The sequence below is a fragment of the Nonomuraea sp. NPDC048901 genome, assembly GCF_040649695.1.
Lineage (GTDB): Bacteria > Actinomycetota > Actinomycetes > Streptosporangiales > Streptosporangiaceae > Nonomuraea.
On sequence record NZ_JBEZFW010000009.1, the window covers coordinates 275,643 to 333,313 of the forward strand.

At 69.4% G+C, this 57,671-nt stretch carries 47 protein-coding genes (2 of these 47 cut by a window edge); 23 read left to right on the forward strand and 24 right to left on the reverse strand.

Annotated features, from left to right (window positions below):
* The 3 genes in view from AB0C30_RS31080 to AB0C30_RS31090 are tightly spaced (at most 26 nt apart) and all read left to right on the forward strand, a layout consistent with a single transcriptional unit that may run on beyond the window.
* Positions 1-2,129, forward strand: partial view of a ribonucleoside-diphosphate reductase subunit alpha gene (locus tag AB0C30_RS31080; protein ID WP_357951336.1) — the 3' portion only. 121 nt of this gene lie to the left of the window's left edge; only the last 2,129 of its 2,250 coding nucleotides appear in the window; its start codon lies beyond the left edge, outside the window; it ends in the stop codon at positions 2,127-2,129.
* A gap of 26 nt (positions 2,130-2,155) precedes the next feature.
* The gene (locus AB0C30_RS31085) at positions 2,156-3,151 is read left to right on the forward strand and encodes a ribonucleotide-diphosphate reductase subunit beta (protein WP_357951338.1); all 996 of its coding nucleotides are present in this window, start codon (positions 2,156-2,158) and stop codon (positions 3,149-3,151) included.
* A gap of 12 nt (positions 3,152-3,163) precedes the next feature.
* Entirely contained in the window at positions 3,164-4,249 is a 1,086-nt protein-coding gene (locus AB0C30_RS31090; protein WP_357951340.1) for a mechanosensitive ion channel domain-containing protein, read from the forward strand.
* Between the two features lie 3 nt (positions 4,250-4,252).
* On the opposite strand, the gene AB0C30_RS31095 is transcribed toward AB0C30_RS31090, so the two are convergent.
* Positions 4,253-5,125: a DMT family transporter gene (locus AB0C30_RS31095; RefSeq protein WP_357951342.1), complete on the reverse strand. Its 873-nt coding sequence runs from the start codon at positions 5,123-5,125 to the stop codon at positions 4,253-4,255.
* A gap of 84 nt (positions 5,126-5,209) precedes the next feature.
* On the opposite strand from AB0C30_RS31095, the gene AB0C30_RS31100 reads away from it, so the two are divergent.
* Positions 5,210-5,785 (forward strand): CGNR zinc finger domain-containing protein, encoded by a 576-nt coding sequence (locus tag AB0C30_RS31100; RefSeq protein WP_357951344.1) that lies wholly within the window; start codon positions 5,210-5,212, stop codon positions 5,783-5,785.
* 129 nt (positions 5,786-5,914) lie between these two features.
* Positions 5,915-8,242, forward strand: a complete 2,328-nt coding sequence (locus tag AB0C30_RS31105; RefSeq protein WP_357951346.1) for an FHA domain-containing protein — start codon at positions 5,915-5,917, stop codon at positions 8,240-8,242.
* A gap of 11 nt (positions 8,243-8,253) precedes the next feature.
* On the opposite strand, the gene AB0C30_RS31110 is transcribed toward AB0C30_RS31105, so the two are convergent.
* Genes AB0C30_RS31110 through AB0C30_RS31120 form a run of 3 tightly spaced genes read right to left on the reverse strand, consistent with a single transcriptional unit; the run spans position 8,254 to position 10,290 of the window.
* Positions 8,254-9,066: a cytochrome c biogenesis protein CcdA gene (locus AB0C30_RS31110; protein WP_357951347.1), complete on the reverse strand. Its 813-nt coding sequence runs from the start codon at positions 9,064-9,066 to the stop codon at positions 8,254-8,256.
* Positions 9,063-9,872, reverse strand: a complete 810-nt coding sequence (locus AB0C30_RS31115) for a thioredoxin domain-containing protein (RefSeq protein WP_357951349.1) — start codon at positions 9,870-9,872, stop codon at positions 9,063-9,065. The genes AB0C30_RS31110 and AB0C30_RS31115 overlap by 4 nt, the downstream gene beginning before the upstream one ends.
* Positions 9,873-9,918: 46 nt before the next feature.
* Complete coding sequence (locus AB0C30_RS31120; protein WP_357951351.1) at positions 9,919-10,290, reverse strand: YciI family protein; 372 nt, start codon at positions 10,288-10,290, stop codon at positions 9,919-9,921.
* A 479-nt stretch (positions 10,291-10,769) separates the two neighbouring features.
* On the opposite strand from AB0C30_RS31120, the gene AB0C30_RS31125 reads away from it, so the two are divergent.
* Positions 10,770-11,366, forward strand: coding sequence for an LLM class flavin-dependent oxidoreductase (locus AB0C30_RS31125; protein WP_357951353.1), 597 nt, complete (start codon positions 10,770-10,772; stop codon positions 11,364-11,366).
* Positions 11,367-11,428: 62 nt separating this feature from the next.
* Here the strand turns inward: AB0C30_RS31125 and AB0C30_RS31130 are convergent, their stop codons facing one another.
* The 9 genes from AB0C30_RS31130 to AB0C30_RS31170 form a co-directional block, all read right to left on the reverse strand.
* Entirely contained in the window at positions 11,429-12,169 is a 741-nt protein-coding gene (locus AB0C30_RS31130) for a hypothetical protein (RefSeq protein ID WP_357951618.1), read from the reverse strand.
* A 188-nt stretch (positions 12,170-12,357) separates the two neighbouring features.
* Positions 12,358-15,096: a BTAD domain-containing putative transcriptional regulator gene (locus AB0C30_RS31135; protein ID WP_357951354.1), complete on the reverse strand. Its 2,739-nt coding sequence runs from the start codon at positions 15,094-15,096 to the stop codon at positions 12,358-12,360.
* A 159-nt stretch (positions 15,097-15,255) separates the two neighbouring features.
* The gene (locus tag AB0C30_RS31140; protein ID WP_357951356.1) at positions 15,256-16,701 is read right to left on the reverse strand and encodes a M4 family metallopeptidase; all 1,446 of its coding nucleotides are present in this window, start codon (positions 16,699-16,701) and stop codon (positions 15,256-15,258) included.
* The gene (locus tag AB0C30_RS31145) at positions 16,679-18,724 is read right to left on the reverse strand and encodes a lycopene cyclase family protein (protein ID WP_357951357.1); all 2,046 of its coding nucleotides are present in this window, start codon (positions 18,722-18,724) and stop codon (positions 16,679-16,681) included. The genes AB0C30_RS31140 and AB0C30_RS31145 overlap by 23 nt, the downstream gene beginning before the upstream one ends.
* Positions 18,718-19,677 carry a polyprenyl synthetase family protein gene (locus AB0C30_RS31150; RefSeq protein ID WP_357951359.1) on the reverse strand — a complete coding sequence of 320 codons (960 nt, stop codon included), beginning with the start codon at positions 19,675-19,677 and terminating at the stop codon, positions 18,718-18,720. The genes AB0C30_RS31145 and AB0C30_RS31150 overlap by 7 nt, the downstream gene beginning before the upstream one ends.
* Positions 19,670-21,235, reverse strand: coding sequence for a hypothetical protein (locus AB0C30_RS31155; RefSeq protein ID WP_357951361.1), 1,566 nt, complete (start codon positions 21,233-21,235; stop codon positions 19,670-19,672). The genes AB0C30_RS31150 and AB0C30_RS31155 overlap by 8 nt, the downstream gene beginning before the upstream one ends.
* Entirely contained in the window at positions 21,232-21,720 is a 489-nt protein-coding gene (locus AB0C30_RS31160) for a hypothetical protein (protein ID WP_357951363.1), read from the reverse strand. Before AB0C30_RS31160 ends, AB0C30_RS31155 begins: the two co-directional genes overlap by 4 nt.
* Complete coding sequence (locus AB0C30_RS31165) at positions 21,717-22,616, reverse strand: cutinase family protein (protein ID WP_357951364.1); 900 nt, start codon at positions 22,614-22,616, stop codon at positions 21,717-21,719. The genes AB0C30_RS31160 and AB0C30_RS31165 overlap by 4 nt, the downstream gene beginning before the upstream one ends.
* Positions 22,617-23,496: 880 nt before the next feature.
* The gene (locus AB0C30_RS31170) at positions 23,497-24,738 is read right to left on the reverse strand and encodes a cellulose binding domain-containing protein (RefSeq protein ID WP_357951366.1); all 1,242 of its coding nucleotides are present in this window, start codon (positions 24,736-24,738) and stop codon (positions 23,497-23,499) included.
* 634 nt (positions 24,739-25,372) lie between these two features.
* On the opposite strand from AB0C30_RS31170, the gene AB0C30_RS31175 reads away from it, so the two are divergent.
* The gene (locus tag AB0C30_RS31175) at positions 25,373-26,431 is read left to right on the forward strand and encodes an endo-1,4-beta-xylanase (RefSeq protein WP_357951367.1); all 1,059 of its coding nucleotides are present in this window, start codon (positions 25,373-25,375) and stop codon (positions 26,429-26,431) included.
* Positions 26,432-26,554: 123 nt separating this feature from the next.
* Positions 26,555-27,580 carry a LacI family DNA-binding transcriptional regulator gene (locus AB0C30_RS31180; RefSeq protein WP_357951370.1) on the forward strand — a complete coding sequence of 342 codons (1,026 nt, stop codon included), beginning with the start codon at positions 26,555-26,557 and terminating at the stop codon, positions 27,578-27,580.
* A gap of 48 nt (positions 27,581-27,628) precedes the next feature.
* Here the strand turns inward: AB0C30_RS31180 and AB0C30_RS31185 are convergent, their stop codons facing one another.
* Positions 27,629-28,648: a LacI family DNA-binding transcriptional regulator gene (locus AB0C30_RS31185; protein ID WP_357951371.1), complete on the reverse strand. Its 1,020-nt coding sequence runs from the start codon at positions 28,646-28,648 to the stop codon at positions 27,629-27,631.
* A gap of 763 nt (positions 28,649-29,411) precedes the next feature.
* On the opposite strand from AB0C30_RS31185, the gene AB0C30_RS31190 reads away from it, so the two are divergent.
* A complete protein-coding gene (locus tag AB0C30_RS31190; RefSeq protein WP_357951372.1) occupies positions 29,412-30,650 on the forward strand; it encodes a glycoside hydrolase family 30 beta sandwich domain-containing protein in 1,239 nt (412 codons plus the stop codon).
* On the opposite strand, the gene AB0C30_RS31195 is transcribed toward AB0C30_RS31190, so the two are convergent.
* Complete coding sequence (locus tag AB0C30_RS31195) at positions 30,607-30,960, reverse strand: hypothetical protein (RefSeq protein ID WP_357951374.1); 354 nt, start codon at positions 30,958-30,960, stop codon at positions 30,607-30,609. The two genes, AB0C30_RS31190 and AB0C30_RS31195, sit on opposite strands and share 44 nt — an antisense overlap.
* A 164-nt stretch (positions 30,961-31,124) precedes the next feature.
* The gene (locus AB0C30_RS31200) at positions 31,125-31,256 is read right to left on the reverse strand and encodes a hypothetical protein (protein ID WP_357951376.1); all 132 of its coding nucleotides are present in this window, start codon (positions 31,254-31,256) and stop codon (positions 31,125-31,127) included.
* Here AB0C30_RS31200 and AB0C30_RS31205 point away from each other — a divergent pair.
* The gene (locus AB0C30_RS31205) at positions 31,255-32,349 is read left to right on the forward strand and encodes a glycoside hydrolase family 43 protein (protein ID WP_357951378.1); all 1,095 of its coding nucleotides are present in this window, start codon (positions 31,255-31,257) and stop codon (positions 32,347-32,349) included. The two genes, AB0C30_RS31200 and AB0C30_RS31205, sit on opposite strands and share 2 nt — an antisense overlap.
* 100 nt (positions 32,350-32,449) lie before the next feature.
* Entirely contained in the window at positions 32,450-34,093 is a 1,644-nt protein-coding gene (locus AB0C30_RS31210; RefSeq protein ID WP_357951380.1) for an OmpA family protein, read from the forward strand.
* Positions 34,094-34,375: 282 nt separating this feature from the next.
* Here the strand turns inward: AB0C30_RS31210 and AB0C30_RS31215 are convergent, their stop codons facing one another.
* Positions 34,376-35,638: an ROK family transcriptional regulator gene (locus AB0C30_RS31215; protein ID WP_357951382.1), complete on the reverse strand. Its 1,263-nt coding sequence runs from the start codon at positions 35,636-35,638 to the stop codon at positions 34,376-34,378.
* Positions 35,639-35,796: 158 nt separating this feature from the next.
* Between AB0C30_RS31215 and AB0C30_RS31220 the strand changes: the two genes are divergently transcribed.
* Positions 35,797-39,324: an alpha-N-acetylglucosaminidase TIM-barrel domain-containing protein gene (locus AB0C30_RS31220; protein ID WP_357951384.1), complete on the forward strand. Its 3,528-nt coding sequence runs from the start codon at positions 35,797-35,799 to the stop codon at positions 39,322-39,324.
* A 355-nt stretch (positions 39,325-39,679) separates the two neighbouring features.
* On the forward strand, positions 39,680-39,901 hold the full coding sequence (locus AB0C30_RS31225) for a hypothetical protein (protein WP_357951386.1): 222 nt from the start codon (positions 39,680-39,682) through the stop codon (positions 39,899-39,901).
* A gap of 198 nt (positions 39,902-40,099) precedes the next feature.
* On the opposite strand, the gene AB0C30_RS31230 is transcribed toward AB0C30_RS31225, so the two are convergent.
* Complete coding sequence (locus AB0C30_RS31230) at positions 40,100-40,315, reverse strand: hypothetical protein (protein WP_357951388.1); 216 nt, start codon at positions 40,313-40,315, stop codon at positions 40,100-40,102.
* A gap of 492 nt (positions 40,316-40,807) precedes the next feature.
* Between AB0C30_RS31230 and AB0C30_RS31235 the strand changes: the two genes are divergently transcribed.
* Positions 40,808-41,077: a hypothetical protein gene (locus AB0C30_RS31235; protein WP_357951390.1), complete on the forward strand. Its 270-nt coding sequence runs from the start codon at positions 40,808-40,810 to the stop codon at positions 41,075-41,077.
* Positions 41,078-41,162: 85 nt separating this feature from the next.
* Here AB0C30_RS31235 and AB0C30_RS31240 read toward each other — a convergent pair whose 3' ends face one another.
* Together AB0C30_RS31240 and AB0C30_RS31245 are read right to left on the reverse strand one after the other, a co-directional pair.
* Positions 41,163-41,357: a CsbD family protein gene (locus AB0C30_RS31240; RefSeq protein ID WP_357951612.1), complete on the reverse strand. Its 195-nt coding sequence runs from the start codon at positions 41,355-41,357 to the stop codon at positions 41,163-41,165.
* A gap of 94 nt (positions 41,358-41,451) precedes the next feature.
* A complete protein-coding gene (locus AB0C30_RS31245) occupies positions 41,452-41,967 on the reverse strand; it encodes a hypothetical protein (RefSeq protein ID WP_357951392.1) in 516 nt (171 codons plus the stop codon).
* A 172-nt stretch (positions 41,968-42,139) separates the two neighbouring features.
* Here AB0C30_RS31245 and AB0C30_RS31250 point away from each other — a divergent pair, with 172 nt between their 5' ends.
* The 3 genes from AB0C30_RS31250 (at position 42,140) to AB0C30_RS31260 (ending at position 45,429) form a co-directional block, all read left to right on the forward strand.
* Positions 42,140-43,258, forward strand: a complete 1,119-nt coding sequence (locus AB0C30_RS31250; RefSeq protein WP_357951394.1) for an NAD-dependent epimerase/dehydratase family protein — start codon at positions 42,140-42,142, stop codon at positions 43,256-43,258.
* Positions 43,259-43,686: 428 nt separating this feature from the next.
* Positions 43,687-44,109, forward strand: a complete 423-nt coding sequence (locus tag AB0C30_RS31255; protein WP_357951396.1) for a hypothetical protein — start codon at positions 43,687-43,689, stop codon at positions 44,107-44,109.
* 6 nt (positions 44,110-44,115) lie between these two features.
* Positions 44,116-45,429, forward strand: coding sequence for a hypothetical protein (locus AB0C30_RS31260; RefSeq protein WP_357951398.1), 1,314 nt, complete (start codon positions 44,116-44,118; stop codon positions 45,427-45,429).
* A 165-nt stretch (positions 45,430-45,594) separates the two neighbouring features.
* Here the strand turns inward: AB0C30_RS31260 and AB0C30_RS31265 are convergent, their stop codons facing one another.
* From AB0C30_RS31265 to AB0C30_RS31280, 4 genes are read right to left on the reverse strand one after another with little or no spacing between them, the layout of a single operon-like run.
* Positions 45,595-47,457: an ABC transporter ATP-binding protein gene (locus tag AB0C30_RS31265; protein WP_357951400.1), complete on the reverse strand. Its 1,863-nt coding sequence runs from the start codon at positions 47,455-47,457 to the stop codon at positions 45,595-45,597.
* A gap of 34 nt (positions 47,458-47,491) precedes the next feature.
* Positions 47,492-48,520 (reverse strand): BadF/BadG/BcrA/BcrD ATPase family protein, encoded by a 1,029-nt coding sequence (locus AB0C30_RS31270; RefSeq protein ID WP_357951402.1) that lies wholly within the window; start codon positions 48,518-48,520, stop codon positions 47,492-47,494.
* Positions 48,517-49,416: an N-acetylmuramic acid 6-phosphate etherase gene (locus tag AB0C30_RS31275; RefSeq protein WP_357951404.1), complete on the reverse strand. Its 900-nt coding sequence runs from the start codon at positions 49,414-49,416 to the stop codon at positions 48,517-48,519. The genes AB0C30_RS31270 and AB0C30_RS31275 overlap by 4 nt, the downstream gene beginning before the upstream one ends.
* Positions 49,417-49,424: 8 nt before the next feature.
* Complete coding sequence (locus tag AB0C30_RS31280; RefSeq protein ID WP_357951406.1) at positions 49,425-51,629, reverse strand: alpha-N-acetylglucosaminidase TIM-barrel domain-containing protein; 2,205 nt, start codon at positions 51,627-51,629, stop codon at positions 49,425-49,427.
* Positions 51,630-51,716: 87 nt separating this feature from the next.
* Here AB0C30_RS31280 and AB0C30_RS31285 point away from each other — a divergent pair, with 87 nt between their 5' ends.
* From AB0C30_RS31285 to AB0C30_RS31310, 6 genes are all read left to right on the forward strand, one after another.
* The gene (locus AB0C30_RS31285) at positions 51,717-52,964 is read left to right on the forward strand and encodes an ROK family transcriptional regulator (RefSeq protein WP_357951408.1); all 1,248 of its coding nucleotides are present in this window, start codon (positions 51,717-51,719) and stop codon (positions 52,962-52,964) included.
* A 50-nt stretch (positions 52,965-53,014) separates the two neighbouring features.
* Positions 53,015-54,334, forward strand: a complete 1,320-nt coding sequence (locus AB0C30_RS31290; RefSeq protein ID WP_357951410.1) for an extracellular solute-binding protein — start codon at positions 53,015-53,017, stop codon at positions 54,332-54,334.
* Complete coding sequence (locus AB0C30_RS31295) at positions 54,324-55,283, forward strand: sugar ABC transporter permease (protein ID WP_357951412.1); 960 nt, start codon at positions 54,324-54,326, stop codon at positions 55,281-55,283. The genes AB0C30_RS31290 and AB0C30_RS31295 overlap by 11 nt, the downstream gene beginning before the upstream one ends.
* A gap of 2 nt (positions 55,284-55,285) precedes the next feature.
* Complete coding sequence (locus AB0C30_RS31300) at positions 55,286-56,101, forward strand: carbohydrate ABC transporter permease (protein ID WP_357951414.1); 816 nt, start codon at positions 55,286-55,288, stop codon at positions 56,099-56,101.
* A 192-nt stretch (positions 56,102-56,293) separates the two neighbouring features.
* Complete coding sequence (locus AB0C30_RS31305) at positions 56,294-56,494, forward strand: ferredoxin (protein WP_357951416.1); 201 nt, start codon at positions 56,294-56,296, stop codon at positions 56,492-56,494.
* Positions 56,491-57,671: the 5' portion of an FAD-dependent oxidoreductase gene (locus tag AB0C30_RS31310; protein WP_357951418.1), read on the forward strand. The gene runs 7 nt beyond the window's last position; only the first 1,181 of its 1,188 coding nucleotides appear in the window; it begins with the start codon at positions 56,491-56,493; its stop codon lies beyond the right edge, outside the window. The genes AB0C30_RS31305 and AB0C30_RS31310 overlap by 4 nt, the downstream gene beginning before the upstream one ends.

The following is a 57,671-nucleotide window of genomic DNA, read 5'->3' on the forward strand; positions in this document are numbered from 1 at the left end:
TCGAGGAGGCCGCCGCACGAGTGATCACCGATCCCGCCAACTCCCGGATCGCCGCCCGGCTCCTGGCCGAGGAGATCGCCGACGAGGCGGCCGGGCACGGCGTGCGGACCTTCTCCGAGTCCATCGCCGCCAGCCACGCCGCCGGGCTGATCCAGGACTCGCTCGCCGCCTTCGTCGGCGCGCACGCCGCCGAGCTCGACGCGCTCGTCTCCGGCGAGGCGGACGACCGCTTCGAGTATTTCGGGTTGCGTACGGTCTACGACCGCTACCTGCTGCGGCACCCGGAGTCGCGGACCGTGCTCGAACGGCCGCAGCACTTCCTGCTCCGCGTGGCCTGCGGGCTGTCGGAGACGGTCGCCGAGGCCGCCGAGCTGTACGGCCTCATGTCCACGCTGTCGTACCTGCCGAGCTCGCCGACGCTGTTCAACTCCGGTTCGCGCCGGCCGCAGCTGTCGTCGTGCTTCCTGCTCGACTCGCCGCGCGACGAGCTGGAGTCGATCTACGACCGCTACGGGCAGGTGGCCAGGCTGTCGAAGTACGCCGGGGGCATCGGCATCGCGTGGACCCGGGTGCGCTCGCGCGGATCCCTCATCAAGGGCACCAACGGGCACTCCAACGGCATCGTGCCCTGGCTGCGCACGCTCGACTCCTCCGTCGCCGCCGTCAACCAGGGCGGGCGCCGCAAGGGCGCGGCCTGTGTCTACCTGGAGACCTGGCACGCCGACGTCGAGGAGTTCCTGGAGCTGCGCGACAACACGGGCGAGGACGCCCGGCGTACGCACAACCTCAACCTGGCCAACTGGGTGCCGGACGAGTTCATGCGGCGGGTGGAGGCCGACGAGGTCTGGTCGCTGTTCGACCCCAAGCAGGTCCCCGACCTCACCGACCTGTACGGCGAGGCGTTCACCCGCGCCTACCGCGCCTACGAGGCCGACGGCCGCTACACCCGGCAGCTGCCCGCCCGGACCCTCTACGGCCGGATGATGCGCACCCTCGCCCAGACCGGCAACGGCTGGATGACGTTCAAGGACGCCGCCAACCGCACCTCCAACCAGACGGCCCGGCCCGAGAACGTCATCCACCTGTCCAACCTGTGCACCGAGATCCTCGAGGTCACCAGCGACGGCGAGACGGCGGTGTGCAACCTCGGCTCGATCAACCTCGCCGCCCACCTGACCGGCGAGGGCGTCGACTGGGCCCGGCTGCGCGCGACCGTCCGTACGGCGGTGCGCTTCCTGGACCGGACCATCGACCTGGGCTTCTACCCGACCGCCGAGGCCGAGGCGGCCAACAAGCGCTGGCGGCCGATCGGGCTCGGCGTGATGGGCCTGGCCGACGTCTTCTTCACGCTCCGGCTGCCGTTCGACTCGCCCGAGGCGCTGGGGCTGTCGACCCGCGTCGCCGAGGAGATCGCCCTGGCCGCCTACGACACCTCCGCCGATCTGGCCGTCGAGCGCGGCCGGCATCCGTCGTACGAGGAGACCAGGGCGGCGGGCGGCGTCTTGCACCCCGACCACTACGGCGCCGCCGCGTCGCCGCGCTGGGACGAGGTGCGCGCGAAGATCGCCGCGACCGGGCTGCGTAACTCGCTGATGGTCGCCATCGCCCCGACCGCGACCATCGCCTCCATCGCCGGGTGCTACGAGTGCATCGAGCCGCAGGTGTCCAACGTGTTCAAGCGCGAGACGCTGTCGGGGGAGTTCCTCCAGGTCAACCGCTACCTGGTGGCCGACCTCCAGGCTCGCGGGCTGTGGACGCAGCGGATGCGCGACGACCTCAAGCGGGCGGACGGCTCGGTCCAGGACATCGCGGGCATCCCCGATGACCTCAAGACCTTGTACCGGACGGCCTGGGAGCTGCCGCAGAAGGCGCTCATCGACCTGGCCGCGGCCCGTCAGCCGTACATCGACCAGTCGCAGTCGCTCAACCTGTTCATGGCCAGCCCGACGATCGGCAAGCTGTCGTCGATGTACGCCTATGCCTGGAAGCAGGGCCTGAAGACCACCTACTACCTGCGCTCACGCCCGGCCACCCGGATCGCCCAGACGACGATCGCGCAGACGACGATCGCGCTCGACGCCGTCGCCTGCTCCTTGGAGAACCCGGAAACCTGCGAAGCCTGCCAGTAGTAGACCCCCTCGAACGGAGACCCCCAATGCTGCTCGACCCCGGCATGGACCTGACCCTGCGCCCCATGCGTTACCCGGACTTCTACGAGCGCTATCGCGCCGCGATCCGCAACACCTGGACCGTCGAAGAGGTGGAGCTGCACTCCGACCTCGCCGACCTGGCCAGGATGACGCCGCAGGAGCGCCACCTGATCAACCGGCTGGTCGCCTTCTTCGCCACCGGCGACTCCATCGTGGCCAACAACCTCGTGCTCAACCTCTATCAGCACGTCAACGCCCCCGAAGCGCGCCTGTACCTCAGCAGGCAGCTGTTCGAGGAGGCCGTACACGTGCAGTTCTACCTGACGCTGCTCGACACGTACCTGCCTGACCTGGAGGAACGGGTCAAGGCGTTCGCCGCCGTCGAGCACATTCCGTCCATCAGGGACAAGGCGGAGTTCTGCTTCCGGTGGATCGACTCGATCAACGGCCTGCGGCGGCTGGAGAGCGCGGACGAGCGGCGGCAGTTCCTGCTCAACCTGATCTGCTTCGCCGCCTGCATCGAAGGGCTCTTCTTCTACGGAGCGTTCGCCTACGTATACTGGTTCCGGTCTCGGGGCCTGCTCGGCGGGCTGGCCACCGGCACCAACTGGGTGTTCCGTGACGAGTCCATGCACATGGAGTTCGCCTTCAGCGTCGTCGACACCGTGCGGGCCGAGGAGCCCGAGCTGTTCGATGACAAGCTGGGGGAGCAGGTCACCCGCATGATCGAGGAGGCCGTCGCCGCCGAGTTGGCCTTCGCCCGCGATCTGTGCGGCGACGGCATGCCCGGCATGAGCGTCGAGCAGATGCGCGACTACCTTCAATATGTCGCCGACCAGCGGCTGGCTCGGCTCGGGCTGCCGCAGAGATACGGCACGGCCAATCCGTTCGGGTTCATGGAGCTGCAGGACGTCCAGGAGCTGGCCAACTTCTTCGAACGGCGTGTCTCCGCATACCAAGTGGCTGTTGAGGGCAATGTGACATTTGACGAGATCTTTTAAGACATAGGGGGCATGAACGTGCAGTCGCCGACTGACTGGCTCATTCTCGCCATCTCGGTGGCGGGCGCCATTCTCGTGGTGGAGGTGGTCAGGAGGCTGCTGGTCAGGGCGGGCCGCAAATGGGCGCTCGCCCGGCACCTGGTGGAGCACTGCACCTGGGCGGCGTACTCGGTGGGGGTCGTGGTGGCGGCCAACCTGGTGTTCTCGCCCGGGATGATCGGCGAGAGTGTACGCCTACGCGAGCTCGGCGGCACGATCGACCGCGTGCTCGGCCTGGTCACCATCGCCTGCGTCACCTGGCTGATCGTCCAGGCCAGCTATGCCCTCACCGACGTCGTTCTGGACCGGCTGGTCCTCGTCAAGGGGGAGCGCAATCGCCGGGCACGGCGGATCATGACCCAGATCGGGCTGGTCCGCCGCGTCGCCGCCGTGACCATCGTCGTACTGGCGATCGGCACCATGCTGTTCTCCTTCCCGCAGGTCCGAGCGCTGGGCGCCGGGCTGCTCGCCTCGGCGGGCATCGCCGGCGCCATCGTCGGTATCGCCGCCCAGCCGACCATCGGCAACATGCTGGCCGGGCTCCAGCTCGCCTTCAGCGACGCGCTCCGCCTCGACGACGTGGTCGTGGTCAACGACGAGTGGGGCAGGATCGAGGAGCTCACGCTCACCTACGTGGTGGTACGCCTGTGGGACGAGCGGCGCCTGGTCCTGCCCGTGTCCTACTTCACCCAGAACCCGTTCGAGAACTGGACCAGGCACGGCAGCCAGGTCCTCGCCGTGGTGTTCCTGCGGGTCGACTGGTCGATACCGATCGGCAAGCTGCGCGAAGAGCTCTACCGGTTCATCCAGGAGAGCCCGCTGTGGGATCAGAAGGACTGGACGCTCCAGGTCACCGACGTGCTGCCGAACGGGCTGGTCGAGCTGCGGGCGCTGATGAGCGCCGCCGACTCGCCCTCCGCCTGGGACCTCAAGTGCGACGTACGCGAACATCTCGTGACCTACATCAGGGAGAACTTCCCCGAGTCCCTGCCCCGCTTCCGCATCGAGACTCCGGAGACCCGCGCGGGGGTACCGTGGACCAGCTCCCTGCCGGGCTGAGGCTCAGCGCCGGTTGGCCAGCAGCACGCCGGCGCCGCCGACCAATAGTCCCGCGACCGCCAGCGGATGCAGCGACTGCCCGACGAGGAGCCACGCCATCACCGCGGTGACCGACGGGGTGAGGAAGAACATCGTGCTCACCCGGCTCGCGGGTGCGTTCTTCAACATGGTGTTGAGCAGCAGGAACGCGCCGATCGAGTTGACCAGCACCAGCCAGCCCACGGCGCCGGAGAAGGCGCCCCAGTCCGTCACCCTAGGCGTCTCGAACACCAGCGAGGCCAGCCCCACCAGTGGCGCGCCGACCAGGAACTGCGTCGCGGTGCCCGTCCGCACGTCCATGTCCGCGGCGAACCGCTTCTGGTAGATCGTGCCCAGGCTCAACCCCAGCAGCCCGACCACGCAGAACGCCACCCCGGCCAGAGAGAAGCTCAACCGGTCCGCCACCGCCAGCCCCACCCCGGCCGCGCCGAGCCCGAAGCCCACCCACTGGCGCGGGCTGACCCGCTCGCCCAGCAGCCGTCCTGCCACGAGCGCGATCACCACCGGGTTGAGACCCTGGACCAACGCCACGACCGCGGCGGGCACATGCAGGCCGATCGCGGAGTAGAACGCGCCGAACTGCACCGCCTGGACCAGGATCCCGGACACCACCACGTGCGCCAGCCGCCGGCCGCGCGGCCACGGCGCCCGCACGACCAGCGCGAACGCGCCGAGCAACAGCCCCGCCAGTGCGAACCTGGCGAACGTCAGCAGCAACGGCGGCGCCGCCCCGACGCCGATCACCCCCGCGATGAAGGCGCTGCTCCACATCACCACGAACAGGGACGGCATGAGGGCCGGCGCCTTGCTCCTGGCCTCCATAACGCTGACCGCCACGGCACACCCTCCATAACCCCTTAACCCGGTTATGTCACTGTTCCGTGTCCTCGCATAACCTGTCAACATGGTTACTATGAGGGTGTGACGAGCTTCACCTTCATCAGCGGCAATCTGGGGCTCGACCTGGCGGGCACCCTGCAGCACCGCCGGGCCGACCGGCGTGACCTGCTGCGCGAGCCGGCGGACCTGGCGCGGTGGACGGTCGAGGCGGGCATTCTCGACGTGCCGCCGGCGGTCGTGGACGCCGATCTCGTGGCGGGGAAGACGTTGCGGGAGGCCATCTACCGGCTGGCGCTCTATCGGCCGGCGGCGGGGGACACCATTGACCGGCCCGCTGTCGGTGGGGCCGGGGTGGCGGCCGACGATCGGCTGCTGGTCAACCGGGTCGCCGCCGGGCCGCCGGCGTCCGTGCTGCTGAACGACGCCGGGCGGGTCGAGCGTGCGGGGGATCTCGCCGCCGCCCTCTCCACCGTCGCCAGGGAGGCGGTCCAGCTGCTCGGGGGGCCGCGGGCCGTACAGATCAAGGAATGCGGGGGAGAGGTGTGCACCCGCCTGTACGTCGACACCTCGCGCGGGTCGTCGCGGCGCTGGTGCGACATGCACGAGTGCGGCAACCGCGCCAAGGCGGCGGGCTTCCGCGCCCGGCAGCGGGCGTGACTCGTGCGGCCGGTCAGCCGCAGGCTCGCGGCGCGGTCCGCTTTTCGGGGATCCTGTCTACGGTGAACCATTTGAGGCTCGACGGAGAGTCACTCACGTCACCTCTCGTTCCTGTGGGAAGGCGGTCACGTGACGCAGCTTGTCGTCGAAGGCCATGACACATCGGTGACCCTCGATCCGGGGCGTTCGTACCGGTTAGGCCGTGATCCGGGGTCGGATGTGGTCATCGACGCCGATCACGTCTCGCGTACGCATGCCATGCTGCGGTTCGAGGGCGGTCAGTGGATCCTGGAGGACTCGGGCAGCAGCAACGGCACGTACGTGAGCGGCCACCGCGTCCAGCAGGTCATCGTCGGTCCGGGAACCAGGATCGGCCTCGGGCACCCGTCGGAGGGCGGGCTCGTCAGCTTCCGTACCGTCTCCGAAGACAAAGGCGGCGCACCCGAGATCCAGCCGACGCCTACGGTCCGCTTCCCGCACAGCGGGCAGTGGCGTGCGCCGGCCGCCGTCAGGAGCCTCGACGGCGCGCAGGTCGTACGCATCGGCCGGGCTCCCGAGAACGATGTGGTGGTCGGCGATCTGCGGGTATCGCGCCAGCACGCCGAGCTCCGGATCGCCGGCGGCGTCCACGAGATCGTCGACGTGGGGAGCCGCTTCGGAACGTACGTCAACGGCCGGCTCGTTCAGCGGGCCCGCGTCTCCCCGGACGATCTCATCGGCATCGGGACCTCGACGTTCCAGCTCGTGGGCGACACGCTCACGGAGTACGCCGACACCGGCGAGGTCTGCCTCCAGGCGCACGGACTCACCGTCACCGTCGGGGGCGGCAAGGTGCTCCTGGACCAGGTGTCGTTTCCGGTCGGCGAGAAGTGCCTGCTGGCGATCATCGGTCCCAGCGGCTCGGGCAAGTCCACCCTGCTGCGCGCGCTCACCGGGCTGCGCCCCGCCGACCAGGGCGTGGTCACGTACGATGGGCGTGATCTCTACCGCGACTACGCCGAGCTGCGCTCACGGATCGGTCTCGTGCCGCAGGACGACATCCTGCACAGCCAGCTCACCGTGCGCCGAGCCCTTATCTACGCCGCGGAATTACGCTTCCCCGACGACACCAGGCAGCACGAGCGGAAGACGCGGGTCGATGAGGTCCTCCAGCAGCTCGGGCTCGAAAATCGGAAGAACAACCGCATCTCCTCGCTGTCCGGCGGCCAGCGCAAGCGGGTCAGCGTCGCCCTGGAGTTGCTGACCAAGCCGTCTTTGCTGTTCCTCGACGAGCCGACCTCCGGTCTGGACCCGGGGCTGGACAAGTCGGTGATGCAGATGCTGCGGGGTCTGGCCGACGACGGCCGTACTGTCGCCGTCGTCACCCACAGCGTCGCCAATCTGGATATCTGTGACCGGCTTCTGGTGATGGCGCCGGGCGGGAAGATCGCCTACTTCGGTCCGCCCGGGGAGGCGCTGCCGTTCCTCGGCTTCACCGACTGGGCGGACGTCTTCCTGGCCTTCGACGACGCGACCAAGGACTGGGCCGGCGAGTACGCGCGGTCGTCGCCGTACCAGACGTACATCGCGGCCGACATGATCGAGCCGGTTGCGACGGGACGTCCCGTACGGCGAGAGATCCCGCCGAAACCGCAGAGCTGGCCCGAGCAGCTCAGTACGCTGGTGCGCCGCTACTGCCGGAGCATCGTGGCGGACCGGCTGTTCCTCGGCATCACCATCGCCCTGCCGATCGTGATGGGCCTGCTGGCCCGCGTCGTCCCGACCGGTGACCTGATGGGCCGGCCGAACAGCAACGGCAACGCGGCCAACCTGCTGCTGATCCTGTGCATCGGCGGCTGTCTCACCGGCGCCGCGAACTCGGTGCGCGAACTGGTCAAGGAACGCGCCATCTATCAACGAGAACGGGCGGTCGGGCTGTCCAGATCGGCCTACCTCTGCTCCAAGCTGCTCGTGCTCGGCCTGATCACCGTGGCGCAGGGCGTCGTGCTGACCTATGTGGCGATGCTGAATGTCGCGACGTACGACAAGGGAGTGTTCACCGCGCCGATGACCGAGCTCGCGCTCGCCGTCGCGCTGTTGTCGTTCACCGCGATGACCGTGGGCCTGCTCATCTCCGCGCTGGCCAAGACCAGCGAGATGACCATGCCGCTGCTCGTGCTCGTCACCCTGATCCAGCTGGTCTTCTGCGGGGCGCTGGTGCACCTGGACGGCAAGCCGGTGATGGAGCAGATCTCCTGGCTCGTACCGGCTCGCTGGGCGCTGGCCGCGCTGGCGGGCACGCTCGACGTGGGGCAGCTCATCCCGCACGTCCAGGATCCGCCGGACCCTCTGTGGAGTCAGGACTTCGGCACCTGGTTCCTGGACATGAGCGTCCTGGCCATCCTCGCGGTCGTCTGCGCTTTCCTGGTCGCCCGCATGCTGCGCCGCCATGAGCCGGCGGTGATGCGCGGCAAGTGACCCCGTGCCCGTCAGCGGCGTCTGAGGCGCCACGCGGTGATCGCGGCCACGGTGAGCGCCGCGATCCCGACGACGAGCAGGTCCGGCAGTACGTCCTGGGCGGCCGCGGCGAGGTCCTCCAGCCCGGCCTCCCAGGATTCGGGGATCGGCAGGGCCAGCCCGCGGGTGCCGTCGGAGAGCAGGAACAGCACGCCGAGCCCGCCGAAGACCAGCCCGGACAGCAGCGAGGTGGTGTGCGGCCGCAGCCGTCCCAGCCGCAGTCCGCGACCGCGCAGCCAGCGCCGGCCGCCGAGGTCATAGCGCTGCCACAGGCCCGCGAGCAGGAACAACGGGGCCGCCATGCCTGCCGCGTAGACGGCCAGCAGCACCGCTCCGCGCAGCCCGTCGCCGGAGGCCGCCGCGACCGTGAGCACCGCCCCCAGCACCGGCCCCGCGCAGAACCCCGCCAGCCCGGACACCGCCCCCAGAACCAGCACGGCTCCGGCCGAATCACCTCGAACGTGCCCCTTCAGCCGCTCCAGCGGCCCGATCGTCCAGCCCTGACCGGCCACCTGCAGCACACCCAGCCCGATCAGCGCCCAGCCGGCGACCGTGACCAGGAGCTCTTGATGGCCGTAGAACAGGCGGCTGACCTGCGCCGACCCCATCCCCAGCGGCACCAGCACGGCGCACAGCCCCACGTAGAACAGCAGGGTGCGGCCGGCCAATTGGCGGCGGCCCGGGAACGCGTAGGCGAAGAAGGCCGGGATCAGCAGCGCCCCACACGGGCTGACCAGCGAGAACAGACCGCCAAGGAACGCGGCGGCATAGCCGATGCCGCTCATCCGCCGCGGCGGGCCTTCTCGATCGCCTTCTCGAACGCGGCCACCGGCTGGGCGCCGAACAGCACCTCACCGTTGATCAGGAACGCGGGCGTGCCGGGCAGGCCGAGCTCGGTCGCGAAGCCGAGGTCGCCGTCCACGACCCGCCGTATGGACTCGTCACGGCGGTCGGCGTCGAACCTGGCCAGGTCGAGCCCGATCTTGGCGGCCACGGAGCGCAGGTCGGCGTCGGTGAGCCGGGGTCGCTCGCCCGCGTACAGGGAATCATGGAACTCCCAGAACCGGCCCTGCCGGGACGCGGCGCGGGCGGCGAGGGCGGCGCGTACGGAGTCGCGTCCCCTGATCGGGTAGTCGCGCCAGAACATCCGCACGATGCCGGTGTCGAGGTAGCGGCTCTTCAGCACGGGCTCTATTCGCTGGGCGAATCGGCGGCAGTTGGGACACTTGAAATCGCCGAACTCGACGATCGTGACCGGTGCCTGCGCTGAGCCCTTGGACAGGTTCGGGTCGACGGGCGGCGGGGTCGGCCCTTCCCAGACCTGCACCGAACTCGTCGGAGTGGGCGTGGCGGTCGCTTCGGCTCCGCCGGTGGGACCCGCCGGAGTGGGTGAACCGCCCGTGCTCGCGCTCGGGTCCGTGCCCATGCTCGCGTTTGCGGAATCACGCGAGCTCGCGGCCGCCGGGGCGGCTCGTCCGGCGGGCTCGCCCTGGTTCGTCAGCGCGGCGACCGCCAGCACGGCCACCACGGCGGCACCGGCCAGTGAGCCGAGCAGCACCCGGTGGCGCGGGGCCGGGGATTCCTTGGTCACCTTCAGCATCATCCCAGCCCGCCGCCACCCACGCCGCTGGTTCCTCCTACAGCTCAAGCCCCTTCATGTCGAAGATCGGCCGTACTTCCACCTCGTTGAAGGCCGCGTCGGGCACCTTCGCGGCCAGTTCCACCGCCCGCTCCATGCTGTCGCACTCGATCAGATAGAACCCGGCCAAATGCTCCTTGACCTCGGCGAACGGCCCATCGCTCGTCATCGTCCTGCCCTCGCGTACCGCGACCCGCTTGGCCGTCGACACATCGGCCAGCCCTTCCGAAACGATCAGCTCTCCGGACGCGGCCAGCTCCTCGGTGAAGGACATGTGGCCGCGCCCGAAGTTCATGCGCTGCTCGTCGTTCAGCGTCTCCCAGACCGCCCTGCTCGTCGGGTTGCTGTAGATCAGGATGAGGTACTTCACCGGTGGCCTCCATGTGGTCGCGTCCGCGTCGATACCCAATATGTCGGTCCCCAATAGGTCGAAGCCGTCCGCGCGGCCTCGACATCCCCCGGCGGAAAATACGTGGCACCCGTCGCGATCACCCGGCTACCGTGGACAGCGTCCACCACGACAGGAAGGCAGCGCAGTGACCTACGCGAAGTTGCTCGAACTGCTTCCTGAGCTCCTGGGTCCGGATTCCGGGTGATCCCTCGCAAAGAGACGACGCCGCCCGGAAGCCTTCCGAGGCGGCTTTTTTCATCTCACGGACGACGGCCCACGGAACGAAGGGCCGCGGGCATCGGTCTGGCCGACGGGAATGGCGCCCCCCGGCTGGATACAGCCCCAGTCCCGGGCTCGGCCCACGCCAGCCGAGCCCGGGGCTAACAAGCCGCTCTGGCCCAACTGGCAGAGGCGCCGCCTTCAGGAGGCGGAGGTTCAGGGTTCGAATCCCTGGCGGGATGCTGCGCGAGCGTATCGGCATGCAGCGGCTGCGGGAGATCACCTCTGATGCGTGGAAGCCGCTGCCCCGAGACCACGGTCGGCTGTCGGAGCTGGAGTCCTCCTACACCTACCTGCGCCAGTTCACCCCGAACGTGCTGGCCGCGATCGACTTCCAGGGCGGGTCGGGCACCGGCGAGCTGATGGAGGCGGTGGCCGTGTGGGACGACCAGCCCTTCGCCGGAGATTTCGTGACTTATCAGGGTGTGGTGCAGCGCCCGAGGCCGCCGCAGCGCTCGCCGATCGTGATAGGCGGTCACTCCCGGGCGGCGATGCGCCGGGCGGTCCAGCACGCCGACGGCTGGTACGGCGTCTACTTGACCCCCGAGGAGGCCGCGGGCGCGCTGTCCGACCTCCGTGACGCGGCGAAGGTCTACGACAGGCCCGGGCACCTGAGCGAGCTGGAGATCACGATCACCCCGCCCCCTGGCCCCGTCGATCGGGAGACCGCGCGGCGGTACGCCGCCCTGGGTGTCCACCGGTTGACAATCCAGCCGCTGAACGCCGATATGGAGGCTACGGTGACAGCCGGTGCAGATCTCTTGGGACCGCCGTGACAATCGTGTCCCGCTCGGCAACTGTCCAGACCGCTCGATCGCTGTACCGCTCGAATATTGAGTTACACGCCTTGAACTGCGGTTACGCGGCGTGGTGATATTCGCTGATCATGCCTGCAACGACAGGTTTTCGGCGGACGGCCCGCCGATCGTTGAGGTCGGTCACGTTCCGAGCGGGCTGCGTTGCGACGTCCGGAGGTCGCTGTTGCCTGAACTGGTACGGTCGGTGCCCGTTGTAATGGATCAGATACTCCTGGAGCGCGAAGACCAGGTGGCGTTCTTTGAGGATCAGGATCCGGTCCAGGAGTTCGGGGCAGGGTGCCGATGACGCGCTCGCAGATGGCTTTCGGTCTCAGGGTCTGCGACAGGGTGGTGGTGTTCCGCGGTCCTTCGGCTGTGAAGACCTCTCCGAACGCGGAGGTGAAGAGCGGGTCGCGGTCGTGGATCACGAACCGAAGTCCGGCGATGCGGTCACCCAGATCCATGACCACGTTGCGGGCTTGCTGCACAGTCCGTGCTCCGGTTGGGAGTGCGGTTACTCCGGCCAGGTGCAGCTTTCGGGTGCCGCGCTCGATGAAGATCAGCACATACAGCCCTTTGATCATCATCGTCTCGACCACGAGGAAGTCACAGGCGATGATCGCCTGAGCGGTCAGGAACTGCCGCCGGGTCGGCCTGGCGCACCCAGGTACGGATCGGCTGCGCGGAGGGCTGAACTCCTTGGCCAGTTCCTCCGGCGTCCGTCCCGCGCGCACCTGCTCCACCATCTGCCGGCGAAACTCCGGCGGATAGTTGTTCGGCACAGTGAACTCCTTCTTCTGGGAACCAGGGTTCCTCAGAGATCAGGTGTCCACCAAACCGGGGCAAGACCACGCTGGCCCTGGGTGTGAGCGTGGACGTCGATGATGTGGAAGCCGTACGCGAGCCGCCCCGCGCCCTGAAGCGGCGGGCCGAGCTGGCGGGTTTCCGGCATCAGCCCGCATTTACGGCACTAGAGAGTCTCCAGGATCGTCGCGACCTCGCCCACGCGCGGGTCGTCCATGGCCTTCAGCTCGGCCAGCGCCGACAGCAGGACGCCTCTGGCCGGTTCGCGGCGCCCGGCGTCGGCCAGGGCCCGGCCCAGGTCGATCAGGCACATGGCCAGCCAGCGGCGGTTGCCCTTGCCCTGGTACAGGGCCACCGCCTCGCGGAAGCAGCGCAGCGCCCTGCGCCAGTCCCGTAGGGCCACGTACGCGCGCCCGAGGTTGCGCCAGATGTCGCCGTGCAGATCGGTGTTGCCGTTGGAGGCGGTGGCCGTGAGGGCCCGGCGGTAGTACTCGACCGCGAGCTCATGGTCGCCCGCCAGATGGCTGACGATGCCCAGATTGTCGAGAAGGTGGGCGATCCCGTACTGGCCGCCGAGGCTCTCGTACAGCGTCAGCGCGCGTTCCAGGCAGCGCCGGCCCTCGGCGGTGTCGCCGAGCTCGCCGTGGACCAGGCCGAGGTTGCCCAGCAACATCGCCTCGCCCCTGGCATGTCCGGCCTGCCGGAAGCGGGACAGCGACTGCTTGAAGCGGGACAGGGCGATTTCATGCTCACCCATGTCGAAGTGGACGCAGCCGAGGGAGTTGAGCGTGAAGCCCTGCCCGGCGGGCTCCGCGGCGATCTCGGCCGCCCGCAGCGCCGACCGGGTGAACTCCAGGCCGTCGTGCCAGGGGATGTACCGGTCGAAGAAGGTGGTCATGCCGATCGAGATACGCCACGCGTGCCCGGCCCGGCCGTTGGCCGCAGCCCAGGCGATGACCGAGCGCAGGCAGTGGTACTCCCGCTCCAGCCAGTTGCGCGCCTGCCGGTGATCGTCGAACGTCAGTGGCAAGATCTGGCTGGTGCGGGGCTCGACGAAGTCCCGTACGCGGTGCGGCAGCATCTGCCTGTCGGCCTCCACGACGGTGTAGAGGTACCAGTCCAGCAGCCGGTCCACCGCGGCGTCGCGCTCACCGGCCGTCTCCTCCTCCACGGCACGGCCGGTGGCGTACAGGTGCACCAGGTCGTGCAGCTCGAAGCGGTCCGGCTGGACCTGCTTGACGAGATGGGCCGCGACGAGATGGTCGAGCAGCGCGCCGGCCTCCCGCGGCGCCACGTCGGCCAGCGCGGCCGCAGCCTCCAACGAGAGATCTCCGGCCGGGTGCAGGCCGAGCAGGCGGAACATCCTGGCCACCGGCGCCGTCAGCGCCCGGTACGACCACAGCAGCGCGGTGTTGAGGTCGGCCATGGGGTCGTCCTCGCCGATCCCGAACTGCTCCAGCCTGGCCTTCTCGTCCTCCAGCGCGCTGACGATCCTGGCCAGGCCGCCGCTGCGGTGGGCCCGCTCGGCGATGACCGACAGCGCCAGCGGCAGGCCGTCGCACAGCTTCACCAGGCGTACGGCCGCGTCGCGCTCGTTGGCGACCTGCCGTGCGCCGATCACCTTCTCCAGCAGTTCGAGGGATTCGGGCGGGGTGAGCGGGTCGAGGCTGAGCCGGCGGGCGCCGTCCCTGGCGGCCAGCCCGCGTAGCTGGTTACGGCTCGTCACCAGCACCAGCGAGTTGGCCCCCGGCAGCAGAGGACGTACCTGCGCGCTGTCACGGGCGTTGTCCAGGAGCAGCAGCATGCGCCGGCCCGCGAGCGTGCTGCGCAGCATCGCCGCGCGCGCGTCCAGGTCGGCCGACAGGCTCGTGGCGGACACGCCCATCGCGCGCAGCAGCGTCTCGATCGCCACCTTCGGGTCCATGGGCGCGCCGGGGCCGAACCCGCGCAGGTTCAGGTATAACTGCCCGCCCGGGAAGCGGTCGATCACCTGATGCGCCCAGTGGACCGCCAGCGCGGACTTGCCCGCGCCGCCCGGGCCGCCGATCACCACGATCTCGCTGCGTCCCGGCGGGTCGGCCACCAGCCGGTCCAGCCGGGCCAGCTCGGCCAGGCGCCCGGTGAAGTGCGCGATGCCGGACGGTAGCTGCTGCGGCGTCATCGGCGCGTCGGCCACCTCGCACTCGTCGGCGACCAGGATCGAACGGTGGGCCCGGCGCAGCGGCTCCCCGGGGCTGACGCCCAGGTCCTCTAGGAGCCGGTGGGTGACGCTCTGGTAGGTCTCCATGGCCTCCGCCTGCCGCCCCGAGCGCTGCAGCGCGAGGATCAGGTTGGCCCACAGACGCTCCCTGTAGGGATGCCTGGCGGTGGCGGAGCGCAGCACGGCGATTCCCTGCTCCGGTCTGCCCCATTCGAGGTGCAGTTCCGACCATCGTTCCAGGGTGCGCAACTGCTCCTCGACGAGGAGAGAGACCTCCTCGCGATGCAGCGTCTCCGAGGGGACGTTGGTCAGCAGCGGCTCGCCGCACAGCGCCATCGCCTCGGTCAGCGCGGCCAGTTCCTCGGCCGGCCCGCTCCTCTGGGAGCGTCTGATGATCTCGCGGTACCGCAGCAGGTCGAGGCTGTCGGCGGTGACGCTGATGGTGTAGCCGCCGTCGAAGGTCTGGATGAGGCCGGGATCGCCCAGGGCACGGCGCAGGCGGGTCAGATGCGTCTGCAGGGCCGCGCGCGCGTTCGGCGACTCGTCGCCGTCCCACATCCGGGCGATCAGCCGGTCGGCGGAGACGCGCTCGTTGGCGTGCAGCAGCAACGTCGCGAGCGCGATGCGCTGCTTGGGCCCGGACAACGAGATCTCCGCCGCGGCGCTCCTCACCCGCAGCGGGCCCAGGACGCTGAAGTGGATCAAGTACCCCGCCTTATGCCCCTGTGCGTTCGGCTGAGCCTAAGGGCCGCAGACACCTGGTTTCAAAAATTTCAAAGAACCTGCGTCTTTCAGCAATTGGGCTCGCGAGGGTGAGCGGGGACGCTGACGGCGTTCCACGCGTCGCGTACGGCTCGCAGCCCCTCACAGCCGAACAGCTGCAGCCCCGCCTCCATCGAGGCGCGGCGGACATCCTCGTGGCCAGTCGGACAGCTTGCGGTTGAGGGTCTCCATGTAGATCATGGCCGCGTTCTGGACGCCGATGCCGTGCACGACCGAGCCGTTGCAGGTGGGGCTGCCCGGCCGGGCGGCGTCGACGGGGGCGGATCCCTCGGCCAGCAGGTAGAACCAGTGGTTCTGCACACCGGCGGCGGCATGCACCTCCATGATCCGGACGGCCTCGCTGAAGCACTTGGGGTCGCCGGTCAGTGACGGGTCGTACATGTTCCGGATGGGCCCCGAGCCGACCAGGTCGACCTGCTCGCCTATCAGGTAGTCCGGCGGGTCCAGCTGCGCCGGCTCGTTCAGGTACCACTCGGTCACCGTCCCGAAGATGTCGCCGGTCGACTCGTTGAGCCCGCCCTTCTCGCGCGTGCCCCGCGGGCCGCCGGGCGTGAAGTCGAAGATGGCGTGCCCGAGCTCGTGCATGACGACGTCGGTCGACGTCGCCTGCCGCGTTCTGCTGCTGTTGCGGCCGAAAACCGTCTTGAACTGGTCGTAGTACGCGTTCGCGTCGTCGTACCCGACACGCATCGGGAAACTGCGGCCGTAGCCGTCGAACCCGCCGGGCTTGCTCAGCCACCGTTCCAGCATGTCCCAGCCCCCCTGCGCCGCGTGCATGGCGTCCACGCAGGCGGTGACCAGGTCGGTGCCGGTGCCGTTGCCCCAGTCGTCGTCGGGGTCGGTGTAGGTGCGGCCGTCCATGCCGCCGCAGCGCACTCCCGACCGTACGGGATCGGACATCCCGTACAGGGTGGCCGATCGGGTCGTGTCGAAGGAGACCTGGCCGTGGTAGAAGCTGTTCCCCACGCCGTCGAGCACCTCGTCCCAGGAGTCGATCACCTTGCCGGTGCGGGCGTCGACGAGGACGCGCATCCGGCTCGGGCGCGTGCCCTTGACGCCGGTGATCACTGTCTCGTACGCCAGCACGCCGCCGCCGCGCGCCAGGACCGTCAGCGTGGGCGGCGTCATGTCGCTTCCCGTGCCTACCTCGCGGCGGGCCGCCGCGCCCGCGTTCTGCGCGGACACCTCCGGCCGGGTTTCCACCGACAGTGCCTGCTTCTGGTTGACCGAGGTGCTGAGGACGCGGCCATCCGCGTCGGTGACCACGACGAAGTCTCCGCCGCGTACGGGCAGGCCCGCGTACGTACGCTCGTACGGGACATAGCGCAGCCCGTGAGCCCCGGACACCACGCGGCCCCGCACGAGCTCGTCCTGGCCGGAGCGGTGGATCAGCTCCGGCCGGTCGGCGACGAGGCGGTCGGCGGCGGAGGCGGCCAGGGCCGAGGGGTCGGGCGGCGCTGCGGCGATATAGGGCGGAACGGTCAGTAACGCCGCCATCGCCACCTTAAGGACAGTCGCACGTCTCATCGGGGGTGATCCTTTCCATGACGTCCGCGGACGGGGCATCGATCGAGGCGCTGATCGTCAGAACGTGCGCGCGCAAGATACGCGTCGCGCGCGCGACGGGGACGCGGCTGGCGGCGCGCAGGGCGAGGTCGATCTCGGCGCGGCAGGCCCGCGCCGCCGCGGCCAGCGCGGTCGCCCGCCCGTGCGGCTCGTTCGCGCCGGTGAGGCCGGGCATGCCCAGGAGCTGGGGGATCATCGAGGTCCGCGCCGCGAGCATCGCCCGGGTGGTGGTGGCCAGGCGGGTCGGCCCCCCGCGCAGCGCCAGAACGTCCTCGGCCAGCAGGAACGCCCGTCCGCAGTGCGCGCCGAACTCCCTGAGCGCCTCCATGACCGCCGTGCCGGCGCCGCCGAGCTGCGCCCCGATCCGTACGGGGAACTCAAAGAGCGCGGCGAACAGGTCGCTGGCGTCGGTCGTGCCCGGCTCGGCGATCCTTTCGGCCCTGATCCTGGTGAGCTCGGCCAGCCAGTCGGCGAACGCCCAGGACGCCTCCGGAGCCGACTCCGCGACCAGGCGGGCGGCCTGCGACAGCAGGAAGTCGCAGGCCAGCACGGTGACGGCGGACTCCCAGTCGACCCCGCGCGCTCGCCCCCGCATCGTCGCGCCCGCGTCCGGTGCCCCCGCTTCCGGCGCGCCGATCAGGGACAGGGCGCCGAGCGCGGCCAGGTCCATCGCCGCGCCGGCCCCCGCCAGCTCGGCCCGGGGGTGCGCTCCGGCCGCGACGACCCCGGCCAGCAGCAGCGACGCCGGGCGAAGCCCCGACCCTGTGGTGAGCAGCCGCGCGATGAAGGGCCACTCCTCGCGTACGGCGGACACGGCCGTCTCGGCGCAGGCGGCCAGGAACGGGCCCAGGTACAGCCGGTCGTCCGGGTTCAGCTCGACCGGCTCGGCCGCCTCCCCGGCCGACAGCACCCCTCGCCGGGCGAGGGCGAAGATCGGCTGGTCGCTGTGCGCGGTGGCGGCCAGGACGCGCCAGGCCAGATGGTAGCGGCGGGCCGCGTGGCGGGCGGTCTCGAAGTGGCCGACGTACGCACGGGCCAGCCGCCGTACGTACGCCTCGCGCGCGGCGCCGGGATCGTCCGGATGTGCGGCGATGGCGTCGGCCGCCAGCAGCGCGCTCTGCACCGCGTAGCCGAGCCCTTCGCCGGTGAACGGGTTGACCAGCCCGGCGGCGTCCCCGACCAGCAGCCGGCCCTCGTACCCGGCGAGCGCGGGGGCGAATCCGGTGCTGACCGGCCCGGACACGAGCTCACCGAGGGGCCGGGCCGTCGCGAACGCGGGGTCGGCCCCGGCGAGCCGCTCGATCGCCGAGGCCAGCAGATCGGCCGCGCTCTCCTGGCGGTCTCCGACGCGGACGGCGCCGACGGTGCACCTTCCCGGTCCCGCGGGCAGGATCCAGATCCCGGCGGGGCGCTCGTGCGGATCGGCAGGGGAGGGGGGCGTCAGATGGAGCAGCATCCGGGAATCCCGCTCCGGCAGAGCGAACCGCTGGACGACGGCCATGCCCTCGCCGTGCGGCCGCCTGCCGGGCAGCGAGCCCGTCGCGAGGACGACATGCCGGGCCAGGACCGCCACCTCGTCGGCGCCTCCGGCGATCATCGCCCGGTGCCCGTCGGGGTGCGGTTCGCAGCGGGTCATGCGCCCCGGCAGCAGGGCCGCGCCGAGATCGGTGGCGAGCCCGCGCAACCGCGTACGAAGCCACTCACGGTCGCAGACGGCGGCGCCGACACCGGGGAGCGGACGGGCCGGGCCGTCGCCGAACCGGACATCGACCCCCTCCACTGGCCATACCCCGTCGAAGCCCGCGATTCCAAGGGCGCGCAGGGAGTCCATGGCGGAGGCGCTGAGCGCGACGTCGTGGGTCGCGCCCGGTTCGCCGCCGTCCACCAGCAGGGTGCGCAGCCCGTGCCGGGCCAGCGCCGCGGCCGTCGCGCCGCCCGCCGGTCCCGCCCCGACCACCAGCACGTCCGCGCGGCGGGTCAGCATGGGGCCTCCCGCCACAGCGAGGTGGCGACGCTGAGCAGCGCCTGGCGGCCCGCGCCGCCGTCGCCGAGGGCGGCGAGGGCGGCGAGCGCCTCGTCGTGGGCGGCGCGGGCCAGATCGTGGGCGGCGCTCATGCCGCCGTAGGCGATGACGAGCGTACGTACGCGCGGCAGGTCCGCGGCGGTGAGGGCCGGGTCGAGCAGGAGCGCGGCCAGCTCGCCCGACGGCGCGTCACGCAGCGCGCACAGCGTCGGGGCGCCGAAGAGCCCGAGCAGATGATCGGTTCCGGCGGGTTTGCCGGAACCGGTGGCCGGTCCGGCCAGGTCGAGGCAGTCGTCCAGGATCTGGAAGGCGACCCCCAGCTGGCGGCCGAAGGCGGCCAGCGCCTCGGCCCGGGGCGGTCCCAGCCGCGCCTCCGCCGCCCCGAGCACGCAGCACAGCCGGAACAGCGCGCCGGTCTTGCGCTCGACGAGCTCGTCGTAGTCCGCGAGTGTGTACGTGGTGTCGAAGGCGCGTTCCACGTCCAGCAGCTCGCCCTGAGCCAGGTGGGCGACGGCCGCGCTGATCAGCCGGTTCGGGCCGGTGCCCAGGTCGGCGGCCTCCGTACCGGCCAGGGCCAGGCAGGACAGCCCGGCCAGCACCGCCAGCTCCGGCCCGGCAACCAGGTGCGCGGCAGGGGCGCCGCGGCGGGTCGGCGCCCGGTCGATCACATCGTCATGCACCAGAGAGGCCAGGTGCAGCAGCTCCACCACGGCGCCGAGCCGCACGACCCGTTCCCTGTCGTGCGGGCCGCACCGCGCGGCGGCGCCGAGCAGCGTCGAGCGCAGGCGCTTGCCCGGCCGGTCGACGAACCCGGTCACCAGGTCGCGGGCCGGCCGGGGGAGCCCGGCCACCAGCCCGCGTAGCCTGTCCTGGACCTGAGCCGAGTAGGCCGTGGCGGCCGTGGCCTCAGGCATCCGCCCCGACCGGGCCAAGGTACTGGACGGTCGGCACCCGGCTGAGGATGGTGTGCATCTTCTGGTAGAGGTCGTCGCCGTTCATCATCGTGAGGAGTTGCTGCCGGTTCATGCCCACGGTCTGGGCGAAGAGCGCGTGGATCTGCTTGGCGGCGTTGTACTCCTGGGCCGACAGTCGCGGGCGCAGGCCGTCCACCACCTTGCCGACGTCGCTCACGTGCTGTGAGGTGATCACCCGGTCAGGGGTGTCGGGCGTGGTCAGGACGGTCTCCAGAACCGATCGGTACGTTTCGTACAGATGCTTGGCGTAGTCCTTCTCCAGGGCGCTGGCCTCCTTGCCCTTCACGCGGTCGACGAGCGCCTGGAAGTTGACGTAGAACAGGCGGACCAGCATCCGGCCCACCCGGCTGCGCAGCAGGAAGTCGTCGCGGAACCGGTCGGCGAGCTTCTCGTCCCCCACCAGCGGCAGGTCGTACATCTCGCCGGCCCCTTCCAGGAAGGAGCAGTTCACCTGGGTCCAGTCGATCCGGGTCCTGCCGTCACCGCCCAGGCACACGGCCGCGCCGGCGTCGCCGTCGTGCAGGCAGAACCCGGTGTCGACCTGCACCATGTCGTCGAACATGTAGAAGTCGTGGTTCGTCAGGAAACCGAGGTCCACCGGGGTCACGCCGAGGCCGACGACGATGCTGGAGGTGTACCAGCTACCGGCGCCCGCCTTGTCCACCTTCATGTCGAAGTCGATCACGTCGCAGGTGACGGGGAAGTCGGGGTCGCCCAGGTCCAGGTACGGCCGGACGTTCATCTCGGCCAGGATGGGCCCGATCCGTGTGCACAGCCCCGAGTAGTCGGAGGCCATGCCGACGAGCATGCCGATCAGCGGATGGCGGACGCCTATACGTGGCATCTCCTGGTTCTCGCTGGTGGTGAACTCGTCGAAGTTGTCCAGGTCGGTGATCTTGACGACCGCCGCGTCGACCAGGTTGCGGCCGTCCTTGCGCAGACTGGTGAACCGGGTCAGCTCCCCGATGGCGGGGCCGGTTCCTCCCGCCCAGGTCCCCTGCACGATGACATCGCCCGGGACAGCGCCGTGCGTCGATCCGACCGCGTGCCCGGCGGTCAGGATGGAAGGGGCTCCGCCGTTGGACAGATCGCGGACGAGGCAGCCGAACGTGCCCCAGTCATCTGTCCTCTCGTTGCCGATCCCGACGCCCTGGTTCGCGGTTTTCCGCAGCGTGGCGTCCTGGGCCGCCGGGCCCCGCCGGCCGCCCGTAGGTTTGCCCGTGCGTCCGAACGAGTACGGGCCGGCCTGGATGACGTCCACACCCCATTTGCGGCCGTCCACCTCGACCGTTCTGGGCAGCAGGCGGCTGCGCGCCACGTACCCCTGCGGGCGCTTCTTGGCCACCGACGCGATGACCACGGGCTCGTCGGTCAGCTCTCCACCGCGCCGACGGAACCCGTAGCCGAACGCGGTGGTGCCGGGGACGGCGGCGAACGCCCCGAGCACGGCCTCCTTCCCGCGCCTCAGCGCCTCCTCATGCTCAGGAAGAAGTCTCATGAACGTCGGTCCCCCTTCAGCCGGAGATGGCGTTGCCGCAGCCCACCGAGCCAGAACACGGCCGCGGTGTCGTCGTTGGGGCTGAAGTCCGTGGACACCGTCGCCACGGCCAGCGCTGTCAGCGCCGTCAGCGCATCGCCGCCCTTGTCGGCGGCCTTATGGGCCAGCCCGTCGAGCAGCCGGTCGCGGGAGGCGTCGGTCAGACCGGCCGCCGCGAGGTCGCGTACCGCGTCCCGTACGAGCTGGAAGCGTGTGGGGGCGAGCTCAGGCAGGCGGCCCCGCAGGCGCTCGGCGGTGGCCCGCGACACCCCGTGCTCGTCGGGGAACGGCACGGGATAGACCGCGCCTAATCGCGCGACCTGGAGGACCATCTCGATCTCCTGGCCGGTCAGCGTCTGTTTCGGGGGAGTCGCAGCCCCGGTCACCCCCGCCAGGATCGTCACGCCGGCGGCGCGCAGGACGTAGCGGCGCGTGAGGTGGTTCACGCCTGGGCCTCCTTGACGTCGGGAGCGGGCCGGCCACCGCAGCCGGCCAGGGCTGTGGGCGTGCCCGCCTTACGTACGCCGGACTGCAGCGACGGGCAGAATCCCTCGGGCAGCGGCGGCATCGGCTTGAGTACGGGCGGGGAGGAGGGCGACTGCTGCAGCCGCCTTGCGAAGGCGACCGCCATCGCCCTGTAGACGAGCAGTTCCTGGCAGCAGACCGGATAGTCCTGGGTGTGGATCTGCCACAGGAACAGACCCACCGTGACGGCCCAGTCGGGGGTCTTCTCCTCCGGCGCGTCGCAGATCGGATCGCCGACGATGCAGAAGTCGGTGGTCCTGTCCTGGATGTCGGCGGGCAGGACCTTCCTGCCTAGGATGCCGCCGCCCACGCGTGTGTTGGGCAGGCCGTTGTCGGCCCCGACGGTCGCGTCGTAGGAGGTGTCCCCGCCGCTCTGGGGGTCGGAGATCATCAGCACCGCCCGGATGGCCTTGCGCTCCTCGGCGTCCAGCATGGGGAGCGCCTGGTTGATCACCATCGCGCCCTGCGAATATCCGATCAGGCCGATGTTCATCCCCGGGCACATGCGTACCAACCGGCGTATGGCGATCGTCAGGATCCACTTCCCATCGTTCACCGACGGCAGGAACGCCTTCAGGCTGACGTTGCCCGCGGGGTAGGGCAGGGAGTACGTCTTGGTCTGGTCCGCCGGCAGGACGGTCAGCGCTTCCTGGGCGTACACCCCCGTCACCCCGGACATGCCCAGCGGATCGTTCATGGCCTGCGCGGAGCCGCGCAGCCCGATGATGAAGTACGAGGCGCACTGCAGCCCAGACCGCGCGCCCTTGGTGGCCACCGCGTTCGGCGCCGGGACCAGCGCCAAGATCAGCAAAGTCACTATCGGCAGGATCCGACGCATATGGGTCCTCCTCGTGGCGATGTTCAGGACAATGACAGAACGCGCTGTCTTATCGCTGTCATCGGGCAGGCATCGCCCTCCACCGATGTCAGCGCGATGAAGTCGGGTCCTGTGGGGCTCAAGAACTCGAATCGCTTCCAGGGCAGAGGCAGGGGTGCCGAGTGGCTGGTCCGGGTTGCTTGGGATCATGACGCGCGATCTTGTCTACGGTGTACGCCGTCACCCGTCGTCTGCTGTCTTTGCCCGCGCTGCTGGTCCGCAGGAGTGTTTCCAAGGAGGCGGAACTGCTGGTCCTGCGTCATCAGAACGCGGTCCTACGCCGGCAGATCCCGCGGGTGCACTACGAAGGGGCCGACCGTCTGTGGTTGGCGGCGCTTGTGCGTCTGATCCCTCGCCATCGCTGGGCGGAGATCTTCTTGATAACCTCGGCCACCCTGCTGGCCTGGCACCGCAGTCTCGTGGCGAGTAAGTGGGACCACAGCAATCGTCGCCGTCCCGGACGGCCACCCAGCGCAGCCGCGGTCAAAACCTCACCTTGCGCATGGCCGCGGAGAACCCGAGGCGGGGCCACCGGCGCGTTCACGGTGAACTGACCCTGTACGTGCCGAAAGCCTCATCTGTGCAGCTCAGGCGGCGCTTTGGTGCTCGTGGAGGATGCCGCCGAGTCGATCGCGCCGGCGGACGTCGAGGCCGTTCAGCTGTTCCGGTGCGATGATCGGTTGGGGGAGCGGGCGCAGGGGAGTCGCGGCGCGGAGAGTCCGGTGGGGCCGGTGTTAGTTGTAGAAGGATTCGTACTCTCTGCGCGGGCAGGGCTTTCCGCTCGCGAACACGCCGGCCGATCGTGATCGACCGGCGTCGGTTACGGGGCCGTGCAGGTGGCGGTGGGAGTGGCCGCGGTGCCGTTGGCGGTGAAGCCGAAGGTGGTGGACGCGCCCGCGGCGATGGAGCCGTTGTAGGCGGCGTTGCTGACCGTCACGGCGGAGCCGGATCCGCTCTGCGTGCCGTTCCACAGGCTGCTGATGCTCTGCCCACCGGGCCAGGTCCACTTCACGGTCCAGCCGTCGACCGGTGCGCTGCCCGCCCGAACCGTCACCGTCGACTGGAACCCGCCCTCCCAGCTGTTGACCGTCTCGATCGTGGCCGAACACGCCCCCGGAACGGGGGTCGGCGTGGGAGTCGGCGTCGGTGTCGGCCCGCTCTGGAACTGGGTGAAGAACTTCCACACCTCTGCCGGAACCCAGGTCCTGGAGCCGCTGTCGCCGCCGGCCCCATCCTGTGGGGCGGCGATGTGACCCTCGTCGAACGCGGCCCATACGACCGGATGCCCGGCCGAGCAACCCGAGTAGGTCGTGACTCTGTGCGTCAGGCTGCCTTGCGCCGGCTCGGGCGGGTTCTGGGCGGTGCAGCCGTTGTTCCTGACGAACCGGTCGCGAAGAGATCGTCCGCCGGAGATGTTGAGCACGTTGTCCCTGATGCCGTGGATCCCCATGTAGGCGATGGGCTGGGTGCCGCCGCCGCAGCCGCTGAGCTGGCCGCCGGACTGGACCGCGACCGCGCGGAAGACGTTCGCCCGGGAACACGCGATCGCGTACGACATGGCGCCGCCGTAGCTGAAACCCGTGGCGAACAGCTGTGTGGTGTCGACGCAGAGAGCTCCCTCGATCTGCCTGACCATGTCGTCGACGAAGGTCAGGTCTTCACCGTTGGCATTGCCCCAGCCGTTGTTGAAGCCCTGGGGCGCGACGAAGATCGTGGTGTTGTTCGCCAGGCGCAGGAGCCCGTAGTAGGCCCAGACGTCCCGTTGCACGGTCTGACCTGTGGCGACATCGGTGGCGGTGCCACCCAGCCAGTGGAACCCGAAGACCAGCCGGTAGGGGTGGTTCATGTCGTAGCTGTCGGGGATCTTCAGAATATAGCTGCGATTCTTGCCGCCGGTCTGGATCGAACGCGTACCACTCGCCAGCCCTGGTGCCTTGCCACATCCCGTAGAGGGCGCCAGGGCACTGACCGTGTCCGTGGTGGTCGTGCTGAGGCTGGCGCTCAGCGCCGGACCACCTGCGGCCACCAGGACGGCGAGCACCACGACTGCTAAGGCGGCCACTAAGGGTCTATGTCTTGACATCGTGAAACTCCCTCTGCCAACTCGATGTCGGCGTACGTCGATGGGAGGAACGGTCGCGAGGGTGCGGGCGCCGGCCGGTCGGCACGCCGCACCACACCTCAGCCCACTCGAAGGTGCCGTCGGCGGTGGCGAACGCGGTCGTGCTGGGCTTGCGTTATCGGTAACACAAGCTCTAGAGATTTCCCGGAGCATGTCAAGGACCAGCCGTACTGGTCGCTGATGGAGTCGCGCGAAAGGACTGCCGCCCATCAAGGCGCAAACAGTGCGGGTGCTGGGAATGACTCCCTTCGCCGGTCGGAGATCAGCCGCCGTACACGAGGCCGGCGTTGATGAAACGTTCATCGCCGCTGTCGGTGGCAGGGCCGCCGCGAACGCGCAGTGTCGCGGCAGGCTCTCCACAAGGCGAGAGAACGGGAGCAGCGAAACTTTCGGCTGAGCCTTGACATGTTTCGGGCCGGTTTCCACACTGAGTCTCCGAACGGGGGTGCCTTCTGCCGAGGCTGGTGGTGGACGGCAGGAGCGCAGCCCGTGACGCGATCCAGGCGGCAGGCCGCGTGCTGGATTCGCGCGGATTTCTGAACCCTCTCTCGCATCCCCTAGCGGAGGCTCAGACATGAAGGAAAAGCTCAAACTCGCATCGGGCGCCCGAGCGCTGCTCACCGGCGCGATCGGCGTACTCACCGCACTGGCTGTCACCACTCCCGCAGGCGCCGCCGCGGGAACATTGGGCGCGGCGGCGGCGCAAAGCGGGCGCTATTTCGGCGCCGCGGTGGCGGCCGGTCATCTCGGCGAGTCGGTGTATGTGACGACGTGGGACAGAGAGTTCAACGGGGTCACCCCCGAGAACGAGATGAAGTGGGGCCCCATCGAACCCTCCCGTGGCTCGTTCAACTGGGGCCCGGCCGACCAGATCGCCAACCACGCCGCGAGCAAAGGCATGAAGATCCGCGGCCATACCCTGGTCTGGCACTCTCAACTGCCCAGGTGGGTGAACGGCAACATGTCGGCCGGCGACCTGCGCTCGGCGATGATCAACCACATCAACCAGGTGATGGGCCACTACAAGGGCAAGATCTACGCCTGGGACGTGGTCAACGAGGCCTTCGCCGACGGTGGCGCGGTCGGGACGCTGCGCAGCTCGGTGTTCACCCAGAAGCTCGGCAACGGCTTCATCGAAGAGGCCTTCCGCGCCGCACGCGCCGCCGACCCCAACGTCAAGCTCTGCTACAACGACTACAACATCGACGACGCCAACGCCAACAAGACCCGCGGCGTCTACAACATGGTTCGCGACTTCAAAGCCCGCGGCGTGCCCATCGACTGCGTGGGCCTGCAGTCGCACTTCGGGAACCCGCCCGCCAACTACCAGCAGAACATCGCCCAGTTCGCCGCGCTCGGCGTGGACGTGCAGATCACCGAGCTGGACATCGGCGGTTCCGGCTCGGCCCAGGCCAACGCCTACCGCCGCGTCACCCAGGCCTGCATGGCGGTTTCCCGCTGCACCGGCATCACCGTCTGGGGGGTCACCGACAAATACTCATGGCGCAGCGGCGACACACCCCTGCTCTTCGATGGCAACTACAACAAGAAACCCGCCTACAACGCCGTCCTGAACGCCCTCAACGGCGGCTCCACCCCGCCTCCCATGGGCGGCGGCACGATCCGTAGCTGACCAACCTCCTGAGAGCCGGTTCGCGGAAACTCGCGCGGACCGGCTCCCTCCGTCGCCCCTTGACGGAGGCGGCCGACACCTACAACGTGAAGGCCCTCGACATCTTTGGGGGTTACCGGTCACATGCCACCGAACGACATTCCTCCAGGCCGGTCCGCGAGCATCTGGGATGTCGCCCGGTTGGCAGGTGTCTCCCAGCAGACCGTCTCCCGCGTCATCAACGACAAGACCCGCGTGAGCGAGTCAACCCGGGCCAAGGTGATGCGGGTCATCGCCGAGCTCGGCTACCGGCCCAATCGGTTCGCCCGGACGCTGGCCGGCGGCCCGGTGAGCTGGGTCACCGTGCTCACCTCGGACACCGCCCTGTTCGGCGCCGCCGCCACGCTGCGCGGCATAGAGGAGGCGGCCAGGGCGGCCGGCTTCTCGGTGGGCATCAGTGTGCTGGAACCGGGCGCGAGCAACGACATCGCTCTGCGCCTCAACCGGCCTCAGGAGCCCGTCATGGTGATCGCCTACGACGGGCCCGGCGTGCGCGCGTTACGCGCGCTGCCGCCGGACGTGCTGGTGACCGCCGCGGTTGAACGCCCCGACAACGGCTCGGGCGACGACTCATGGCAGGTCTGGTTGGATGACCGGGCCGCGGCGGCGCACGCGACGCGCCACCTGCTGAGCCTGGGGCACAAGACCGTCCACTACGTGGCCATCCCATCCTCCACCAGCGCGCTTTCGCAGCGGACCCGTGGCTGGCAGGACGCGCTGCGGGCGACCGGACGACCTCTGCCCGAGCCCCTGCGGGCCGGCTGGACTCCCCGTTCCGGATACCTCGCGGTGCGCTCCCTGCTGGCGGACCACTCGGTGACCGCCATCCTGTGCGGCAACGACGACCTTGCCCTGGGCGTCATGCGGGCCGCGCGCGAGGCCGGACGGGATATCCCCGGCGACCTCAGCGTGGTCGGCTTCGACGACACCCCGGCGTCGGCCTACCTCCACCCCTCGCTCACCACCGTACGGCTCGACTTCGAGGGTCTCGGCCGCGCGTGTTTCGGTCTGCTGCTCCGCAGGCTGCAGCCGGAGGCCGCCCTGTCCCTTCCTACCTGGAACGAGCCGGAGCTGATCGCGCGGGAGAGCAGCGGCCCGTCGCCGGCCTGACGCTCATCTGTGAGCAGGCGGCCGCCCCGCTGCCCCGGAGGCCAGGCGTCAGCTCAGGCGTGCGGGAGGGCCGGTGCTGTCGCGGACGACGAGTTCAGTGGCGAGTTCGATGCGGCTGTGTGACAGCGGCTCGCCATGGGCGAGCTTCAGCACCATCGAGGTGGCCGCGGAGGCCATCTGTCTGAGGGGCTGGCGGATGGTGGTCAGCGGCGGGATGGCCCACCGTACCGAAGGCATGTCGTCGAAGCCGATCACGCTGAGATCGTCCGGAATGCGCAGGCCGAGCTGATGAGCCGCATGGTAGACGCCGATGGCCTGACCGTCGTTCGTGGCGAAGATCGCGGTCGGCCGGTCGGGCAGGCGCAACAGGCGTTGCGCCGCTGCCAGACCGCCCTCGATGAAAAAGTCCCCACGGGCGACCAACCGCTGGTCGACGGACACGCCGGCCATGTCCAGAGCGGTGCGGTAGCCGTCGAGACGGGCCCGGCTGGACAGCGCGGAGTCCGGCCCGGTGATGATGGCGATGCGGCGATGCCCGAGCTCCAGGAGATGGCGGGTGGCCGAAAGCCCGCCGTTCCAGTTGCCCGCACCGATCGACGGGATGTTCTTGCCGGGAGCGTCGGCCGGATCCAGCAGGACCAGCGGGATCTCGCGGCGGGTGAGCTGTTCGTGCTGGGCTTCCGTCAGACCGGAGAACACGGCGATCACTCCGCTCGGACGGCGTCGCAGCACACCCTCCACCCACGCGTCTCCAGCGGTGTGGTCGCGGCGGAGATCCGATATTCCCACCATGAGCTCGTGCTCACGAGCCACCTCCGCCACGCCGTTGGTGATCTCGACGGGATAGTCGCCCTCCAACGCGTGGAAGACCAGCTCCACCACGGCCATCGAGGGGGATCGGCGGCGCTGCCGCCGATAGCCGTGCTGGCGGATGAGCCTTTCCACGGCGGCGCGGGTTTCGGACGACACCGCGGACCGGCCGTTCACTACCTTGGAGACCGTCGCGGTGGAGACTCCGGCCAGCTCGGCGAGCTGGGCGATGGTGAGGGGAGACGACTCCATGGTCATGGCGGCAGTCTAGCTACGGAGGGCCGACAGGCGGCCTGAGGCGTCGGTCTCCACCGCATACGCCTTTGCGGTGAACGTCAAGGCGTTGGCACGGGAACGTCTTCCCTTCTGAAGTTTCGCCTCCGGGAAGATCGAGCCGCACTGTCTGCGCAGGTGAAAGTTTCACAGAAATAGCCCCGTTGGCAGTGGGTAACTTGCGCTGCCTTCAGAGTTAATTTGCGGCTCAGGACGTGGCCGTGCCAGCGCATTCTTGCCTCAGTTGAGTTGCCGGCGCATCGCGGTGGTCGGCGGGCCCGCATTCCCGCTCTTTGGTGCGGTCCAGCCGCATGACCAGGGGCGATATACCGACCTGGCGCTGGGTTCAACCGTCACTCATCGCCCTCTGGCGCGCCGCTAGTTGATCTTAATTAGGTTTCTGCCATGTGAACGGTTGACGAGTCGCAGTCATGGACTTACCTTCCTGCAAGAGATGTTAGCGCGAACAATCGGCGCTCTCGGAAGGGTTGCCGGCAATGACCTGACCTATGTGAGCTTCATCGAAGTGACTCGATGAGAACGTAACCCCACTCTGCCTGGTCGAGCATTGTTCCCATGTCAATGGGAGCGCTCCCATAGTGCGGCAGAACGGGCGCCGACCGGGCCAACGGGACCGGAAATGCGCGGACTCGGCACATGGCCAAGAGGAGGAGACATGGCGCAAGGGCGGAATGAGCCTGTCAGCGGCGAGCGAGGATCGCTGAGCCGGAGAAGCGTCCTGGCGACGATGGGGGCTCTGCCGGTCCTCACCGTCGCGGCGTCGGCCGCGGGGGCCTCGGCGGCCGCGGCCGCGACGGCTGCCGCCGCGGTGATCATCGATCCGTCGGCACGGCGGCAGACGATCCGAGGCTTCGGCGGCATGACCCACACGGCCTGGATCGGCGACCTCACGGCTGCCCAGCGGGACACGGCGTTCGGCACCGGCGAGGGCCGGCTGGGATTCTCCGTGCTGAGGATCCCCCTCCCCGAGAACCAGGCGGACTGGAGCCGCGACCTGGCGACGGCGAGGCGCGCGATCGAACTCGGGGCGACCGTCATCGCGTCCCCCTGGAATCCCCCCGCCCGCATGGTCGAGACCTTCGTCCGTGGCAGTCAGACCAACGCGAGACGCCTCAGATACGACATGTACGGCGCCTATGCCCAGCACCTGAACGACTTCACCGCGTTCATGCGGAACAACGGGGTGAACCTGTACGGCATATCAGTGCAGAACGAGCCCGACTACGCGCATGATTGGACGTGGTGGACCCCCACCGAAATGGTGCGGTTCTTGCGGGAGAACGCCGGCTCGATCAGCACCAGGGTCATCGCGCCCGAGTCCTTCCAGTACCTCAAGAACATGTCGGACCCGATCCTCAACGACCCCACGGCGCTCGCCAACGTGGACATCATCGGGGCGCACCTCTACGGCACCTCGTTCGCGAACTTCCCCTATCCCCTCTTCAAGCAGAAGGGTGCGGGCAAAGAACTCTGGATGACCGAGGTCTATTACCCCAACAGCACCGATTCGGCGGACCTCTGGCCCCAGGCGCTCGATGTGGGGGAGCACATCCACCGCGCCATGGTGAACGCCGAGTTCCAGGCGTACATCTGGTGGTATATCCGGCGCAGCTACGGGCCTATGCGGGAGGATGGCCAGATCAGCAAGCGCGGCGCTAACATGGCGCATTTCGCCAGGTTCGTCCGCCCCGGATACGTGCGGATCGAGGCGACGGCGAACCCGGCGTCGAACGTGTACGTCTCGGCGTACCGGGGCGGTGACTCCACGGTCGTCGTCGCCATCAACAAGGGGACCTCTGCGGTGAGCCAGCAATTCACCCTGGCGAACGGCACCGCGTCCAGAGTCTCGTCCTGGCTGACCGACGGGAGCAGGAACGTCGCACCTCAGGGTACGACCAGCGTGTCGAACGGTTCCTTCACCGTCACGCTTCCCGCTCGAAGTGTGCTGACCTTCGTGACTGCGTGACCCGGGCTGACGCGGTCAGGGATGCCGCGAGGCGGTGGACAGCGGTGACGATGTAGGGCTCAGGCGTCGCCGCGTGGCCGAGGAGCAGCCCCGGACGTTTGGCCGGTTCCTGGGCGTGCGCGGACAAGGGCTGCACGTCCACGCCATACGCCGCGGCCCGGAAGGCTGCCTGCCTATCACCGATGTCTTCGGGCAGCCAGCCAACCACGTGCAGGCCCGCGTGGGCGGGTGTCACCGACAGGACGCCGTCGAGCTCTTGACGCGCCGCCCGGACGAGGGCCGCCCCGCGTTCCGCGTACAGGGCACGCATCCGCCGGACCGCGTCGTCACCCGGGTCGAGGAGCTGGATTCAAGTCGATCGCTCAGGCGGAGGAGAACGCGGCGGCCCTCGAGCGTGGCCCGCTGGCCCCGGCTCAGATGGCCGAGATCGACGCATTGCTGGCTCGCTGATCAGGAGGAGCCGATACACGGCGATCAGCAGTGGAGCACTTGGTCGATCACCGCGCCGGAACCGAATGTCTCGTAGCCGGGGATCGAGCCGGTCGCGCCCCACATCTCGCCGCAGGTGACTTCGTCTGGGCGGCCCGCGGGTAAAAGGAGCCTCATGAGTAGACATGCTCTTCGACCGGTGGTCATCGCCCTCGCCCTGACCGCCGTCGGCGGCACCGCCGCCTCTCCCGCCAACGCCGCACCAGCCGCCGAACCCGCCAAGAAGTCCGTAGCCCTCGGCCGCACCACCCTGGGTGGTGCCGACCCCAGCGTCATCCGGGTCGGCGACCTCTATGTAGCGGCCAAGTCGGTGAACGGCGGCGTCGCCGTACGGACGGCGACCACTCTCGAGGGGATCGCCGCCGCGCCCCCGCGCCAGGTGTGGAAGGACACCGGCAACCTCGGTGAGGTGTGGGCGCCCGAGATCGTGCACCACAACGGCGAGTACCACATCTACTTCTCGGCGGGCCGCAGCGCCGCCCACCGGATGTACCACATCAGCTCCGCCACCGCCGACTCCGGCTATTCCGCCGCGACGAAGGTCGCCCTGCCCGGCGACAAGTGGGCCATCGACGGCACGCCGTTCACCTTCAACGGCCAGCGCTGGTTCGTGTGGTCCGGCTGGGCGGGCGACACCAACGTCGAGCAGAACCTCTACATCGCCCGGATGAGCGGCCCGACCACGGCCACCGGCGGCCGTTACATCATCTCCCAGCCGCGCGAACCGTGGGAGCGGGTCGTCGGCAACCCGTTCATCAACGAGGCTCCCGAGCCGATCCTCGACCCGAACGGGCAGTTGCACATCGTGTACTCTGCGAACGGCAGCTGGAGCAGCAAGTACTGCCTCGCCGATCTGCGGCTGCGCTCCGGTGGTGATCCGACGAACGTGTGGGACTGGTACAAGAGCAACGGGTGCCTGTTCGGCTCGTACGCGGCGTACATGATGGACGGCTGGACCCCGACGCTGCACGTGGACGGCCCGGGCCACCACACGTTCGTGCTGGAGCGCGGCGACATCGCCACCAGCCCGCCGTCCGGCAACCGGTTCCCGACCATGTACCACGCTGTGGCCAAGGGCACGCCGTACGAGTGGTCCAACCGGTACTGGTACACCGGCACGGCCGTCTGGTGGAGCAAGACCACCTACCGGCGGGCGAACGTGCCCGGCCCCAACACTGACATCGGGTACAGCCTCAAGTTCTTCGAATGACACATGTCTACTGAAACCCCGGCAATGAGGCGAACGAGAACGCGAGGCGCGCGTAGGATCCCTACAGCTGACCGATCTTGATCGCCTGGCGGAGATTCATATGGATGTGCGCCTCCGTACGACGGCCCTCCTGCTCGCGGCCGCGATGCTCTGCGCGTGCGAAACGCCCGCCCAGAACGCCGGAAGCGGGACTGCGACCACGCCCACGCGGCAAACCGCGTCCCCGCCGGTCTCGCCGTCGGCGAACGCGACTCCTGCCGGGGGCCTCGTACGGGAAGGGCTGGTCGGCCTGTACGGCTCCAACCCCTTCAAGGTGGACGTCAAAGCGCTTGAGACCAACCGCGACCTCACCGTGCTCAAGATGGAGATCACGGCCACCGGCGAGGGTGGCTCCCGCAGTGGGGACTTCGGCTACGACGGGTTACCCACGCAGAGCGTGAGCTTCGGCAAGTTCCGGCTGTTCGACCCGGTCGGCAGGAAGGTCTACTTCACGCTGCGGGAGAACGACGCCGAGGGCAGGGCGTTCGGCACTCGCCACGGCACGGCCACGACGGAGAACTACCCCGACGACTTCCAAGTCGGCGTGCGCTATCCCGTCGAGGTGTACTTCCCGCCTTTGCCGGCCGGGGTCCGGCAGGTCTCGATCGTGCCGGACATGGCCCTGGCCCCGTTCACCGGTGTTCCGGTCACCGGCGGCGCGGCCCCGCCCGTCGCCAGGCAGCGCGACGACACGGACACGTCCGCTCCCGGCTCGACGTTCCAGTGGCCCGTGGTGCCGCCGTCGGGCAAGATCTGGTCAGGGGTCTCCGACGTGAACGAGCTGGTCGAGACCCCGCAGAAGACGACCGAGCAGCAGGGCACCCAGGAGACGATCGGGCTGCGCACGGACGTGCTGTTCCGCTTCGACAAGGCGGATCTGTCGGACAAGGCGGCCACCGTGCTGGACGAGGTGGTCGAGGAGACGCGCGTGCGGGCCGACCCGGCCAAGCCGCCGATCCTCATCGAAGGGCACACCGACAGCAAGGGCGAGCCCGCCTACAACCAGGACCTCTCGATGAAGCGGGCGGAGGCGGTGCGCCGCTACCTCGCCGGCAAGCTCGGCGACGCGTACGTCTACAAGGCCACAGGCAAGGGCGAGAGCGAGCCGATCGCCGACAACACCAAGAAGGACGGCAGCGACAACCCCGAAGGCCGCGCCCGCAACCGCCGCGTCGAGATCTCCTACCAGATCAAGCAGGACCTGCCCGGCACGACCACCACGACCGGCCGCCGTGCAGGCAGAACGTCAGCGGACAAGGTGCGAGGTTCGGTCCACAGCCCCGCCCCGTTCCGCGCCGACGCGGGTCCGGTGGTGGGCTCGTTGAGCGTGAAGCGCTTCAACAACCGGCTGCGGGTCGACGTTCACCCGTTCTACCGCGACGGCGCCTACCTGGTGGCGGCCTTCGATGTCGCGCTGGAGAGCTCGGAGACGTTCATCCCGGTGCCCGGACCGTTCAGCGGCGGGTCGCACGCGTTCTCCTCAGGCTCCGACTACGGCACGTTCAGCCTGCTCGACCCGGCGACACAGGCGCGGTACCTCCCGCTGAAGATGAGCACCGTGTTCGTGGAGAACTCCGTGCTGTCCCTGGACAAGGGCGAGGTCAACAGGAGCTACGTCTACTTCCCCGCGCCCGCCGACTCGGCGCGTTCGATCACTCTGGAGGCGGAGGGCATCGGCACGGTGCCCGACATCCCGATCTCGTGAATCGCGAGAGCGACGGATCGCCGGCAGTCCCGCTTCGGCCTTCCGACGCAGCTCAGATCCCGCCTCATCGAGTGCCTGGGCGCTGATCCCTCCCCGGAATTGCAGGGCATCCACCTGGCTCTTCTGGAGGGAGATACGCGGCAGATCGCGCCGATGGCACCTCGTCGCCGCCCACACCTCCAGCGGACCCAAGATCCCGAAGCGCACCATTCCAGGGTGGTGCGCGGATCGCTCGCCGTGGCCTCGGCCGTCAACGTCCTCGTCGCCACAGAAGACCCTCGGTCAGCAGACGGTCAGGGTGTCGCGCCACACCTCGTCCAGGGCCATCTGGATCGCGCCGGTGAGCACAGTGCCCTCGGCCAGCTCCGACAGTTCCACGCCAGGCGGGGTGAGGGTCAGGTCTTCGAGGTGCCGGGCGATCGCGTCCAGCAGGACTGCGCCGGCCCGGGCGATGCCCCCACCGATCACGATCACATGTGGGGACAGGACAAGGACCACAGGCGCGATCGCCTCGGCGAAGACGGCGGCGACCCGGTCGACGACCTCGGCGGCGAGCGGGTCGCCCCCGGCGGCGGCCGCGAAGACGGCAGCCGCGTCCGTCGCACGGGCGAGCCTGGACTCCGGATGCGCGGATGCGCGGCGGCGGGCGAGATTGACGATCGCCTCGGCGCCGATCGCGCGCTCCAGCGGCCCACGACCGTCCCCGGCCGCGTCGGGAAGGTCGGCGTCGGGAGCATCGGCGTCAGGAGGGTCGGCGTCAGGAGGGTCAGCGTTGGGAAGGTGCGCGTCGGGACGGTTGTCGACAGGGCGAATGAAGCCGATCTCACCGGCCTGGCCCGCGCCCCGATGCAGCCGTCCGTCGATGACGACGCCGGCGCCGAGCCGCTCGCCCCACTGAACCGCGAGCAGGGTGCCCGCGCCGGTGCGCTGATGGGCCGCCGCCAGCGCGGCCAGGTTCGCGTCGTTCTCCACCGTGACCGCGCACCTGAAACGAGCCCGCAGGCGGCCGGCGAGGTCGATCTCCGACCAGCCCGGCACACTCGGGACGAACAGCACCCGGCCGGTGGTCTCCTCGACGATGCCCGGGGTCGCCGCGGTCACCGCCGCGATCTGCTCGGCGGCCAGGCCGGCCGTCGCCAGCGCTTCATCCGTCGCCTCGTCGACGGCTTCGAGCAGGTGCCGAGCGCTGCGCCGGCCGACCGTCCGGCGAATCACCGCGAGGCGCTCACCGGCCAGGTCGGCGATCCCCGCCGTCACGGTGTGCGGGCCGACGTCCAGGCCGAGCACGGGTGCCGCCCGGCCGTTCAGGGAGAACCGCGTCGCCGGTCTGCCCACAGTGGCCGGCTGCGGCGCGTGCTGCCGTAGCCAGCCGGCGGCCAGCAGATCCTCCACGGCTTGGGCGACCGTCGGGCGGGTGAGCTCGGTCAACTGGCTGAGTTCGGCGAGCCGTACAGGCTCGGGTGCGCGCCGTCGGACCGCGTCGAGCACCGCGGCCCGGTTCATCCTCCGCAGCACGGGTGTGCCCGCCGGCCGCTCCTCCGTCATCCGCGCCCCTTGCTGTCCGGTTCGTGAATATCCGGCATGAGATCTTGACCTCTGGTCGCCTGCGGCTGAGTATATTTCGCAAAGACGTTACGAAAAGTCTTTACATAACTTTCTCTATAGTAGGCCCCTTAGTCGCCCCCCTCGGAGGTGGCCGCCCGATGATCCGTTCCGGCGAACCCCACAGCCCCTTACCGCGCCGATGGCGAACGCTCCTGACGGCACTCGCCGCCGTCCTGCTCACGATGCTCACCGTGCCGTTCGTCTCCCCACCCGAGGCGGCGGCCGACACGGTTGCCGGGTTCGGCGGCCCCGCGGCGCAGGCCCTCGAACGGCTGATCGGGACATCGCGCGCCAAGCAGGTCACTCTGCTCACGATCGTCAAGGGCACGGGCCGAGACCGGTTCCAGGTGTACGGTTCCAACGGCCGCCTCGTCGTCGCCGGCACGACGCCCGCGGTTCAGCTGACCGGCTTCGGCTACTACCTGCGCCAGGTGGCCCACGCCGACATCGCGATCAACGGCTCCCAGGTCGACCTGCCCGAGCACCTCCCGTTGCCCGCGGCACCCATCGCCAGAGACTCCTCGGTGGATCACCGCTTCGCACTCAACGACACCAACCAGGGCTATGCGGGCGCGTATCTGAGCTGGCCGGAGTGGCAGCGGCGGATCGATGTCCTCGCGCTGCACGGCATCAACGAGGTGCTGGTCTACGAGGGCCAGGAGGCGGTCTACCAGCGTACCTTCATGAAGTTCGGCTACTCCGACCAGCAGATGCGCGCGTGGATCCCGCAGCCGGGCCACCAGTCCTGGTGGCTGCTGCAGAACATGTGCTGCACCGACAGCCCGATCTCCCAGCAACTCATCGACCAACGGGTCGACCTCGGCCGCAAGATGGCCGACCACCTGCGTTCCCTGGGGATGGTCCCGGTGCTGCCCGGCTACTTCGGCACCGTGCCGACCGACTTCAAGGCCCGCAACCCGGGAGCCAACACGGTCCCGCAGGGCACCTGGAACCAGCTCGAACGCCCGCACTGGCTCGACCCGACCAACGCGGTCTTCGCGCGTGTCGCGGCCACGTTCTACCGGGTGCAGACCGAACTGTTCGGTAACAGCACGATGTACAAGATGGACCTGCTGCACGAGGGTGGCACGGCCGGAACGGTCAACGTCGCACAGGCGTCACAAGCGGTACAGCGGGCATTGAACACCGCCCATCCCAAGGCGCTCTGGACGATCCTGGGATGGCAGAGCAACCCGCTGCCGGCGACGCTTCAGGCCATCGACCGGACCAAGATGTTCATCGTCGACGGCATCAGCGAGGAACCCGGCATCACCGACCGGGACAAGGACTTTCTCGGCACCGGGTACGCGTTCGGCACCATCTGGAACTTCGGCGGTCACTTCAACCTCGGCGCCCGGCTGACGCTGTGGAACCAGAAGTTCCACGCCTGGCGCGACAAGCCCGGCACGGCGATGAACGGCATCGCGCTGATGCCGGAGGCCATCGACAACAACCCGGCCGCGGTCGCGTTCTTCGCCGATCTGCCGTGGCAGGACAGCCCGGTCGACATGCGGCAGTGGTTCGCCGACTACGCCACCGCCCGGTACGGCGGCGAGGATCCGCACGCCAAGGCGGCCTGGCAGATCCTCCTCGACACCGTCTACAGCTGGCCCGCCGGCGCCGACTCCCGGCACGTCACCGGCCTGTACGACGACGAGCCCGGCCTGGCGAACACCGGCTACCCGCTGCAGTACGACATCGCCACCTTCGACAAGGCGCTCGACGAGCTGCTCCAGATCGACAAGGGCCTGCGCGGCTCCGGCGCCTACCGCTACGACCTCGTCGATGTCGCGCGGCAGGTGCTGGCCAACCACAGCCGGCTGCAGCTGCCCAAGATCCGCGCCGCCTACCGGGCCAAGGACCTCGAACGCTTCGAGCGCCTCACCGGCCAGTGGATGGACCAGATGCGGCAGATGGACCGGCTGCTGGGCACGGACGAGAACTTCCTGCTCGGGGCGTGGCAGAAGGAAGCCCGCCGGCAGGCCGCCACGCCGGCCGAGGCGGCGACGCTCGACTACAACCTCAAGTCGCTGGTCACGATCTGGTCCGCCGACGCCCGTCTGCAGGACTACGCCCGCAGGGAGATGAACGGTCTCGTCGGGCAGTACTACGTGAAGCGCTGGCAGATGTTCTTCGACGGCCTGAAGACCGCGCTGCGCTCGGGCAAGGATTACCCCGAGAAGATCGACTGGATGGCCGTCGCCAAGGACTGGGCCAAAGCCGGCACCCAGCTCGCCTCCGAGCCACGCGGCGACGCCTACGCCGAAGCGAGCACCGTGGCCGCACTGCCCGACGGCGCGGTGACCATCGGGGTCGACCGTAAGGGCGTCAAGCCGGGTGGGACCGTACAGGTCACCGCCGCGTTCACCAACGACAACACGTCGCGGCCCACCGACCGGGTGACGCTCCAGCTCGACGCCCCGGACGGATACCAGGTGCAGGCGACCTCCCCGATCAGCGCCGACCACGTCGCTCCGCGTGACAAGCTCACCGCGACCTGGACGGTGACCGTTCCCGCAGGTGAGGCCCCAGGCGGCACTCCGGCGCTGGACGTCATCGCCTCCTGGGACTCCGGCGACGTCGCCCGGCGGGACACGGCCTCGACCCGCCTGCTGATCGCCGGAGCCGCGCCCGCGTCGTACAAGACGATGAGCAACACCCCGGCCGAGTTCGCTCCCACCAGCGACGGGATCGCGATCGCGGCGAGCGGCGCGGACCTCTGGAAGGAGACCAACGAGCTCGCCACCGCCTACCGCGCGGACGCCCTGGCCGACGGGCAGCAGCTCACCAGCACGGTGCTGCGCCAGGACGGCGCGTCGGAGTGGACCCGGTCAGGGTTGGTGGTGAGCGACGATCTGGCCACCCCCGGGGCCACCGGGTACGCGAACATCGCCGTCACTCCCGGTCACGGCTGCGTGTTCAGCTGGGATTCCGACGGCAACGGGCAGCTCGACTCGTACACCGAAGTGGGTGGGTTCACCCCGCCCGTACGCGTGCGCGTCGGAAAGTCCGGCGACCGGCTCACCGGCTCGTGCAGCAGCGACGGCAAGAACTGGTCGGTGATCGGGTCGGCCCGCGTCCCGGGCACCGGCGCCACGCTCGACGCCGGCCTGTTCGTCAGCGCGGCCAACCGAGACACCGGCCAGCAGGCGACCGCCGTGCTGACCGATCCCGCGTCGGCCCCGTCGACCGCCCGCGACGGCGCGGGGGACACGCTGCAGAGCCTCCGCAAACCGGTCACGGCGCTGAGCTGGGAGGCGAACCGAGGCCCCGAGTACGTGAACGACGGCAACCGGGCCAACTCGCCGTACTTCGCCAGCCAGATGACCTGGGACACCACTTGGTGGAAGGTCGACCTGGGGACGGTCAATGACATCTCACGCGTCAACGTCCGCAACTATGTCGGAGGCGGGCGCTACTACGAGTACCGGCTGGAGGGCAGCCTCGACGGCGTCACCTGGTACACCCTCGGCGGCCGTCGTGGCCCCAAGGCCGCGACCGACGCCGGAGACACGATGACCACCGAGGCGAAGGCCCGATACGTCCGGGTGATCGGCACCCACAACACCGCCAACCTGTCCTTCCACCTCACCGAGGTCAGCGTGTACGGCACGCCGGCGCAATAGGAGCCGTGAACGTGGGCGTTTCCCAACCTTGATCACGATGGCGGGAACGCCCACGTGACCGGCATCAGAACCCGGGCCGTTACCCCCTGCCGGGCCCTCCTCGGCGCTTCCTCGACGCCCTGGCGGTTTCCCGGCGATTGGGTACGGAGAGCCAGAACGTCAGCAGGACCGACCCGGCACCATGGCCCTGCTGGCGGTGGCGGGCTGGCGGGTTCACGAGAGTCAGGCTGCCCGCAATGCCATGGTTGCCGTGCTGCGCGACCCCCTCCGGGGCACGCTCGTACACCACAAGACCGTCCGGTTGTGGACGTCGCCTCACATCGGCCGCTGGGCGGGCCGATGACCGGGCACATCGATGCCGTCAACGCCGTGGCCTTCACTCCCGACGGCCGCACTATGGCCACCGGGAGCAGCGACCGTCCTCGGCGCGCTCGGCGGCGTCGAGGAGATGGGCGACGCCGCGGCCAAGGCCGCCGCCATCCACGCGTATGTCACGCAGGTGAACGCCGCTGTCATCAGCCGCTCCCTCACCCCGGCCCGAGCCGCCATCCTCAAGAAGCTGGCGGCCGCCCTGTAACCCACGCCCCGGGGGTGGGCGGGCCACCGGCTCCCCGGTTACCCGACATAGCTGGGTGGGCCACCGGCTGCCTGGTAAAGCCGCCCCGACGCGGTGGGCTATCGGACGCCCGGTGGCCCACCCCGCGCGCGGAGGCGGGTCTCCCTAACTGAGCCGTGAAGCGGCTGGAGCGAGACGGCTGGGCGAATCGATCGCCCGCTAGGGGCTATTCTGCCCTCGGTCGAATGCCCCTGTGTGGTTCATGATCGTGGTGACGAGGGTGGCTGTCGCGATGAACGTACCCCCGCTCCATCCAAGGGCTCCTACCATCGGCACCCCATTCTCTCTCGCCACGATGAAGGCTATGAGTGCGATCACCAGCGAGAGAAGCATGTCGATGGTTAAGCAGAGCGCGATGCGCAGGGTGATGCTCACTTCTTTCTCATTTCGGTCCGATGGATCGAGATCGGAGAAAGCGTGCGGCGCTCGGTCGACCTCGGCGACGTCAATGTCCGGATAGGTAAGGCGGGAACTGCCCCTTTCGTCTGTTGATCTAGTGGGAGGCTCAGGCTGGCGTCAGGACGGATCGCCGTTTCGGCGGTGCTCGTCCATCGCCGCCCTAGATTATGGCGGTTCGCGACCTGCCGCGCAGGTGCAGATGCATGTGCATGTATGGATTTTCCCCTGCGGGATGACAATCCTCCACCGGCGCGGCTTCTCGGGAGAAATTGCCGATGCGTTTAGGTCTCATAGAAGCACATAATCCACAGAACGTTAATATGTGACTACGTAAAGTATCTGCACGTGCAGGCTGGCCGGGCTGGGCTGGGGCGGCCGCTGGCCCTTGTAGGCCGCGCCGGTGGGTGCTGGTCGTGGCGGTGACGGCCGCGGTGGTGGCGCCGTGGCGGTGGTCCTGGTGGCGATGCGGTGGGACGCCACGACAAGATCGCGAGCGCCCTGTCGGCCCTGGCGGCGCTGGACGCGGTCGGAGTCGCGGTGTGGGCGGCGCTCCCGGTCCTCCCGCCCCAGACCGATGTGCGGACGTCGAACACCGGGCAGGCCATGGCCGGTCGCGGTGGCCGCGCCAACAGCGGGGCGTCGGGGAAGGCGCCGGAGGGTCGGATCCAGGTGGACCGGACGGGGGAGGCCGACGCGTCCAAGAGCGGCGAAGCCAACTCCGGAGCCGAGCTCGACTGACTTGGTGATCGTCACAGCGTCGGGGCCGCTCTCGCGCGGTCAAGCGCGAGAGCGGCCCCATGTCCGGAGGTGTTCGTCGTGGCCGTTACTTCTTGAAGGCGTCCTTGACCTTCTTGCCGGCGTCCTTGACCTTCTCGCCGGCCTGTCTGAGGCCCCCCTCGGCCTGTTCTGTACGCCCTTCGGCCCGCAGGTCCTCGTCGTCGGTGGCCTTTCCGAGGGCCTCCTTCGCCCGGCCCTTGAGCTCCTCCGCCTTGTTCCGGATCTTGTCATCGGCGCCCATGTCCATGCCTTTCTCATCGGTTCCCGGAAACTCCCACTTTCCGAACAGACCGACTAGAAACATGGGGGCCGGTCAGGCGAGGCCCCGCCCCGGGTTAGTTGACGCAGTCCTGCTTGTGGAGCCCCAGCGCCATCTCGTACACCTTGCCCTTGTTGAGGAGGAAGGAATAGTAAGCATGCGCCTTGCCGGGGATGTCGACGTACGGGTAGCCGCTGGCGGCCGTCTTCAGCTTGGGATAGGCCTTCTTGATCTGCCGGTACGTGGAGCCCAGTCCGATGCCCTCAGGGGTCTTGGCGCCCTTGGGCGCGAAGATCACCGCAACGCCGTGCTTCTTGGAGATGAAGAGGCCGACGGAGTCGCGGCCTACCGGGTGAGCCTTCAGGCTCCAGCCGGTGCAGGTGGGGGAGACGCCGGCCCCGTCGGCGGGCGTGATCTTGCCGCTGGCCTTGGCCGCCTTTGTGCTCATCCCCAGCGTGATGCCCCCGTATCCGGAAGGGCCGAAAGTGGCGGGCGCGGTCGCGGCGTGCGCCGCTGGCGCGAGGCCGCCCAGCACCAGCCCTGCGGCCAGGGTCGTGCCCAATACGGTACGGGTCATCGTGTGTGTGGTCATGCACGGTTGGATGGACGAATGAGCCGCGAAGTTCGCACGAGACGAGGTTCTGACAACTGCTCCCGCTCGAAGTAGCCTCGAGATCGGGCCGTGGACCGTACGCGACACCGGGCCCGAAGACCGCACGGTCTACGCCAAAACCTCGCTCCTTCCTCCTTCAACGAGGGACGACATGCCGACCACGAGATCGTCATCAGGAACGGACAGTCGCCGGCTCAACGACCCCATTCTCGTCACCGGTGGCAGCGGCCACGTCGGCTCGCACCTGGTCAGCCGGCTGCTGCTCGACGGTCACCGCGTGCGCGCCACGGTCCGCTCGCCCGCCCGCGAAACCAGCCTCCGCGAGGCGGTGGCCGCGGCCGGCGCCGATCCAGGGGATCGGCTCGACGTCTGCCACGCCGATCTGTCCGCGGACGACGGTTGGGCCACGGCCACGGCGGGCTGCGCCTATGTCCACCACGTCGCATCGCCGCTGCCCGCCGCTCAGCCAAAGGACGACGACGAGCTGATCGTCCCGGCCAGGGACGGAGCGCTGCGCGTCCTGCGTGCCGCCCGCGACGCCGGTGTGGCGCGGGTGGTGATGACCTCGTCGTTCACCGCGGTCGGGTACAGCCGTAAGGCGAGCGACGAGTACGACGAGCGCGACTGGACCGACCCCGCCGACGACAACACGGCCTACACCAGGTCGAAGACGATCGCGGAGCGCGCGGCCTGGGACTTCGCGCGGACCGAGGCCGATGACCTCGAACTGGCCGTGATCAACCCCACCGGAATCTTTGGTCCGCTGCTCGGCCCGCACCTGTCGGTCTCCACCATGCTCGTCAAGACGATGCTCGACGGGGACATGCCGGTCGCGCCCCGTGTCTTCTTCGGCGTGGTGGACGTGCGGGACGTCGTGGACCTGCACGTGCGGGCCATGATCCACCCCGCCGCGGCCGGACAGCGGTTCCTGGCCAGCAGCGGCGAGATGATCAGCTTCCTGCACGCCGCCCGGATCCTGAGCGACCATCTGGGCGAGCTCGCGGCCAAGGTGCCGAAGCTGGAGCTCGCCGACGAGCAGGTCAGGGCCGCGGCGCGGACGAATCCCGAGTTGCGGGCGATGGTCGACCAGCTGGGCCGCACCCCGCTCGTCCACGCGGACAAGGCTCGTGAGGTCCTCGGCTGGCAGCCGCGCGCCCCGGAGACCGCCATCGCCGACACCGCGGACAGCCTCATCCGCCTCGGCCTGGTGGCGAGCCGACCCTCGGCCACCAGTCGTTCGGCGACGTTCGGCAACCGATCGAGATCATGAACCCGAGGGCGGGGTGTGCTCGCAAATAACAGAGCACTCGCTCTATAATGGTGTATCGTCGTTTCCGGCGCTGTGAGGTGTGCGGCGGCCTGTCGCCAGGCCGATACTCACCCGACCCGATCTTCCACGGATATTTGAGGAAGTAGTTCTGGGCTGATAATCAGGAGTTTTGATGTTGGCAAATCTCTCTCGGTCTTGCTCCCTGACCTTGTCAAAGGCCTCGGCGGGTTGATCAGACAAGGCGAGAAGTTCGCTTTGGAAGCGTCGCCGCAGCATGCTCCTGTCCCCGGCGGAGGTATCCGAGCTTGGGGTAGCGGTCGCATCAGGGGCGCCGAGGCCGAGATTTAATGGGCGCCCATTGAGCACTGCGTCATGGGCCAACGGGATATTCGCAATCGACGACTCAAGCGCGATTTAGGAGCGTGAGCATGGCGCCAGAATCGATACCACCCAAGGCCCTGGAAGACAGCTGGCCGGGTCTGGAGGCGGAGCGAGATGGCGTCACCTACAACGAAAAGGTGATCAGGGAAAGTGCCAAAGCGCTGAGAGAGGCGCTGGGGCGCTTCACCGGCGAAGGCGGCAGCGCCAAGGGGAGCAGCCTGGCCGCCGGCCAGGGCTCCATCGATGATCTGACCAAGTACGCCGCGCTCGAGGAGCTGAGGACCCAGTTGCAGAGCGTTGCCCGGTGGGAGGGCGGTCGCACGTTCGCCAAAATGCTGGAGACCTGCCACCAGGAGTTCACCACGATCTATCGAGAGGTCCACAAGAACTTCGATATCGCGATTGCGCTGCTCGACGCCGGTGCGGGCAAATACAAGGACGTCAGCGACGCGAACACGGACGGAGCCTAGCCACCCATGGTCGAGAAGACCGACAAGAAGACACACTGGCTCAAGCCCTCCCGCGGTGAGGACTGGACGATCGATAACGACGACCGCAGATTTGAGGAGGTCAGGGACTTCATCAAGGGCATCAGCGTCAAGGAGATTCAGGATGCCGGCGCCTCCTACGTGGACGCGTGTTCGGTCGTCGCCAACGCCCAATGGGTGCTCGGACAGGAAGCCGAGGCTCTCGCTAAGGTCTGGGAGGGCAAGGCCTCCGTAACGGCACAGCGGGCCCTGAGAACTCTTTACATAGCGCTCGGCGAACTCTCTGACAAGCTGCTGGCGATGGGCCGTCCGCTCGAGACCCTGGCCGGAGTGGTACGCCAACACCAGGAGTCCATCGACGGCGAACTTCCGGAGGCGGAGCGCGAAACCTCGAATTTCGGCTTCAGGCGCGATGGTCACGGCGACCTCATTTTTAACGGAGTCCTGCAGTCGGGCAAGCATGGCGTGGATTTAACCTGGAAGAATCTGGGTAAGCTGGCAGGACTGCAGCTGGAAGCGTTCAGCAAGGACCTCGAGGCGATCTACAGCACCCTTCCCAAGACGGTGGAGATGGAACTGCCCGCCATCGCCTATCCGGTGGCACCGCATGAGAAGCCCGAAACGGTCGACTACAGATTCGGCGAGAGGCCGTCCGCCGGAGCCTCCGACCGCTCCCCCTCCCATATAAGCCCCACTGGCACTGACCGCTCAGGCGGCGGCCCTGCGTTACCTGCCGGCGCGGACTCTTCCGCACCGCATGGCGAGCGCGCCCATTTCCCTGGTGATCCCGAGGACCGGGACAGGGCGGACCTCAGCCAAGGGCCGGACAGCCGATCGTCCGACGCCGCCCCGGGCAGCACGAACGCACCCCGTTGGCCGGCCATCCTCGACGCGAACGGCAACGACACATCGCCTGGCGACCCCACCCACGGCTCGAACGATCCCACGAGCGCCCTGGATCGGCCTACCAACCTGCATACCAAGCTGGCAGACTTCCAGCGCCCAATCGACTCGGACAGCGGTCCGATCCACTCCACCCCCAAGAGCCCGAACCACTCCGCGGCCACCGACCCCGGCAATCCCGGCGCCGGCATGGGCAGTGGATCGGGAGCCCCGGCGACGATCAACGGTATTCGGGCCACCGCCACGAACGGGACGGGCTCCCCCTTCATGCCGATGAGCGGGATGGCCGGTGCGAGCGGCCAGGAGGACAAAGAGCGCGAATCCGCCACTTGGCTCCACGAGGACGACGACGTCTGGGGCGGCGACATGGACGGTGTGGTCCACGACAGAATCGGCTGATTGCCCGCCAAGCGCCACCGCAAGGCCCGTGTCGTGTCCGGTCGCCGTCACCAGCGGTGCTGAGAACATTCTGCGTATCGCGTCACCAGTGGTGCTGAGAACGTTCTGCGTATGACGGCCGGCGACGACGGCGTGTGGTTCGCCGTCGCCGCCGTTGCTCCGCGGTTATCGGTAGGCGCTGGCTTGGAGGGTGTAGAGGTCGGCGTACAGGCCGTCCAGTGACATGAGGGTGTCGTGGGTGCCCTGCTCGGTCACCTTGCCGTGCTCCAGGACATAGATGCGGTCGGCGTAGCGGACGCTGGCCAGCCGATGGGTGATGAGCAGGACGGTGCGGCCGTCGGAGTGGCTGCGGATGCGTTCGAACAGGGCGTGCTCGGCGCGGGCGTCGAGGGCGGCGGTCGGCTCGTCGCAGATGAGCAGCGCCGCGTCGCGGTGGAAGCCCCGGGCCACCGCGATGCGCTGCCACTGGCCGCCGGACAGCTCGTGGCCGTCCTTGAAGCGCCGGTCGAGCAGCGTGCGGTAGCCGTGGGGGAGGTCGCCGATGACCACGTCGGCCCCGGCCACCTCGGCGGCCGAGTGCAGGGCCGCTTCGCCTTTGTCGGTGCCCATGGTGATGTTGTAGCGGGCCGTGAGCGGCCAGCGGGTGTGGTCCTGCGCGATGACCGCGGTGCGCAGCCGGAGGTCGTCGGGTTTGACGTCTTTCAGGTCGATCTCGTCCCAGGCGACGGTGCCGCTGTCGGGTTCGTAGAGGCCGGAGAGGATCTTGGCGAGGGTGGTCTTGCCCGAGCCGTTCTCGCCGACGAAGGCGACGATCTCGCCGCGCTTGATCTCGATGGACACCTCGCAGAGCGCGGGCTCGTCGGCGCCCGGATAGGTGAAGGACACCTTGTCGGCGACGATGCACTGGAAGGACTCGGGCGCCGTGAGCGGGCGGGGGCCGGGCAGCCGGCGTTCGGCGTCGGCGCAGAACTCCAGGAAGTCGGTGAAGTAGAGGCCCTGCTCGTAGAGGCGGTTGGTGGCGTACATGAGGCTGCTCAGGGACTGCTGACCGGATCTGATCGCCAGGACGGCGGTGCCCGCCACGGCGAGCGGGATCGCGGCGATGGCCAGCAGGATGCCGAGCGCGACGTAGACCACGCCGGTGCCCAGGCCGCCGAAGGCCTCGCCCACGAGCCGGGCCACCGTCTGCCGTCTGGCCAGCAGCAGGAGCACCTCCTGCTCGGCCTTGGCCACCGCGTCGTACATGCGCAGCAGGAAGCCGCGCATCGTGAACGAGCGGACCTCGGCGGCGGCCTCGCGCTCGGCCAGCAGTTCGGCAATGATCCACTTGCGGCGGCGGGCCGGGATGAGGGAGTACATCGTCGAGTAGCGCATCCGTGCGCTGCGGACCGCGGCCCAGGCGTCGGGCAGCACCGCCAGCAGGAGCAGCGGCAGCAGCACCGGGTGGAGGACACCGAGCACCCCGGCCACGGCCGCGAGGCCGACCACGGCCGTCACCACGTCGATGGCCGAGGACACCACCGAGTCGGCCACCGCCACGCCCCGCATGTTGGCGCGTTCGAGGGAGTCGTGGAAGTCGGGGTCGTCATAGGCGACCAGGTCGACGCGGCTGGTCAGGCCGTAGAGCCGCTCCTCGGTGTGCCGGGCGATCTGGGGAGTGAGGCGGGACTCCGCCCAGCCGGCGCCCGCTTGCATGGCGGTGCGCAGGGCGGCGGCGGTGGCGACGAGGGCGAGGCTGGGCAGCGCGGCCATCACGCGGTCGGGGGTGGGACCCTGGCTGAACAGGGCGGCGAGCACGCCGGTCGTGGCCAGCAGCCCGAAGGCGGTGAACACCCCGCCGAGCAGGTTGAGCGCGATGGTGGCCAGGGTGTCGCGCGGGCTGGCTCCCCAGGCCATGCGCAGCGCCTGGCGCACGAGGGAGGGGAGCCGGCGGGCGATGGTCAGGAAGCTGACTTCCGCCATCTTGTCGGTGTGGGCGTGCCAGTCGGCGATGGAGATCTCGCCGAGTTCGAGAGGCTCGTCAGACATACGCTCAGTGTGCACTCGGGCACCGACAGTTTCATCAGGTCATCTTCTCCGGGGCCGCCGCCGATGCTCGGCGCCGTTCCGTACCGCCTGTTCGTCCGCTGTTCGGCCGATCCTGTGACGCCTCGGTGAAGACGTAGACATAGGGGTGGTACGGCCGTACCGAACCGTCGGCGGCGGCCCGCGCCAGGGCGAGCGCGCCGTCGGCGGAGTTGCCTCGCGGCGGTTCGAAACGAGCCTCGGGAAGCAGCGTACGGACAGTGCTCTGGAAGGGCTCCATCAGCAGATCCGCGGCGTCGAACAGCCGGCCGCCCCAGGAGAAGACCGGGTCGAGCCCGGACGCGGCGGCCAGCGCGGTCTGGCCGAGCTGCCGGCCGGCCTCTGTCCAGATCTGCCGCGCCACCGGGTCCCCGTCACGGGCCGCCTCGCCGACGGCCGGTGCGAACGAGGCGAAGTGGTGGGCCGCCGACCCCGCCGCGTACACCAGCGCCACCAGCTCCGAGGGGGGCCCGAAGTGCGCCGTCAGGCGTTCGAGAAGCGCGGGCGACCCGCCGGCCCGGCCGTCATGCGCGCGCAGAGCGGCGTGGAGGCCGCGCATCCCGATCCAGGCGCCGCCGCCGTGGTCGCCGAGCAGGTATCCCCACCCGTCGGACTGGTTCCAGACGCCGTCCAGGTCGGTGCCGAGAGTGATGACGCCGGTGCCCGCGGCGACGACGACGCCGGGCCGGAACCCGAGCGCGCCGACGTGCGTGGTCACCATGTCACCGGTGACCACGAGCGTGCCCAGGCCGAACCGCCCGCGCAGGGCGTGCCAGAGCGTGCTCGGGTCCGGGACCAGGCCCGGCAGTCCTGTCGTGCCGATCGCCATGCCGGCGAACCGGTCGAGCTCCCGGCCGCCCAGGGCGTTCTGGATGACCCGGATGATCCGCGCCGCGAGCCGATCGAGGTCGACCCTGCCCTGAACGCGCGGCACCGGGGACGCGTCGTCCCCGGACACGATCGACCCGCCCGCCTCGATCCGCACCCTGATCCCGCCACCGCCGACGTCCACGCCCGCCAGGTTCATCCGGCGTCCGCCAGCGCGGCGACGGCCGCACGGACGCCCGGATGCCGCTCCAGCGCGGTCCGCGCCTGCTCGGCCGAGCAGCCGGTGAGCAGCCGTACGAGCGCTTCCGGGATGTTGCCGCCCGCGTCGGCCAGGACCGCGCGGCAGCTCGCCTCCTCCTCACCCGTCGCCTCGACGAGCAGGCTCACCGCGCGCTCGCCGAGCTTGGCGTTGGTGGCGACCAGCCCGACCATGAGGTTGCCGTACGTCCGGCCCGCCTTGATCATGAGAGCCGTCGAGAACGAGTTGAGTATCACCTTCGTCGCCGTACCGGCCTTGAGCCGGGTGGAGCCGGTCAGCGCCTCCGGCCCGGTGGCGGCGACGACGTTGATCTCGGCCAGCTCGCGGAGCGGAGCGTCCGGGTTGCAGGTCACCAGCACCGTGAGGGCGCCGGCGGCGCGGGCCGCGCGCAGCGCGCCCGCCACGTACGGGGTGGACCCGGACGCCGTGATCCCGATCGCCACGCCGGCCTCGTCGAGGACGGCGGCGTCGGCGGCGCCCAGCGCCTCGGCGTCCTCCTGGTCGACGGAGGAGTCGGTGACGGCGGCGAGCCCACCGGCGAAGTGGGCGGTGAACAGGCCACGCGCCGCCCCGAAGGTCGGCGTGATCTCCGTGGCGTCCAGCACCGCCAGCCGTCCGGAGGCGCCGGCGCCGAAGTAGTGCACAGTTCCGCCCCGGTTCAGCCGGAGATGTGCTTCGTCCACCGCGCGGGCGAGCTGGTCGCCGGCCGCGCCGACGGCCTCGACCGCCCGGGCGTCCTCCTCTCGCAGCAGGCGGAGGACCTCGCGGGACTCCAGGGTGTCGATGTCGGCGGTGCGTGGGTTCCGGCGCTCGGTCGGAGGTACCACCTGGGGCATCGTTCTCCTCATCGATCGTGTTCGTACGTCGGGGTAAGTGAGCCGGCCTGCTTGTACGTCTGGGCAAGCGAGTCGGCCTGGTCCGCGTAGGCGGCGAACAGGCGGCGTGACTCCGTGGCGAGGTCGCCCAGGTCCTGCGGCGCCGCCGCCGGGCCCTCCCGCAGGAAGAGCTCGGCCCGGTCACGGAGCCGCTCGTCCAGGTCCGCATCGGGGCCGTCGCCGGGCGTGGCGAGCGCGTCGTTGAGGCCACGCGCCCACAGCTCCCAGCGGTCGCGGTAATAGCCGCCGACGAGCCCGCTCCAGTGCCGCCCCGCGTAGTCGTCGAGCAGGGGGCTGGAGGAGGTGCCCCAGACCGTGATGATGCGGCGGGCGTTGTCCCGCAGGACGTCGCGTTCGGCCGGGTCAGTCGCCCACGACAGGGCCTTCGACTCCCAGCGCTGGAAGGTGTACTCGGGGCGAGCGGCCAGCATCCGGTCCAGGTCATCGAAGACGCGCAGGAACCGGTCGACATGGGGCCGGCTGGCCGTACCGAGCGCGGCCGACCGCTCCACGGCGTCGAGGTAGTAGCGGTCGGCGACCCTGACCATGAACGCGATGCCCACCTCGACGAGGTCGTGCCCCAGCGGACCGGTCACCAGGTCGTGATCGTGCTCGGCCACCTCGATCATCCGTTCCCAGGCCGCGGCCAGCTCCGTCGGGTCGTACCAGAGGGTGCCGGTGACGTTGGCGCGCGCCTCGGCCATCCCCGCGTAGGAGGGTTTGGCGGTGAGGATGCCGTTGAACTGCGCGGGGTAGATCCGCAGGCCCCGGGTGTCGTAGACGGTGTTCAGGAGCCCGCGCCAGGCGGTCCGCAGCGCGGCCGCGCTCCTGTCATAGCGCTGGGCGACGAAGGCGTCGAGCCAGGCGTCGAGGTCGGTGACCCGGTTCCAGATCTGGTCCGTCACGAGCTCGAAGAAGACGGGGTTGTTGCGGGTGGCCTCCATGGACAGGCCGAGGCCGGTGGGCGGGTTCGGCGCCGCCAGGGCGGTGTCGATCGCGGCCGGCACCGCCCGCAGGTCGGCGACCGGGTCGGTGCGGCCGCCGAAGTTGAGCAGCGCGCACCAGAGCCAGGGCTTGCCGGAGAACTCCTCGAAGCGCTCCCAGAGCGGGTCGTACTCCGCCCACAGGTCCGCGACGAGCATCCGGTCATTCGGGATCGCGTCGAGGAAGGCGGTGACGCGGTCCTCGGTCCAGAAGTCCCGCTGGTAGGAGAAGGGCCAGGCCTGCATGAGCCAGACCGCGTCCGGATCGGCGGCCCGCAGCCCGGCCAGCGTCGCCGTCGCCACGGCCCCGGGGAAGGAGGGGTCGGCGTCGACCGGGATCATCTCGATGAACGGATCTGCGGCGTACAGGTGATCGGTGCCGAAGAGCTTGATCTGGGCGCGGGCGATCTCGGTGCTCAGCCGCTCGTAGAGCGGGTCTGCCGGGTCGAGGACCCAGGTCTCGAACCCCTGCCAGTCGCGGCGCGCGGCCCGCGACGACGCGGCGATCTGGTGCGGGACGTGTCCGGTGAAGGCCGGAAGGACGGGCGTCATGCCGAAGGCGCGCTCGCGGTCGAGGATGCGCGCCCCGAGCTCGCGATGACTGTCGATCCAGGACGCGGGGAGCGGACCGGCGAAGCCATCCATACACCCCATGAACTGGAATGGAAGGTAGCCTGGCCCGCCAAGGAAGCCACGGATGGTGTGATCGTCGAGACCGAGGCGGGAGTAGGCGGCGTGCAGCGCGGCCTCGTGGCCGGTGATGGCGAGCGGCATGGTGATGCCGTGCAGCGCCATCCAGTCGATCTCGCGCTCCCAGTCGGCCCAGTCCCAGTACGGCATGGTGTAGCTGAACGTACAGAAGTTGAAGTAGTAGCCGTCCTGGACCCGCGCCGAGCCCTGCCGGGGCGGGCTGTCCGCGAGGGACGTCAGCCGCAACGGCAGCACGGTGTCCCAGCCCACGGACAGCTCGCAGCATTCCCGCAGATAGTGATGGAGAGCGACCGCAGCGCTCACGCCGTCCGTCGCGGCGACGGTGAGCGCTCCGTCCCTCGCCTCGTACTCATAACCACGCCCCGCGCCTTCGCGCGTGACGAAGCGGATCGACTCGGCCACCGGCCCGAGAACGCGGTGGGCGAGACCGCTGACGGTGTCCGCCCACGGCGGGGGCTGCTCGTCGTCACCGGATGACATCGCAGGTCACACCCCTCGACGAATTAGTTCCGTACGGTCCATAATTATTATGCTAGCGTACCCGCAAGTCGAGACCAGGGAGACGTCATGGAGCAGGTGGTCGCCGTTGGCACGCAGTTCATGCGTGAGGTCAACGCGGGTGCCATCCTGCGGCGGCTGCGGACCGAGACCAGCATGAGCGTGTCCGCGCTGGCCAAGGCGGTCGGGCTTTCCCGGCAGGCGGTCACCCGTTCGCTCAACGCGCTGGCCGCGGAGGGACTCGTCGAGTTCGGCTCCCTCGATCGCGACTCCAGCAGGGCCGGACGGCCCGCGCAGCTCGTCCGCTTCCGGGCGGAGGCGGGCTACGTGCTGGGCCTCTCGATCAGCCCGCAGGAGCTGCGGGTCGCGGTCTCGGACCTGGCCGGTACGGTCGCCGCCGCCGACGCGGTGCAACTCTGCGGCGGTTCCCATGGTCAGCAGGTGGTGGAGACACTGCTGCCCGCGGTGGCACGCACGCTGGAGGCGGCGGGCATCACGACCGGCGACCTGTGGTTCGCCTCGGTGGGCACACCCGGCATAGTCGACCCGGCGACCGGGATCATCCGGCTCATCCCGAGCATGCCCGGCCTGACCGGCGACCTTCTCCATCGCCGGATGAAGGACGCCCTCGGCTGCCCGGTCTACCTGGACAACGACGTCAAGCTGGCCACCCAGGGCGAGCGGTGGCGGGATTCCGAACGCCGCGAGGACTCGCTGGTGATGGTTCACTGGGGCGAGCGCGTCGGCGCCGGCATCGTGCTGAACGGCGAGCTCTACCGCGGTGCCTCCAACGACGCCGGTGACGTGGGCTTTCTCGACCTGTTCGCGGCCACTCCCCCCGAGCCCCGCCATCCGCACGGCCTCGGCCCGTTCGAGGACTGGGTCGGCGGCGAGGAGATCGTCCGGCTGGCGAAGGCGGCGGCCGAGCGTGACGGCGACGCAGCCTTCCGGGCCCGGCTCGAAGCGGCGGGGGAGCGGGCGTTCGACGCCGTGCTGGACGCCGTCGTCGACGGCACACCCTCGGCCCTGGACGCGCTCGACGTGGTCGCCCGCCGCTTCGCCAAGGGCGTCGCGGCGATCCGGGCGATCCTCGACCCGCGGCTCGTGGTCATCGGCGGGCCGCTGGCCAGATGCGGCGAGACATTGCTCGCCGCGGTCCGGCGGCACCTGGCCGAGCAGCCCCTGGACCAGCCGGCCCTGGAGGTCTCGACTCTCCAGGACGACGCCGTCGTCCACGGGGCCCTGCGTCACTCGCTGGAGGAGATCGAGCGAACCAGGTTCGACCTGGTGAGAAGCGGCCGCCAGGAGGTCCGTTGAAGAACCCGGTTGGAGTTTGGCGACTCGGAGATAGGCGAAAGGTCATGCACATGGCAACACCAGGTCGGTGGCAGGCGCTCGTGGCGCTCGGCACCGCGGCGACACTCACCCTGACGGCCTGCGCGGGCACCGGCGGCACCGCCGCCCCGAGCGGGGACGCGGCGAAGAAGATCGACGTATCGACGACCATCCCCAACGACCCGGTCACGCTGACCCTGGCCTACAGCAACGATCCTCCCACCCAGACCCTCATCGACGGCTTCACCAAGAAGCACCCGAACGTCACGATCAAGCCCCAGATGACGCCGTTCAACGACTACGTCAAGTCGATCAAGCTGTCCATGTCGTCGGACGCGGCCCCGGACATCGCGCAGTACAACCCGGGTGCGATGAACTCCCTGGTCCCGGCCGGCCTCATCCTGGACCTGGGCCCGTGGAACAAGGCGTACGGGTGGACCGGCAAGTTCCCGCCCTCCAGCCTCGAGGTCCTCAGCTCCGACAAGGCGGCCAAGCAGTTCGGCACCGGCGGCCTGTACGCCGTGCCGGGCGGGCTGTCGGTGGTCGGCGTCTACTACAACAAGAAGATGGTCAAGGAGGCGCCGAAGACGCTGGCCGAGTTCGAGGCCGCGATGCAGAAGGTGAAGGACGCCGGCCAGACCCCGCTGAGCCTCGGCGCGCTGCAGGTCGGCGGCTTCCACCTGTGGAACGCGCTGCTCAACGTCACCGGCGACGTCGACGCCTACCGGAGCTGGGTCTACGGCAAGCCGGGCGGGACGATCAAGACCGACGCCGCGAAGAAGGCCTCCCAGACGCTGATCGACTGGTCGAAGAAGGGCTTCTTCCCCGCGGGCGCGAGCGCCACGGCGGACCCCGACGCGCTGGCGAACTTCTCCAAGGGCAAGAGCGCGTTCCTGGTGACCGGCAACTGGGGCGCCACCGCCGTGGAGAAGGAGCTGGGCGCCGACGCCGGCTTCTTCCTCATGCCCACTGCATCGGGCGAGCCGGCCAAGGTCGCCTCGGGGGCGAGCGTCGCCTACGCCATCTCGGCCAAGACGAAGCACCCGAACGTCGCCGCCGCGTTCCTCGACTACCTGAGCTCGCCGGAAGCGGCGAAGATCGAGTTCGACGGCGGGTTCATGCCGGTCGACACCAAGGCCGAGCTCGGCGCCCAGGGACTGCGCGGCGAGATCGCGACCGCCTTCACGCCGGTGGCGCAGGCCAACGGGATCGTCCCCTTCCCCGACTACGCCTCGCCCGGCATGATCGACAAGCTGACCCCCGGCATCCAGGGGCTTCTCAGCGACAAGATGACCGTCGACGACTTCCTGAGCTCCCTGCAGGAGTCGTGGGACGGACACCATGGCTCGTGATGTGAGCACGTCCATCTCCCCGCCGCGGGCCACCCTGGCCCGCGGCGGGGAGCGGGTGGCCGACAGCGGGCGGGCTCGCCCGCCCCGGCGTGGCGGACGGGCCCGCGGCTGGCTGTACGTGCTGCCCGCGCTCGCCGCCTACCTGGGGTTCGCCATCTGGCCGGCGCTGAACACGGTGCGCCTGTCGCTGCTGAACTGGGACGGCATCCTGCCCGCGACCTTCGCCGGCCTGGACAACTACGTCAAGATTTTCCGTGATTCGGCGTTGTACGAGGCCATCCTGCACAGCCTCCTACTGATCGTCTTCTTCTCGTTCATCCCCATCGGGGTCGGGCTGTTCATGACGGCCCTGCTGATGGGCAAGGTACGCCGGGGGATGACGTTCTTCCGGACCGTGTTCTTCCTTCCCCAGGTGCTGCCGCTGGTGGCCGTCGGCATCACCTGGCGGTGGCTCTACAGCGAGTCCGGCGTCGTCAACCAGGTCCTCGACCTGGTGGGGCTGGGGGTGATCACCCGCGCCTGGCTGGGCGACTACGGCCTGGCGCTGGTCGCGCTCGGGCTCATCGGGACCTGGGTGATGAGCGGGCTGTGCATGATGCTCTTCCTGGCCGGCGCGCAGAAGATCGACCCGTCCTTGTACGAGGCGGCCACGCTCGACGGCGCCGGGGCGTACCGGCAGTTCCTGCACGTCACCCTGCCCGGGGTGCGCAAGGAGATCACGATCGCCGGCGTCATCACCACGATCGCCGCGCTGGCCAGCTTCGACCTCGTCTTCACCACGACGAACGGCGGCCCGGCGGGGCAGACCAATGTGCCCGGCCTGCTGGTCTACCGGCTGGCCTTCAACGAGGGGAACATCGGCGGCGCCAGCGCGCTGGCCGTCGTGCTGACCGTGATCGTGATCGCCGTCGTCGGTGCCGTCCGATACTTCACCAGGGATGAGAGTTGAGCATGCGCGGCGGTGTCGGAATCCGGTACGGAGTGCTCGTCCTGATGGCGGCCATGATCCTGGTGCCGTTCGTCGGCATCGTCCTGGCCGCCCTGCATCCTCCGGGCTCGCAGCTCAGCGGGCTGAGCATCCCGGACCGGTGGTCGTGGGAGAACTTCGCCCTGGCCTGGGAACGGGGCAACTTCACCGCCCTCATGCGCTCCAGCCTGCTGATCGCGGTCTTCGTTGTGCCGATCGCGGTGGCGTTCGCCACGCTGGCCGGCTATGGGCTGACGGTCCTGAAGGTGTGGGGCAACCGGGCGCTGTCGTTCGGGTTCGTGCTGGGGCTCACGCTGCCGATCGAGGTCATCGTGGTGGCGCTCTACTTCAACCTGCGCGAGGTCGGCCTCACCAACTCCTACGTCGGCATCATCCTGGCCGAGGTGGCGCTGTTCATGCCCTTCGGCGTGTACTGGATGCAGACGCACTTCTCCAACATCCCCGACGAACTCGTCGAGGCGGCCCGCATCGACGGCGCCCGGGACTTCATCGTGCTGGCGCGGGTGCTGCTGCCCATCTCGTGGCCGCAGATCACCACGCTGTCGGTCCTGTACTTCATGTGGTCGTGGAACCAGTTCATGCTGGTCCTGGTCATGATGCAGGACCCGGACCGGCGTACGGCGCCGGGCGGCCTGGGGCTCTTCGTCGGCCAGTACACCACCGACATCCCGCTGCTGGCGGCGGCCTGCCTGATCGTCGTCGCGCCGATCGTGATCGTGTACCTCATCTTCCAGCGCAGCTTCGTCAACGGCATCACCCAGGGCGCCATCAAGGGTTGACCAGGATCGCCCTGCCGCCGCCCGTGTTCGAGCACCGGGCGGCTCTTGGCGTTTCCGTACGCGCACGTCTCGGCCCATTTTAAATCAGTCGCTTGACTTAACGTTGCGACCCCGGTTAACTGACCACGAACCGAAGGAGGTTCTCGCGGAGGGCACCTCCACCACCCCGTAGAGGCACAGGAGGGACTCTCGATGAAAGTACGCGTGGACGAGGACAAATGCTGCGGCGCGGGCACATGCGTGATGCTCGCGCCGGAGGTGTTCGATCAGCGGGAAGAGGACGGGATCGTGATCCTGCTCGACGCCGAACCGGCCGAGCAGCTGCACACCACGGTCCGCGAAGCGGCCAGCATGTGCCCGGCGGCCGCGATCGAGCTGAGCGAGAACGCGTGAGCGCTCCCTCCAGCGTTCTGGTGGTCGGCGCCTCGGCCGCCGGGCTCGCCACCGCGGAGGCGTTGCGGCGCAAGGGCTACCAGGGCGGCCTGACCGTCCTCGGCGCGGAGCCGCACCTGCCCTACGATCGGCCGCCCCTGTCCAAGCAGGTCCTCTCCGGCGCCTGGGACCCCGAACGGGCTCAGCTGCGACCGCAGACCGCGCTGTCCAGTCTGGACGCCGAGTTCGTCCTCGCCGATCCGGCCGTCGGCCTGGACGTGGCCGTACGCACCGTGCACACCGCGGCCGGGCGGGCCCTGCGGGCCGAGGCCATCGTCGTGGCCACGGGACTGCGCGCCCGGACGCTGCCCGGGCAGGCGGATCTGACCGGGGTCCACGTACTGCGCACGCTGGACGACGCGCTGGCCCTGCGCGCGGATCTGCTGACCGCCTCGCGGCTCGTGGTCGTGGGGGAGGGGGTGCTCGGCGCCGAGATCGCCGCCACCGCGCGCGGCCTGGGCCTCGAGGTCACCATGGCCGGTCCTCTGGCGGCACCGCTGGCCGGCCAGATCGGGCCGTCGGTCGCGGGACTGCTCGCCGAACTGCACACCGAGCGCGGCGTCCGCCTGCGGCTCGGTGCCGGCGTCGACCGGCTCACCGGCCAGGACGGCAAGGTCACGGGCGTGCGCCTGGACACCGGCGAAGTGCTGCCGGCCGACGTGGTCGTGGTGGCGATCGGCTCCGACCCGGCGACCGGCTGGCTGACCGACAGCGGCCTGCGGGTGGAGAACGGACTCGTGTGCGACTCGCGCTGCCGGGCGGCCGAGGGCATTTACGCGGTCGGCGACGTGGCCCGCTGGCACCACGACCGGTTCGGCACCCTGCTGCGGCTGGAGAACCGGACCAACGCCACCGAACAGGCCAATATTGTCGCGGCCAACATCCTCGGCGACGACCAGCCCTACTGCCCGGTGCCGTACTTCTGGACCGACCAGTTCGACACCAAGATCCAGGTCCATGGCGTGTTGCCCGTCGACGCCGAGGTGACCGTGGTGGAAGGCGAGCGTTCGGCCCGCCGGTTCGTCGCGCTCTACCACAGTGACGGCAGAGTCACCGGCGTGCTCGGCTGGAACATGCCCAAGCAGACCCGCCTGCGTCGCCAAGAGGTCGTCGACGCGCTCCCCGACTTCGTCTCCAC

Coding starts and splice junctions, on each gene's coding strand:
- AB0C30_RS31195 (WP_357951374.1), bottom strand. CDS start 30,960: ATGCGTGCCCTGTACGCGGAACGCGGGGCGGCCCTCGTCCGGGCGGCG.
- AB0C30_RS31085 (WP_357951338.1), top strand. CDS start 2,156: ATGCTGCTCGACCCCGGCATGGACCTGACCCTGCGCCCCATGCGTTAC.
- AB0C30_RS31180 (WP_357951370.1), top strand. CDS start 26,555: ATGCCACCGAACGACATTCCTCCAGGCCGGTCCGCGAGCATCTGGGAT.
- AB0C30_RS31245 (WP_357951392.1), bottom strand. CDS start 41,967: ATGACCACACACACGATGACCCGTACCGTATTGGGCACGACCCTGGCC.
- AB0C30_RS31285 (WP_357951408.1), top strand. CDS start 51,717: ATGGAGCAGGTGGTCGCCGTTGGCACGCAGTTCATGCGTGAGGTCAAC.
- AB0C30_RS31125 (WP_357951353.1), top strand. CDS start 10,770: ATGCTGCGCGAGCGTATCGGCATGCAGCGGCTGCGGGAGATCACCTCT.
- AB0C30_RS31280 (WP_357951406.1), bottom strand. CDS start 51,629: ATGTCATCCGGTGACGACGAGCAGCCCCCGCCGTGGGCGGACACCGTC.
- AB0C30_RS31175 (WP_357951367.1), top strand. CDS start 25,373: ATGAAGGAAAAGCTCAAACTCGCATCGGGCGCCCGAGCGCTGCTCACC.
- AB0C30_RS31260 (WP_357951398.1), top strand. CDS start 44,116: ATGGTCGAGAAGACCGACAAGAAGACACACTGGCTCAAGCCCTCCCGC.
- AB0C30_RS31190 (WP_357951372.1), top strand. CDS start 29,412: ATGGGGGCTCTGCCGGTCCTCACCGTCGCGGCGTCGGCCGCGGGGGCC.
- AB0C30_RS31290 (WP_357951410.1), top strand. CDS start 53,015: ATGGCAACACCAGGTCGGTGGCAGGCGCTCGTGGCGCTCGGCACCGCG.
- AB0C30_RS31275 (WP_357951404.1), bottom strand. CDS start 49,416: ATGCCCCAGGTGGTACCTCCGACCGAGCGCCGGAACCCACGCACCGCC.
- AB0C30_RS31215 (WP_357951382.1), bottom strand. CDS start 35,638: ATGACGGAGGAGCGGCCGGCGGGCACACCCGTGCTGCGGAGGATGAAC.
- AB0C30_RS31210 (WP_357951380.1), top strand. CDS start 32,450: ATGGATGTGCGCCTCCGTACGACGGCCCTCCTGCTCGCGGCCGCGATG.
- AB0C30_RS31220 (WP_357951384.1), top strand. CDS start 35,797: ATGATCCGTTCCGGCGAACCCCACAGCCCCTTACCGCGCCGATGGCGA.
- AB0C30_RS31140 (WP_357951356.1), bottom strand. CDS start 16,701: ATGAGACGTGCGACTGTCCTTAAGGTGGCGATGGCGGCGTTACTGACC.
- AB0C30_RS31185 (WP_357951371.1), bottom strand. CDS start 28,648: ATGACCATGGAGTCGTCTCCCCTCACCATCGCCCAGCTCGCCGAGCTG.
- AB0C30_RS31150 (WP_357951359.1), bottom strand. CDS start 19,677: ATGCCTGAGGCCACGGCCGCCACGGCCTACTCGGCTCAGGTCCAGGAC.
- AB0C30_RS31250 (WP_357951394.1), top strand. CDS start 42,140: ATGCCGACCACGAGATCGTCATCAGGAACGGACAGTCGCCGGCTCAAC.
- AB0C30_RS31145 (WP_357951357.1), bottom strand. CDS start 18,724: ATGCTGACCCGCCGCGCGGACGTGCTGGTGGTCGGGGCGGGACCGGCG.
- AB0C30_RS31110 (WP_357951347.1), bottom strand. CDS start 9,066: ATGAGCGGCATCGGCTATGCCGCCGCGTTCCTTGGCGGTCTGTTCTCG.
- AB0C30_RS31300 (WP_357951414.1), top strand. CDS start 55,286: ATGCGCGGCGGTGTCGGAATCCGGTACGGAGTGCTCGTCCTGATGGCG.
- AB0C30_RS31090 (WP_357951340.1), top strand. CDS start 3,164: ATGAACGTGCAGTCGCCGACTGACTGGCTCATTCTCGCCATCTCGGTG.
- AB0C30_RS31155 (WP_357951361.1), bottom strand. CDS start 21,235: ATGAGACTTCTTCCTGAGCATGAGGAGGCGCTGAGGCGCGGGAAGGAG.
- AB0C30_RS31270 (WP_357951402.1), bottom strand. CDS start 48,520: ATGAACCTGGCGGGCGTGGACGTCGGCGGTGGCGGGATCAGGGTGCGG.
- AB0C30_RS31265 (WP_357951400.1), bottom strand. CDS start 47,457: ATGTCTGACGAGCCTCTCGAACTCGGCGAGATCTCCATCGCCGACTGG.
- AB0C30_RS31225 (WP_357951386.1), top strand. CDS start 39,680: ATGCCGTCAACGCCGTGGCCTTCACTCCCGACGGCCGCACTATGGCCA.
- AB0C30_RS31255 (WP_357951396.1), top strand. CDS start 43,687: ATGGCGCCAGAATCGATACCACCCAAGGCCCTGGAAGACAGCTGGCCG.
- AB0C30_RS31200 (WP_357951376.1), bottom strand. CDS start 31,256: ATGAGGCTCCTTTTACCCGCGGGCCGCCCAGACGAAGTCACCTGCGGC.
- AB0C30_RS31205 (WP_357951378.1), top strand. CDS start 31,255: ATGAGTAGACATGCTCTTCGACCGGTGGTCATCGCCCTCGCCCTGACC.
- AB0C30_RS31295 (WP_357951412.1), top strand. CDS start 54,324: ATGGCTCGTGATGTGAGCACGTCCATCTCCCCGCCGCGGGCCACCCTG.
- AB0C30_RS31240 (WP_357951612.1), bottom strand. CDS start 41,357: ATGGGCGCCGATGACAAGATCCGGAACAAGGCGGAGGAGCTCAAGGGC.
- AB0C30_RS31305 (WP_357951416.1), top strand. CDS start 56,294: ATGAAAGTACGCGTGGACGAGGACAAATGCTGCGGCGCGGGCACATGC.